At 73.0% G+C, this 54,485-nt stretch carries 51 protein-coding genes, 3 tRNA genes and 1 pseudogene (2 of these 55 cut by a window edge); 25 read left to right on the top strand and 30 right to left on the bottom strand.

Going from position 1 to position 54,485, the window contains the following annotated elements; translation table 11 throughout:
* Window positions 1-1,167, top strand: partial view of an SGNH/GDSL hydrolase family protein gene (locus tag MXD57_RS08225; RefSeq protein WP_250400654.1) — the 3' portion only. 168 nt of this gene lie to the left of the window's left edge; the window shows 1,167 of its 1,335 coding nt (coding positions 169-1,335); the start codon falls outside the window, past its left edge; its stop codon occupies window positions 1,165-1,167.
* A 235-nt stretch (window positions 1,168-1,402) separates the two neighbouring features.
* Here MXD57_RS08225 and MXD57_RS08220 read toward each other — a convergent pair whose 3' ends face one another.
* Window positions 1,403-1,705 (bottom strand): hypothetical protein, encoded by a 303-nt coding sequence (locus MXD57_RS08220; RefSeq protein WP_250400653.1) that lies wholly within the window; start codon window positions 1,703-1,705, stop codon window positions 1,403-1,405.
* 203 nt (window positions 1,706-1,908) lie between these two features.
* Here MXD57_RS08220 and MXD57_RS08215 point away from each other — a divergent pair, with 203 nt between their 5' ends.
* Window positions 1,909-2,346 carry an Hsp20/alpha crystallin family protein gene (locus MXD57_RS08215; protein WP_250400652.1) on the top strand — a complete coding sequence of 146 codons (438 nt, stop codon included), beginning with the start codon at window positions 1,909-1,911 and terminating at the stop codon, window positions 2,344-2,346.
* Window positions 2,347-2,569: 223 nt separating this feature from the next.
* Window positions 2,570-3,070: a DUF2267 domain-containing protein gene (locus tag MXD57_RS08210; RefSeq protein WP_250400651.1), complete on the top strand. Its 501-nt coding sequence runs from the start codon at window positions 2,570-2,572 to the stop codon at window positions 3,068-3,070.
* A gap of 348 nt (window positions 3,071-3,418) precedes the next feature.
* Here the strand turns inward: MXD57_RS08210 and MXD57_RS08205 are convergent, their stop codons facing one another.
* Complete coding sequence (locus tag MXD57_RS08205; protein ID WP_250400650.1) at window positions 3,419-3,787, bottom strand: hypothetical protein; 369 nt, start codon at window positions 3,785-3,787, stop codon at window positions 3,419-3,421.
* Between the two features lie 473 nt (window positions 3,788-4,260).
* Between MXD57_RS08205 and MXD57_RS08200 the strand changes: the two genes are divergently transcribed.
* Window positions 4,261-5,733 (top strand): serine/threonine-protein kinase, encoded by a 1,473-nt coding sequence (locus MXD57_RS08200; RefSeq protein WP_374114670.1) that lies wholly within the window; start codon window positions 4,261-4,263, stop codon window positions 5,731-5,733.
* Between the two features lie 138 nt (window positions 5,734-5,871).
* Here MXD57_RS08200 and MXD57_RS08195 read toward each other — a convergent pair whose 3' ends face one another.
* The 5 genes from MXD57_RS08195 to MXD57_RS08175 form a co-directional block, all read right to left on the bottom strand.
* Window positions 5,872-9,051, bottom strand: coding sequence for a DUF3427 domain-containing protein (locus MXD57_RS08195; RefSeq protein ID WP_250400648.1), 3,180 nt, complete (start codon window positions 9,049-9,051; stop codon window positions 5,872-5,874).
* Window positions 9,052-9,086: 35 nt separating this feature from the next.
* Complete coding sequence (locus MXD57_RS08190; RefSeq protein ID WP_250400647.1) at window positions 9,087-9,530, bottom strand: DUF3592 domain-containing protein; 444 nt, start codon at window positions 9,528-9,530, stop codon at window positions 9,087-9,089.
* Between the two features lie 235 nt (window positions 9,531-9,765).
* Entirely contained in the window at window positions 9,766-10,797 is a 1,032-nt protein-coding gene (locus tag MXD57_RS08185) for an SEC-C domain-containing protein (RefSeq protein ID WP_250400646.1), read from the bottom strand.
* Between the two features lie 71 nt (window positions 10,798-10,868).
* On the bottom strand, window positions 10,869-11,630 hold the full coding sequence (locus MXD57_RS08180; protein WP_250400645.1) for a DUF2182 domain-containing protein: 762 nt from the start codon (window positions 11,628-11,630) through the stop codon (window positions 10,869-10,871).
* Window positions 11,627-12,241, bottom strand: coding sequence for a DUF1326 domain-containing protein (locus tag MXD57_RS08175; RefSeq protein ID WP_250400644.1), 615 nt, complete (start codon window positions 12,239-12,241; stop codon window positions 11,627-11,629). Before MXD57_RS08175 ends, MXD57_RS08180 begins: the two co-directional genes overlap by 4 nt.
* A gap of 233 nt (window positions 12,242-12,474) precedes the next feature.
* On the opposite strand from MXD57_RS08175, the gene MXD57_RS08170 reads away from it, so the two are divergent.
* From MXD57_RS08170 to MXD57_RS08160, 3 genes are all read left to right on the top strand, one after another.
* The gene (locus tag MXD57_RS08170; protein WP_374114669.1) at window positions 12,475-12,798 is read left to right on the top strand and encodes a DUF6412 domain-containing protein; all 324 of its coding nucleotides are present in this window, start codon (window positions 12,475-12,477) and stop codon (window positions 12,796-12,798) included.
* Between the two features lie 124 nt (window positions 12,799-12,922).
* Window positions 12,923-13,639 carry a membrane protein insertase YidC gene (gene yidC / locus MXD57_RS08165; RefSeq protein ID WP_250400643.1) on the top strand — a complete coding sequence of 239 codons (717 nt, stop codon included), beginning with the start codon at window positions 12,923-12,925 and terminating at the stop codon, window positions 13,637-13,639.
* 141 nt (window positions 13,640-13,780) lie between these two features.
* Entirely contained in the window at window positions 13,781-14,638 is an 858-nt protein-coding gene (locus MXD57_RS08160; RefSeq protein ID WP_250400642.1) for a fumarylacetoacetate hydrolase family protein, read from the top strand.
* A 182-nt stretch (window positions 14,639-14,820) separates the two neighbouring features.
* Here MXD57_RS08160 and MXD57_RS08155 read toward each other — a convergent pair.
* From MXD57_RS08155 to MXD57_RS08145, 3 genes and pseudogenes are all read right to left on the bottom strand, one after another.
* Window positions 14,821-14,967 (bottom strand): annotated as a pseudogene (locus MXD57_RS08155) (LLM class F420-dependent oxidoreductase); the annotation flags it as partial.
* Between the two features lie 204 nt (window positions 14,968-15,171).
* Entirely contained in the window at window positions 15,172-15,672 is a 501-nt protein-coding gene (locus tag MXD57_RS08150) for a heme-degrading domain-containing protein (protein ID WP_250400641.1), read from the bottom strand.
* Entirely contained in the window at window positions 15,672-16,745 is a 1,074-nt protein-coding gene (locus MXD57_RS08145) for a Gfo/Idh/MocA family protein (RefSeq protein ID WP_250400640.1), read from the bottom strand. Before MXD57_RS08145 ends, MXD57_RS08150 begins: the two co-directional genes overlap by 1 nt.
* A gap of 56 nt (window positions 16,746-16,801) precedes the next feature.
* Here MXD57_RS08145 and MXD57_RS08140 point away from each other — a divergent pair, with 56 nt between their 5' ends.
* The 6 genes from MXD57_RS08140 (at window position 16,802) to MXD57_RS08115 (ending at window position 22,829) form a co-directional block, all read left to right on the top strand.
* Entirely contained in the window at window positions 16,802-18,007 is a 1,206-nt protein-coding gene (locus MXD57_RS08140) for an ROK family transcriptional regulator (RefSeq protein ID WP_250400639.1), read from the top strand.
* A 292-nt stretch (window positions 18,008-18,299) separates the two neighbouring features.
* The gene (locus MXD57_RS08135; RefSeq protein WP_250400638.1) at window positions 18,300-19,232 is read left to right on the top strand and encodes a hypothetical protein; all 933 of its coding nucleotides are present in this window, start codon (window positions 18,300-18,302) and stop codon (window positions 19,230-19,232) included.
* A gap of 142 nt (window positions 19,233-19,374) precedes the next feature.
* Window positions 19,375-20,154 (top strand): HAD-IIA family hydrolase, encoded by a 780-nt coding sequence (locus MXD57_RS08130; RefSeq protein WP_250400637.1) that lies wholly within the window; start codon window positions 19,375-19,377, stop codon window positions 20,152-20,154.
* A 230-nt stretch (window positions 20,155-20,384) separates the two neighbouring features.
* Window positions 20,385-20,993 (top strand): hypothetical protein, encoded by a 609-nt coding sequence (locus tag MXD57_RS08125; RefSeq protein ID WP_250400636.1) that lies wholly within the window; start codon window positions 20,385-20,387, stop codon window positions 20,991-20,993.
* Window positions 20,994-21,008: 15 nt separating this feature from the next.
* On the top strand, window positions 21,009-21,677 hold the full coding sequence (locus MXD57_RS08120; protein WP_250400635.1) for a class F sortase: 669 nt from the start codon (window positions 21,009-21,011) through the stop codon (window positions 21,675-21,677).
* Between the two features lie 126 nt (window positions 21,678-21,803).
* Window positions 21,804-22,829: a glycoside hydrolase family 6 protein gene (locus MXD57_RS08115; protein ID WP_250400634.1), complete on the top strand. Its 1,026-nt coding sequence runs from the start codon at window positions 21,804-21,806 to the stop codon at window positions 22,827-22,829.
* A gap of 57 nt (window positions 22,830-22,886) precedes the next feature.
* On the opposite strand, the gene MXD57_RS08110 is transcribed toward MXD57_RS08115, so the two are convergent.
* From MXD57_RS08110 to MXD57_RS08100, 3 genes are all read right to left on the bottom strand, one after another.
* A complete protein-coding gene (locus tag MXD57_RS08110; protein WP_250400633.1) occupies window positions 22,887-24,824 on the bottom strand; it encodes a kelch motif-containing protein in 1,938 nt (645 codons plus the stop codon).
* Window positions 24,821-26,803, bottom strand: a complete 1,983-nt coding sequence (locus tag MXD57_RS08105; RefSeq protein ID WP_250400632.1) for a glycosyltransferase family 2 protein — start codon at window positions 26,801-26,803, stop codon at window positions 24,821-24,823. Before MXD57_RS08105 ends, MXD57_RS08110 begins: the two co-directional genes overlap by 4 nt.
* Before the next feature lie 619 nt (window positions 26,804-27,422).
* Window positions 27,423-27,496: transfer RNA gene (locus MXD57_RS08100), tRNA-Lys, on the bottom strand.
* Window positions 27,497-27,608: 112 nt separating this feature from the next.
* Here MXD57_RS08100 and MXD57_RS08095 point away from each other — a divergent pair.
* The 4 genes from MXD57_RS08095 to MXD57_RS08080 all read left to right on the top strand — a co-directional run bounded on the left by MXD57_RS08095 (window position 27,609) and on the right by MXD57_RS08080 (window position 31,337).
* Window positions 27,609-28,748: a peptidoglycan-binding protein gene (locus tag MXD57_RS08095; RefSeq protein WP_374114668.1), complete on the top strand. Its 1,140-nt coding sequence runs from the start codon at window positions 27,609-27,611 to the stop codon at window positions 28,746-28,748.
* A gap of 120 nt (window positions 28,749-28,868) precedes the next feature.
* A complete protein-coding gene (locus MXD57_RS08090; RefSeq protein WP_250400631.1) occupies window positions 28,869-30,011 on the top strand; it encodes an SPFH domain-containing protein in 1,143 nt (380 codons plus the stop codon).
* 133 nt (window positions 30,012-30,144) lie between these two features.
* The gene (locus MXD57_RS08085; protein ID WP_250400630.1) at window positions 30,145-30,750 is read left to right on the top strand and encodes a lytic polysaccharide monooxygenase auxiliary activity family 9 protein; all 606 of its coding nucleotides are present in this window, start codon (window positions 30,145-30,147) and stop codon (window positions 30,748-30,750) included.
* Window positions 30,751-30,872: 122 nt separating this feature from the next.
* A complete protein-coding gene (locus MXD57_RS08080; RefSeq protein ID WP_250400704.1) occupies window positions 30,873-31,337 on the top strand; it encodes a DUF3592 domain-containing protein in 465 nt (154 codons plus the stop codon).
* A gap of 83 nt (window positions 31,338-31,420) precedes the next feature.
* On the opposite strand, the gene MXD57_RS08075 is transcribed toward MXD57_RS08080, so the two are convergent.
* The 6 genes from MXD57_RS08075 to ehuB all read right to left on the bottom strand — a co-directional run bounded on the left by MXD57_RS08075 (window position 31,421) and on the right by ehuB (window position 35,665).
* Window positions 31,421-31,494, bottom strand: a tRNA-Lys gene (locus tag MXD57_RS08075).
* A 123-nt stretch (window positions 31,495-31,617) separates the two neighbouring features.
* A complete protein-coding gene (locus MXD57_RS08070; RefSeq protein ID WP_250400629.1) occupies window positions 31,618-32,376 on the bottom strand; it encodes an IclR family transcriptional regulator in 759 nt (252 codons plus the stop codon).
* A 206-nt stretch (window positions 32,377-32,582) separates the two neighbouring features.
* Window positions 32,583-33,359, bottom strand: coding sequence for an ectoine/hydroxyectoine ABC transporter ATP-binding protein EhuA (gene ehuA / locus MXD57_RS08065; RefSeq protein ID WP_250400628.1), 777 nt, complete (start codon window positions 33,357-33,359; stop codon window positions 32,583-32,585).
* A gap of 10 nt (window positions 33,360-33,369) precedes the next feature.
* Window positions 33,370-34,020 (bottom strand): ectoine/hydroxyectoine ABC transporter permease subunit EhuD, encoded by a 651-nt coding sequence (ehuD, locus tag MXD57_RS08060; protein ID WP_250400627.1) that lies wholly within the window; start codon window positions 34,018-34,020, stop codon window positions 33,370-33,372.
* Entirely contained in the window at window positions 34,017-34,742 is a 726-nt protein-coding gene (ehuC, locus tag MXD57_RS08055; RefSeq protein WP_250400626.1) for an ectoine/hydroxyectoine ABC transporter permease subunit EhuC, read from the bottom strand. Before ehuC ends, ehuD begins: the two co-directional genes overlap by 4 nt.
* Entirely contained in the window at window positions 34,739-35,665 is a 927-nt protein-coding gene (gene ehuB, locus MXD57_RS08050) for an ectoine/hydroxyectoine ABC transporter substrate-binding protein EhuB (protein ID WP_250400625.1), read from the bottom strand. Before ehuB ends, ehuC begins: the two co-directional genes overlap by 4 nt.
* A 46-nt stretch (window positions 35,666-35,711) precedes the next feature.
* Between ehuB and MXD57_RS08045 the strand changes: the two genes are divergently transcribed.
* On the top strand, window positions 35,712-36,206 hold the full coding sequence (locus tag MXD57_RS08045) for a DUF3830 family protein (protein WP_250400624.1): 495 nt from the start codon (window positions 35,712-35,714) through the stop codon (window positions 36,204-36,206).
* On the opposite strand, the gene MXD57_RS08040 is transcribed toward MXD57_RS08045, so the two are convergent.
* Together MXD57_RS08040 and MXD57_RS08035 are read right to left on the bottom strand one after the other, a co-directional pair.
* Window positions 36,187-37,575: an amidase gene (locus MXD57_RS08040; RefSeq protein ID WP_250400623.1), complete on the bottom strand. Its 1,389-nt coding sequence runs from the start codon at window positions 37,573-37,575 to the stop codon at window positions 36,187-36,189. The two genes, MXD57_RS08045 and MXD57_RS08040, sit on opposite strands and share 20 nt — an antisense overlap.
* A gap of 16 nt (window positions 37,576-37,591) precedes the next feature.
* Window positions 37,592-38,545 carry a D-2-hydroxyacid dehydrogenase gene (locus MXD57_RS08035; RefSeq protein ID WP_250400622.1) on the bottom strand — a complete coding sequence of 318 codons (954 nt, stop codon included), beginning with the start codon at window positions 38,543-38,545 and terminating at the stop codon, window positions 37,592-37,594.
* 123 nt (window positions 38,546-38,668) lie between these two features.
* Between MXD57_RS08035 and MXD57_RS08030 the strand changes: the two genes are divergently transcribed.
* The 3 genes from MXD57_RS08030 to MXD57_RS08020 all read left to right on the top strand — a co-directional run bounded on the left by MXD57_RS08030 (window position 38,669) and on the right by MXD57_RS08020 (window position 41,401).
* Window positions 38,669-39,463: a maleate cis-trans isomerase family protein gene (locus MXD57_RS08030; RefSeq protein ID WP_250400621.1), complete on the top strand. Its 795-nt coding sequence runs from the start codon at window positions 38,669-38,671 to the stop codon at window positions 39,461-39,463.
* The gene (locus tag MXD57_RS08025) at window positions 39,460-40,191 is read left to right on the top strand and encodes a maleate cis-trans isomerase family protein (protein ID WP_250400620.1); all 732 of its coding nucleotides are present in this window, start codon (window positions 39,460-39,462) and stop codon (window positions 40,189-40,191) included. Before MXD57_RS08030 ends, MXD57_RS08025 begins: the two co-directional genes overlap by 4 nt.
* Before the next feature lie 121 nt (window positions 40,192-40,312).
* Window positions 40,313-41,401, top strand: a complete 1,089-nt coding sequence (locus MXD57_RS08020; RefSeq protein ID WP_250400619.1) for an LLM class flavin-dependent oxidoreductase — start codon at window positions 40,313-40,315, stop codon at window positions 41,399-41,401.
* Here MXD57_RS08020 and MXD57_RS08015 read toward each other — a convergent pair.
* Window positions 41,380-43,194, bottom strand: a complete 1,815-nt coding sequence (locus MXD57_RS08015) for a putative bifunctional diguanylate cyclase/phosphodiesterase (protein WP_250400618.1) — start codon at window positions 43,192-43,194, stop codon at window positions 41,380-41,382. The two genes, MXD57_RS08020 and MXD57_RS08015, sit on opposite strands and share 22 nt — an antisense overlap.
* 369 nt (window positions 43,195-43,563) lie before the next feature.
* Here MXD57_RS08015 and MXD57_RS08010 point away from each other — a divergent pair, with 369 nt between their 5' ends.
* On the top strand, window positions 43,564-44,787 hold the full coding sequence (locus MXD57_RS08010) for a M6 family metalloprotease domain-containing protein (protein ID WP_250400703.1): 1,224 nt from the start codon (window positions 43,564-43,566) through the stop codon (window positions 44,785-44,787).
* Window positions 44,788-44,866: 79 nt separating this feature from the next.
* On the opposite strand, the gene MXD57_RS08005 is transcribed toward MXD57_RS08010, so the two are convergent.
* The 7 genes from MXD57_RS08005 to MXD57_RS07975 form a co-directional block, all read right to left on the bottom strand.
* A tRNA-Lys gene (locus MXD57_RS08005) sits at window positions 44,867-44,940 on the bottom strand.
* Complete coding sequence (locus MXD57_RS08000) at window positions 44,931-45,503, bottom strand: bifunctional DNA primase/polymerase (protein ID WP_250400617.1); 573 nt, start codon at window positions 45,501-45,503, stop codon at window positions 44,931-44,933. Before MXD57_RS08000 ends, MXD57_RS08005 begins: the two co-directional genes overlap by 10 nt.
* 114 nt (window positions 45,504-45,617) lie before the next feature.
* The gene (locus MXD57_RS07995; RefSeq protein WP_250400616.1) at window positions 45,618-45,989 is read right to left on the bottom strand and encodes a hypothetical protein; all 372 of its coding nucleotides are present in this window, start codon (window positions 45,987-45,989) and stop codon (window positions 45,618-45,620) included.
* Window positions 45,990-46,262: 273 nt separating this feature from the next.
* A complete protein-coding gene (locus MXD57_RS07990) occupies window positions 46,263-47,600 on the bottom strand; it encodes an AAA family ATPase (RefSeq protein WP_250400615.1) in 1,338 nt (445 codons plus the stop codon).
* Window positions 47,597-49,195: a hypothetical protein gene (locus tag MXD57_RS07985; protein ID WP_250400614.1), complete on the bottom strand. Its 1,599-nt coding sequence runs from the start codon at window positions 49,193-49,195 to the stop codon at window positions 47,597-47,599. Before MXD57_RS07985 ends, MXD57_RS07990 begins: the two co-directional genes overlap by 4 nt.
* Complete coding sequence (locus tag MXD57_RS07980; RefSeq protein ID WP_374114666.1) at window positions 49,186-50,382, bottom strand: hypothetical protein; 1,197 nt, start codon at window positions 50,380-50,382, stop codon at window positions 49,186-49,188. The genes MXD57_RS07985 and MXD57_RS07980 overlap by 10 nt, the downstream gene beginning before the upstream one ends.
* Window positions 50,279-51,223, bottom strand: a complete 945-nt coding sequence (locus MXD57_RS07975) for a phosphatase PAP2 family protein (protein WP_250400613.1) — start codon at window positions 51,221-51,223, stop codon at window positions 50,279-50,281. Before MXD57_RS07975 ends, MXD57_RS07980 begins: the two co-directional genes overlap by 104 nt.
* Window positions 51,224-51,436: 213 nt before the next feature.
* Here MXD57_RS07975 and MXD57_RS07970 point away from each other — a divergent pair, with 213 nt between their 5' ends.
* The gene (locus MXD57_RS07970) at window positions 51,437-52,033 is read left to right on the top strand and encodes a histidine phosphatase family protein (protein ID WP_250400612.1); all 597 of its coding nucleotides are present in this window, start codon (window positions 51,437-51,439) and stop codon (window positions 52,031-52,033) included.
* Window positions 52,034-52,182: 149 nt separating this feature from the next.
* Here the strand turns inward: MXD57_RS07970 and MXD57_RS07965 are convergent, their stop codons facing one another.
* Window positions 52,183-53,643, bottom strand: a complete 1,461-nt coding sequence (locus tag MXD57_RS07965; RefSeq protein WP_250400611.1) for a hypothetical protein — start codon at window positions 53,641-53,643, stop codon at window positions 52,183-52,185.
* 266 nt (window positions 53,644-53,909) lie between these two features.
* Between MXD57_RS07965 and MXD57_RS07960 the strand changes: the two genes are divergently transcribed.
* Both MXD57_RS07960 and MXD57_RS07955 read left to right on the top strand, forming a co-directional pair.
* The gene (locus tag MXD57_RS07960; RefSeq protein ID WP_250400610.1) at window positions 53,910-54,320 is read left to right on the top strand and encodes a hypothetical protein; all 411 of its coding nucleotides are present in this window, start codon (window positions 53,910-53,912) and stop codon (window positions 54,318-54,320) included.
* 34 nt (window positions 54,321-54,354) lie between these two features.
* Window positions 54,355-54,485 carry the 5' portion of a spermidine synthase gene (locus tag MXD57_RS07955; protein ID WP_250400609.1) on the top strand. Its footprint extends 739 nt past the window's final position, so the window shows 131 of its 870 coding nt (coding positions 1-131); it begins with the start codon at window positions 54,355-54,357; the stop codon falls past the right edge of the window.

Below are 54,485 nucleotides of genomic sequence, written 5' to 3'. Positions count from 1 at the left end.
ACCTGGGTCGGCGCCTGGTCCACGGCGCCCGTGGGCGGCGAGCCGGGCACCGAGACCACCGGTCTCGCCGGCCGCTCGGTGCGCAACGTCGTCCACGCGAGCACCGCGGGTACGAGTGCCCGCATCACGCTGTCCAACCTCTACGGGCAGTCCCCGCTGACCATCACGCACGCCTCCCTGGCCGTGGCGTCGGGTCACGACACGGCCGAGGCCGACGCGGCGACGATGCGCCGGCTGACGTTCAACGGCGCGCCCGGCGTGGTCGTCCCGGCCGGCGGCCAGGTGCTCAGCGACGCCGTCCGCGTCATCGTCCCGCGCGACTCGGACGTGCTGGTCACCACGTACGCGCCGACCCAGTCGGGCCCGGTCACCTACCACCCGCACGCGCAGCAGATGTCGTACGTCGCCCGGGGCGACCGCACGGAGGACGCGACGGGCGCCGCGTACACCGAACAGACGCCGTACTGGCGCTATCTGACGGCCCTTGACGTGCTGAGCAACGAGGCGACGGGCACGGTGGTCGTCTTCGGCGACTCGATAACCGACGGCATCACGTCCACGGTCGGCGCCAACCGCCGCTGGACCGACGTCCTCGCGGGCCGGCTCCACACGGCGGTGGCGGGCGGTGACGCCCTGCCGCGCTACGGCATCGTCAACGAGGGCATCAGCGGCAACCAGGTCCTCGCGGACGGCCTGGGCCGCCCGGCGGAGAACCAGAGCGGCCTCGGCCGCTTCGGCCGGGACGCGCTGTCCCGGACCAATGTGAAGGTCGTCGTCATCGACCTCGGCATCAACGACATCCTCCGCAACCCGGCCCTCGCCGACCCGGACCGGATCACCGAGGGCCTGCGCACCCTGGTGCGCCAGGCGCACGCCCGCGGGCTGAGGGTGGTGGGCGCGACCCTGATGCCGTTCCGCGGCCACCGCGGCTGGACGCCGGCCCGCGAGGAGGTGCGCCGGCAGGTCAACGCGGAGATCCGGTCCGGCCGGGTCTACGACTCGGTCGTCGACTTCGACCAGGCCCTGCGGGACCCGTACGACGCGCGCCGGCTGCGCCCCCAGTACGACTCCGGCGACCATCTGCACCCCAGTGACCTGGGCTTCGCCAGGATGGGCGGCGTCTTCGACCTGGGCGCGCTCAAGGGCGCGGGCCAGGCGGAGCTGTAACGGGCGGCGCCGGGACGGCGGAACGGCTGGCCGGGGGCCGGCCCCGGCGGGCCCGGGACGGGTTCCGGCCGCCCGCAACCGCCCCTGGCGCCGGTTCGCACGGCCACCGGCGCCGGGACGGCCGCCCGCAGCGGGTCGAGCACGCCGGTGCGCGGGCCGGCCGCGGTGTTCCCCCCGGCCGGCCCCGCCTTCGGAGCCGGGAGCCCCGGTGACGTCCGCGGCGCCGGCCGCCGGTTCAGCCGCGCCGGTCGGCGACGGCCCAGGAGGCCAGTGCGACGGCGCCCGCGACGCCGAGGACGGACGGCCAGGCGCCGATCCTCCTGGCCAGCGGGTGCGACCCGGCGAACGCGGCGACGTACCCGGCGGTCAGCGCGCCCGCTGCCTTCCCGCCCGCCTGCCTGCGCCACCGCTGCGCGGCGGCGGCGCCCGCGGCGGCCAGGACGACCCCGCCGAGCCGCCGCTCACCGGTCCAGCGGGCGACGCCGTACCCGCCGACGAGCCCGGTCGCCGCGACCACCGCGCTGGGAATCCTGGCCATGAGCTGCCTCCACGTACGTCGTGTCCGTCATGCACGTCGTCGCGGACCGGTCCGCGACGGCTGCCTCCTGTGGCTGGCCCGAGACTATCGAGCGCCTCCTGGACTCCAACAAGCTGAGTCTGGGCTTGTCAACTTTCCGGCCGCGAGCTATATAAATAGCGAAGGGCATCGCACCCAGCACCCGAGGAGAGGAGTGAGCAGTGATGCTCATGCGTACGGACCCGTTCCGTGACTTCGACCGACTCGCGCAGCAGGTCTTCGGCACCGCGAACACCACCGCCGGCCGCCCGTCGGCCATGCCGATGGACGCCTACCGCTCCGGTGACGAGTTCCTGGTCCACTTCGACCTTCCGGGGATCGACCCCGAGACGATCGAGCTGGACGTCGAGCGCAACGTCCTCAGCGTCCGCGCCGAACGCCGCACCCCCGCACCCGAGGGTGCCGAGATGATCGTCGCCGAGCGCCCCACGGGCGTCTCCACCCGTCAGCTCTTCCTCGGCGACACGCTCGACACCGAGCGCATCGACGCCTCGTACGAGGCCGGCGTCCTGACCCTGCGCATCCCGGTGGCCGAACAGGCCAAGCCGCGCCGCATCCGGATCAGCGGCGGCGACGACGGCCGCAAGCAGATCACCCGCTGACCGCCCCCGGCCCGACCACCCACCGGTGGCGGGCTCCGCGCCCCGTGGCCCCCGCCGGGGCCCGGGGCGCGGTGGTCCGCCTCCCCACCGGGGCGGATACCGCCCCACGGGCCGCATGCCACCACATGCCGCGCTTTGGCCGAATTCCCGCTCATGCGCGTCGCCTTACGGGGTACCGGGCTTCCGGTGTCCCGAAGCGTCCTGGAAGAGGAGCCATCCCACGATGACCGTGACGACCCCGCAGCCGAGAACGACCATCCCCGCTCCCGCCCCCACCGGGGCCCCGTCGCCGCGCCCCCTCACCCCCGGGGCCGACACCGACGCCGCGCGCTGGGAGGCGCTCACCGAGGCGGTGCGCGAGGCCGGTCGCTACTCGACGGCGGCCGAGGCCGAGCGCGTCACCCGTACCGTCCTCACCGCCCTCGGCGGCCATGTGACCGGTGAGGAACGAGTCGCCCTCGCCCAGGCCCTGCCCCGGGAGGCGGGCACCCTGGTCGCCTCCCGGATCCCCGCGAACACCCCGCTGTCCGCACGCGATTTCGTCGAGTCCGTGGCGGACCACCTCGGCGACGCCACCCCGGCCACGGCCCGCTGGGACGTCAGCTCGGTCCTGGGTGTCGTGGCGGACATCGCCGGCGAGTCCCTGACGACCCGCGTCCTGGCGCAGCTCCCTCCCGGCTACGCCCTGCTGTTCGGCCGCGCGGACCTGGCGGCGACGGCATAGGACTCCGGCCCGCCACCGGCCGGCCTCCGCCCGTTCCACGGCATGGCCACCGCCGGAGGCCGCCCGCTCCCACGCCGCCCGGCGGGGCACGACCCGCGCACCGGGGCCCGCGCACCGGGGCCCGCGCCCGGAGGTGCCGGGACTCGGGTGATCGTCCGGGCCCGGGCCACTCGGGGTCGCGCCCCGTGCCCGCCGGCCGCCCGTCGCCCACGCGGCCTGGAGGCCTTCGGAGGCCCGCCGCCCACCGCGGCCTGGACGGCCTCGGGACGCTTGCCGCCCGCGCAGCCTGGACGTCCGGCGCGGCGTCGTCGACACGGGGAGACGCAAACGCCTACGGCGGGGGACAGGTCAGGCGCGCCGGGGCATCCGCGAGGCGTCCAGATCGTCGTCCTCGTCGTCCTCGTCGCCGAGGGTGTCGAGGTCTGCGTACGCCGGCGAGGGCAGGCGCTCGCCCCGGCTCACCGCGATCCGGTGCACATGGGCCGGCGCCTCGGGCAAGTGGATGGCAAGCAGGCGCAGTTCACCTAGCGTCCACTGACGCCCGTCCAGAGCACGTCGTGCTTTCCTGAGGAGCCGACCGGCCGGACCGATCTGGGCGGACTCCATGGTGTCCGCGAGCCGGGAGAGGTGTCCCGTTCCCTCAGCGGCGGGATGGCACGGCTTGCCCTCCGGCCCGGACCAAGGCAGCAGACGCAACCGACCCGTCGGCGTCACCATGCCCGTACCCCCACTCCGCCGACCGGCCGGGCATCGTTGCCGATGCCGTGCACGGCCGGCCGTACCGCGCGTCGCCGTGTCCGTCGGTGTCGTTGTTCTCGGCGCTCGTGCGCGACCAGGCACGGGCGAACCAGCCCGACCTCCTCACCTCGCGCAACCGGGGAAAGCCGATGCGCGGGACGGACACGCGATCGGCGCCTCCCCGCAGGGGCCGGATGGCTGGTCGGGGCCGCGATGGCGGCCCGGCGCGGGTAGCAGCGGGCGGCAGCCCCGAGGCCCCGCCAGGGGGCGCACCGCGCACCCCGGCCGAGCGACGGACCCGGGGCACCGGCACGGCGCGTCACCCGGCCGGGGCCCCCACGCTCGTCGATCCACCGCGAGTTCGTCCGCCTACCTGACACGGGCTCGGGTACCCGCATCGGAGCACGGCCCACGGCCGCGTCCGGCACGAGGCGACAGCAACGGAGACCCAGATGAAGGCCAGCCGATCAGCAGCCCCGCCGCCCCCCGCGCCGGTCACAGCGGAACCGCGGCCCGCGCACCTTCTGGCCGGACGCTACCGACTGGGCGCGAGAATCGGATCCGGAGGCATGGCCCACGTCTACGAGGGCGTCGACACGCGCCTCGGCCGGCCCGTCGCCGTCAAGATGTTCCGGCCCGGCCCGGGCCCGCAGACCGAGGACCGCCTCACCGCGGAGGCCGTCCTCCTCGCCGGCCTCCAGCACCCCGGCCTCATCACGGTCTACGACTCCGGCCGCGAGGACGACCGCACCTACCTGGTCATGGAACTGGTCGAGGGCCCCACGCTGCACAGCCTCCTGGACGGCGGCCCCCTGCCCGAGCGTCGCGTGGCGACCCTGGGCGCCGCCCTCGCACGGGCACTCGCCCACGTGCACCGGGCCGAGATAGTGCACCGCGACGTCAAACCGTCGAACGTCCTGCTGGACCCGGCCGGCGACCCCCATCTGGCCGACTTCGGCATCGCGCGCCTTGCCGACGCCACCCGTCAGACCGCACCCGACGTGCTGACCGGCACCGCCGCGTATCTGGCGCCCGAGCAGGTCGAGGGCGGGTACGTCGGACCGCCCACCGACGTCTACGCGCTCGGCCTCGTCCTGCTGGAGTGCCTGAAAGGGGGCCTGGAATACCCGGGCACCCCCCTGGAGGCCGCGGTCGCCCGCCTGCTGCGCGCGCCCGAGATCCCCACCTGGGTCTCCCCGGACCTGGCGACCCTGCTGCACACCATGACCGCGAAGGACCCCGCGGCACGTCCCGACGCCGAACAGTGTGCGCTGACCCTGGCCACCCTGAACGCACCCGGCGCCGCGGCCCCCGCGGCCGTGAACGAGCCCGCCGTGCCCCGGGGTCCGGCGGCGAACCACCCCACCCGTACGCAGGGACCGAGGACGGCGGTGATCCGGCCCGGCCGCTCCGTCGCTCCGGCGGCGGTCCGAGGGCATGCCCACGCGGACCGCCCGCCGCACGGCCGCCGCCTCGCGGTGGGCACCGCCCTCGCCGCCCTCTCCGTGGCCGTGGGCGCGACCCTCGCACTCGCACCGGGCACCAGCGGAGCCGGCGACGACCGTGCCGACACCGCCTCCACCTCGACGACACCGGACCGCCACTCGTCCGGCAAGGCGACCACCCCCCGCGACAAGGCCGGCACCGCCTCGCCGGCCGGCGACCGGCCGGACGTGAGGAGCGCCGGCCCGCACACCCCGCCGTCCACGGCCTCCGACCCTCACACCCAGGCCGTCTCCAGGAGCCTGCCGTCGCCCGACCGGGTGACCCCGAGGTCCCACAGGTCCGGCAACGACGGCGCCGACCCCCACGGCGCCTCCGCCCACCACCGCGGCAAAGCCGGGCAAGCGCCCGGTACCACGGCGGACACCACGGACAAGGGAAAGAACTCTCCGAAGCACGCGAAACGGAACACCGAGGACTGAGGCCCCGAGACCCGGCGTCCCGGTGGGGCAGGCACGGCGCGTCCTGCCGGGTCTCCATGCCTCCCACAAGACCAGGCCCACAGCAGGCGGGTCCGCCGGTTCGTCGTCGCCCCCCTGCCGGCCAGGCGGCTCCGGGTCCTATCCGGTGGCGACTGCCGAATAGGTCCAGACGTCCGCCGGAAGGTCGTGCTCCAGGCGCCACGTGATCGCCATCGGCTTGCTGCCGGTGTGGCTCTCGTAGGTGGCCGGGCCGAGGAGCATCCACGGCTGGGACTTGCCTATGTCGGTGTTCTTGTAGCGGCGCACGAACAGAAGGACGTGGCTTCCGCGCTGTTCGTGCTGCCGGTACCGCAGGCCGGTACGCGAGTTCTCCGCCGTGGAGTTCTGGGATTCCCAGTGGAAGAGCGCCGGGCTCAACGCATAGTCCTTGTAACGGACGGTGGGTGAGAAGTCCTTCTCGTTCTTCTCCAGCGTGATGAGCAGGGTGTCCGTCCTCAGCTCCGCGACCCACTGCACGCCCTGGGCGAAGGACCGCGGCATCTGCCCGCCGAAGCGGGCCACCCCGAGGGCGGCGAGGATCTCGGAACGGTTGTACGCGCTGTGGACCCTCAGCGGAACGCGGCTGAGACTGCCGGACAGCGGGATCGGGAGGTGGTCCATTTGCTCCATGACGTGCGACAGCACCTGCCGCAGCTCATCGCGGAAGGCCCGCTGGGAGCGCAGCGACGCAAGGCCCTCCTGGAAGCTGGCGAACCCGCCCGCGTCGTCCCACAGGTTGAAGAACAGCATGCGGGCGTACGACTGGTCGGTCGGAGGCAGTTCCTCGTACGGCGGGGCGTCGTCTTCGAGGAGTCGGAGATAGGCTCCGGCGCGCTCCGGGTCGTCGACGTGAAGAAACGCGTGGACCCGCTTGAGTAGCGCCGCCTCTCCGGGTTCCGCCGTCCCGTCGATCAGGCCGGCTCGCCGAAGGACGGCGGTCCAGGAGTTCTCGCTCTTGTAGAGCTCCTTGATCTCCCGGCGGCTTTCACGAAGATAGTCGGCGAGGCGAGGGGTGCGGTACGCCCTGACCTCGTTCACCAGGGTCTTCACGGTGGCGCCGAGCTGGGTACGAATGTTGTCCAGGACGAGGTCCTTGGACTTGCCCTCCAGGATGATCTGGCAGCCGGAAGGCAGTTGCGGGAAGTCGTGCTCGATGTGATCGACGAGCCGGTTCCGCGAGAGGTTGGTCAGAGCCCGGAACTGCTCCTCGAAGCGGAACTCGGTCCGGTGCTGCCCGATGAAGTCGAGGACGGTGAGTACGGGCTTGCTGTCGGTGCGCCTGAGCCCGCGCCCCAACTGCTGGAGGAAGACGGTCGCGCTGTTGGTGGGGCGGAGCAGGAGCAGGGTGTCCACGTCGGGGATGTCCAGCCCCTCGTTGAACAGGTCGACCGAGAAGATCACCTGAAGCCTGCCCTCGCGTAGTTCGGCGAGGGCCCGGGCGCGCACTTCGGCGGGGGAGTCGCTGTCGAGCGCCATCGCCTGGAAACCGGCCTGGCGGAAGAAGCCGGCCATGAAGTGGGCGTGCGCCTTGGTGACGCAGAAACCCAGCGCCCTCATGGCGCCGGGGTCGGAGACCTTGTCCCGGATCTGCCTCACCACGATCCGGGCGCGGGCGTGGTCGCCCGTGTAGAGGTTGCCGAGTTCCTGGTCGGCGTACGCGCCCTTCTGCCAGCCAAGGTTCGTCAGATCCGTACCGTCCGGAATGCCGAAGTAGTGGAAGGGGCAGAGCAGGTCGTTCTCCAGCGCCTCCCACAGCCGCATTTCGGCGGCGATCCGGCCGTCGAAGAACTCGTCCTGGACGTTCCGGCCGTCCATCCGCTCGGGCGTCGCGGTGAGTCCCAGCAGTTCCCGCGGGGTGAAGTGGTCGATCACCCGCCGGTACGTGGTGGCCGTGGCGTGGTGGAACTCGTCGATGACGATGATGTCGAAGTGCTCGGGTGCCAGTCGCTCAAGCCTCGAGACGTTGAGTGACTGAACGCTCGCGAACACGTGCTCCCAGGCCCGGGGTTCCGTGCCGGCGTGCAGCAGTTCGCCGAACGAGGCGTCGTCCAGAACCTCCCGGTAGGTGCGCAGCGACTGCCGAAGGATCTCCTTGCGGTGGGCCACGAACAGCAGTCTCGGCCGACCGCTCTTCGCCGGTCCGCAAAGGCCCCGGTAGTCCAGGGCTGCCATCACGGTCTTGCCGGTGCCGGTTGCCGCGACCAGCAGGTTCCGGTGCCGCCCTCGGATCTCCCGTTCGACGCTGAGCCGCTCCAGCATGTCCCGCTGATGGGGGAAGGGCCGTACCTCCAGGCCCGAAAGGTTGATCTTCAGCTCGGTGGCGGGTGCTCCGCCGCCTGCCTGGGCCAGTGCTCCGTCGAGGCGCTCACCGTGCAGATCGGGGTCGTACGTCTCGAAGGCCGTGTCGTTCCAGTACGCGTCGAAGGTCGCCTCGAACTTGTCCAGCACCGCGGGTGTCGCGATCGAGGACAGGCGTACGTTCCACTCCAGGCCATCGAGCAGTGCGGCCCTGGAGAGGTTTGAACTGCCGACGTACGCCGTGTCGAATCCCGTGCTGCGTCGAAACAGCCATGCCTTGGCGTGCAGGCGGGTGGAGCGGATCTCGTAGTTCACCTTGACCGTGGCACCGAAGTCGCGCACCAGGCGGTCGAGCGCGTGGCGGTCGGTGGCGCCCATGTACGTGGTGGTGATGACCCGGATCGGTACGCCTCGCTCCTTGGCGGCACGCAGGGCGTCCTCGAGTACCCGGATGCCGTACCACTTCACGAAGGCGCAGAGCAGATCGATACGGTCGGCGGTGGCCAGTTCGGCCCGCAGCTCGGAGCCCAGACTGAGGTCCTCCGGCGAGTTCGTGAGCAGCGATGTCTCGGACAGCGGGGTGAGCGGCCGGATCGCGTACGCCCCGGGTGCCTCCTGCTTCGCCAGGGCCAGCAACTGCCGTGGGCCTTCTGCCACCGTGCGGACCGGCTCGGGTTCGCCGTGCTCAGGAGCGGCGGTATCCAGGGACGTGAGGATCTCGTTGGCGAACCGGACCCGCTGGGCGGGCGGGAGCTGATGGAGCTTGTGAGCGACCACCTCTCCGATGTGACGGGCAAGCACATGGGGCGCCGACTCCGCGCTGACCTCCGCGTCGACGGCCGTCCACCCCGTGGCCGCGAGCCGCCCCAGCGCCTCGCTCACGTCGTCGGTGATCAGCCGCTCGTACACGCCGGCGACCGGCTTCACAGGTCCCCCCGGCTCCGCCACCTTGACCCCCCCTAGAGCATGTTCAACGTGCATCTGTTGTAGCAGGGGGCACTGACAGAAGTCCCCGGTTACATGAGGGAGAAGGCCGCTACGCCGACCCCGAACGCCACGCAGCACACGCACCACACCAGGTTCGCGGTGGGCGAGTACGCCTTCGCCGTGCGCACCACCACCGCCCGCCGCGGGTCCTGCGGGTCGTAGCGCAGGATGACCGGCGTGCCGCGGTACAGGGCGTTGGGGGAGTCGGTGTTCAGGGGGACCTGGCGGTAGGTATGGGTGGCGGGGGCCGTGGGGTGGCCCGGGGGCGGGGCCTGGTAGCGGATCTGGGGTGGATGGTAGGACGTGCCCACTCGGCGGGCGGAGTTGGCCACCTCGCCCCGCGTCCGGACGCCCCGCACACCGAGCCGGCCCAGGGACCGGCGGGCGCGCAGGGCGGCGCGGGTGCCGTGGGCGCCGACGAACGTCCAGAAGGCGGCGAAGAGGAGGGAGCAGGTCAGCCAGGGCTGGGACACGGCCGCGCCACCACCCTCCGTCTCGTTCGCCGGGCTCACTGCCGTGCCGTGGTCCGGGAGGGGTTCACCGGTTCGCGGCGTCCGGCACGGCGCCTCGCCGCGTCGTGCCCCGAGTATGCCCGGCCCGCGTATGCCCGGCCCGAGTACGTCCTGGACGCGGGCGGAGCTCCGCCTTGCGACGCACCGCACCGGACGCCGCGGGCTTTCCGGCGGACCTTCCCGGCAGCAGCAGGCCCTAGACGGCCGCCGCGGGCTCCGGCGCTCCGTGGCAGTCGCCGTACGCGTGGCCCGAACCGCACCAGCAGTGCGCCGTGCGCTGCGGGGGCCAGGCCACGGCGCGGCCGCGCGCCGCGAGGGTCGTCGCGTACTGGGGCAGGAGGGTCGTGTCGGACGGGCTGGAGCCCTCGGAGGCCGCGAAGGCCTCGTAGGACGGGACCGTGCCGGTGACGATGCCCAGGTTGGGCGTGCCCGAGGACGCCAGTTCACGGAGGGAGGCCTCTATCGTCGCCAGGTGGGCGTCGTGGGAGGGGTACTCCGCCTCCAGGCCGGCGTAGGCCGCCAGCAGTTCCGTCAGCTCGGGGGCCGGCCAGTGCAGGACCGCCACCGGGAACGGGCGGGAGAGGGCTTCCCGGTAGGCGCCCAGTTCGGCGTTGAGGCGGGAGATCTCCGCGGCCAGCTCCGCCGGGTTGTCCGAGCCCAGGGACCAGACCCGCTTCGGGTCGTGGAGTTCGTCCAGGGAGACCGCGGAGGCGTGGAGGCCGTCCGCGAGGGTGTCCCAGTCGTCGTGGGGCAGGCCCAGCATGCGGCGGACGCGGTGGCGGCCGTACAGGAGGGGGTGCGTGCCGTACGGGGGCTCCGTGCCGTCCGGCAGCAGGAGGGCCGCCGCCTGCGTGAGGGTCTGTTCCGCCGCCTCCAGCTCGTCGTGCGACTCCAGGGACTCGGCGACGATCACCCAGGGTGCCGGCCGGCGGGGCGCCGACGCGCGGATGCCGTCGATGATCGCCCTGGCCTCCGCCTCGTGGCCGTACTCCCACAGGTTCGAGGCCTTCAGGGCGCGGACGAGGTGGGGGTCCTCCAGGGTGTCGCCGGAGGACAGCAGACGGTCGTAGAGCGTCGTCGCGGCGGGGCGGTCGCCGGACAGTTCCAGATGGGCCGCGGCACGCAGGAGCAGGACCTCGGCGTCCTCGGGGTACAGGCCGGCGGTCCGCTCCAGGCGTGCCGCTTCGGCGGTGTGGTCGACGTTCTCGGCAGGCGAGTCGGGGCGCATGGGTGACACCGTACTGCCGACCGGTGACACAGGTGGAGTACGTGGTCCCGCACCGGGCACCGCCCGGGTCCTCACATTCCGGTCATGCCGCCACCGGTCAGGGCCGGGGCCAGCGCCGGAACCCAGAAGACGGCGACGGCCAGTGCGAGCGAGACGACGCCCACGGCGCGGGCCACCAGGTGGCCGGCCGGGGCCAGCTTCTCGACGAAGATCACGGCGGCCAGGACCACCATGGCCCACAGGTTCATCACACCGAAGGCCGCCAGCACCACCATCAGCGACCAGCAGCACCCCAGGCAGAAGGCCCCGTGGTGGAGTCCGGCACGCAGATCGCGCGAGGGAGCCGGGTACGAGGCGTAGCGCATGATCATCCCGATCGGTGAGCGGCACTTCGCCAGACAGCGGTCCTTGAGGGGCGTGAGCTGGTAGACGCCGTTCACCGTGAAGAGGGCCGCGGCCACCGCCGTCCCCGCCATGGCGGACAGGCTCGTCACCCGGCCCAGGGCGGCGGCCAGGGCGTAGGCCGGCAGCCCGGCCGCGGCCCAGACAAGCAGGTAGGCGACCGTGAAGACGACCATGCGCGGCGCCCGGTGAACGGTGATGGTGCGGGTGTACAGCCCGGCGACGGGCGCCGTCGCGGGCAGCATCATGGCCGACATCATCAGCGTCCACACGGCCAGGAAGGCGGGCAGGCCCAGTCCCATGGTCCCCGGTGTCGCCCGCATGCCGCCCCAGCGCGTTGCCATCCAGACCCAGGCGGCGGCCGCCGCGACCAGCAGCAGTCCGGTGGGGGCCGCCGCCGGGCCGCGGACGGTGACCGACCGGCCGGTCACGACGACCACGTGAAGGGCGCCGAGTGCCCGTTGCCGCCGGAGAAGTCCCAGGAGCGGCCGTACACGCCGTTGCCCGTGGCCCGGGCGGAGCGGGCGATGGTCAGCGTGCTGTTCACCGGGTGGAACATGCCGGTCAGACCCATGACCGGACCGTCCTCGCCGAACTGCGGCGCGACCTGGTCCTCGATCTCGATGTCGATGGCGTCGCCCACCCGCGCGGCGTGGCGGCGGCCGTCGTCGCTGTAGTCGATGGGGACGCGTTCCACTCCGAGGACCTCGCCGATGAGCGGGGCGAGCGCCGCCATCGGCCCGCCGGCCCGACCGGAGAAGACCTGGCCCAGCGCCTCCGCCTGACCGTCGTCGGCGGAGGCGTCGAGGTACAGCGCCACCTGCCAGCCGCCGTCCGCCATCACCCGGGGCGCGTCGATGAAGACGGCGACGCTGCGGTCGGAGACGTCCACCCCGTCCACGTTCCCGCTGTCCACGTGGAACGCGAAGGTCACCTGGCAGCGGTCGTGGTCGGCCGGTGCGGTGAGGCCCGAGGTGGTGCACGGACACACCACGTCGCAGTTGCAGCTCTCCAGGTACGTGCCGGTCAGATTCCAGGGCATGGCTTCCGCCTCCCTCGTCACGTCCCCCGCGGTTCTACCCCCCAGGTGGAATGCGTCGGGAGGGCACGTCCGGTCCCCGCGCCGCTCTCCTCCCAGGCTATTCCCGGTGCCCCCCGCCCCGCAGGTCCGCACCTCCCCGGCCGGCTCCGGGACCGGGAACCAGAGCGGGCGGTACGGGCGTTGTACCGGTGAGGGGGCCGGGAACCGGTCCCGCCGGGAGACAGGGAGGGACCGTGATCAGCCGCGTCGCGCGTCCCGTGCCCGTCGCCCTCCTGCTGGTCCTGGCGCATCTGTTCCTGATCCAGGCCGCGCTCCTCGGCACCGCCGGCCCGTCCGCCGCCGTCGCCCTCGCCGCGACGGCCGCCGCCGGTGCCGTGTCGGCCGCCTGCTGGCTGCTCGCCGGCCGCCGCGCGCCCGCCGTGCCGCCGCATCGGGTCCGTACGGCGATACGCGACCGGGCCCGCCGTACGGCCTTCCTGCCCCAGCGCGACCCCGATGCCCGGGGACGCCGCAGGCCCCGGGCGCCCGGACGCGCCCTCGCGACGATCCGCGCGTAGGGCACCCCTCCACCTTCACCGACGGGACCGCCGGTCCGTGCCGGCGCCCTCGCGCGGGTCGTCATGCCGCCCTGCCCACCAAAGGCCGCACCGGCACCGACGCCCCGTCCCGAAGGGTCCGCCCATGTCCGTCTTCGCCCACCTCGTGGAGCAGCTCGCCGAGCTGCTCCAGCCGCTGTTCCACACCTCCGCCACGGCCGCGGCGATCGTCCTGTTCACCGCACTGGTCCGGCTGCTGCTGCATCCCCTGTCCCGGGCGGCCGCCCGTGGCCGGCGCGCCCGCGCGGAACTCCGGCCGCGCATCGCGGAACTGCGCGAGAAGCACGCCGAGGACCCCCAGCGCCTGCAGAAGGCGGTCATGGAGCTGCACGCGCGGGAGAACGTCGCGCCGCTCTCCGGTCTCCTGCCCGGCCTGCTCCAGTTGCCCGCCTTCTTCCTCCTCTACCACCTGTTCTCCGACGCCTCGATCGGCGGTACGGCCAACGAACTGCTGACGCATTCGCTGCTCGCCGCACCCCTCGGCGGACGGTGGGCCGACGCCCTCGCCGGCGGCGGGGTGTTCGGACCGGCCGGGCTCGTCTACGTCGCGCTCTTCGTCCTCGTCGCGGCCGTCGCCGCCTTCAACCACCGGCGCGCCAGGTCGGCGGCGGCGGAGAACCCGGTCACGGCGGCCGCCGGGGACGGCGGGCAGGTGCCGGGCCTCGCCGCGGTCGGCAAGGTGGCGCCGTTCCTGTCCTTCTTCACGCTGGTCACCGTCGCGGTCATGCCGCTCGCCGCCGCGCTGTACGTCGTCACCAGCGCGACCTGGAGCGCATGGGAACAGTGCGCGCTGCACCGGTGAGGCGCGGTGCGGTGAGGGCCGGGTTACGGTCCAGTACATGAACAGGGTCTTGTGGACTGGACAGGGGACTTGGAGGATCGACCAGTCCCGCGATGGCTGCACCCATCCGCCGGGCGCCCGCTATCGAGGGAGATGGTGACCATGAAGCTGCTGCGAGTCGGTACTGCCGGAGCGGAGCGCCCGGCGCTGCTCGACCCCCAGGGAACCCTGCGCGACCTGTCGGGGATCGTGGACGACATCGACGGCACGCTGCTCGCCGACGACGGCGCGCTCGGCCGTGTCCGGGCGGCGGCCGAGGCCGGTGAGCTTCCGGCGCTGGACGCGGCGGGACTGCGGATCGGGCCTCCCCTCGGCCGGATCGGCAAGATCGTGTGCATCGGGCTGAACTACCACGACCACGCCCGGGAGACCGGAGCGGAACCGCCCGCCGAGCCCGTGATCTTCCTCAAGGCCCCGGACACGGTCGTCGGGCCGAACGACACCGTGCTGGTGCCGCGCGGGTCCGGCAAGACCGACTGGGAGGTGGAGCTGGCCGTCGTCGTCGGGCGTACCGCCCGCTGTCTGGAGTCGGCCGAGGAGGGGCTGGCGCATGTCGCCGGCTACGCGGTGGCGCACGACGTGTCCGAGCGGGAGTTCCAGATCGAGCGGGGCGGTACCTGGGACAAGGGGAAGAACTGCGAGACGTTCAACCCGCTCGGTCCCTGGCTGGTGACGGCGGACGAGGTCGCGGATCCGCAGGCGCTCGGGCTGCGGCTGTGGGTCAACGGCGAGCTGAAGCAGGACGGGACCACGGCCGAGCAGATCTTCCCGGTGGGGGAGGTGGTGCGCTACGTGAGCCGGTTCATGACGCTGTACCCCGGGGACGTCATCAACACCGGCACCCCGGCGGGGGTTGCGCTGGGGCAGCCCGACCCGAAGCCGTTCCTGCGGGCCGGGGACGTGGTGGAGCTGGAGGTCGAGGGGCTGGGGCGGCAGCGGCAGGAGCTGAAGGACGCGTAGGCGCTCCGCTGGAGCTGGAGCTGGAGCTGGAGCTGGAGCTGGTGAGGTTGGGGTTCGGGTGTGGGTGGGGTGCGGCTGGTCGCGCAGTTCCCCGTGCCCCTTCTCAAGGGCGCTGCCGTTGGCGAAGTAGGGCGGAGAGGCGCCGCCATGCCTCGCGGGGGAGGGCGCTTCGGTCGCCGCCGTCGATGGCCTGCCCCCAGGAGCGGGAGTGCGTGCCGGGGCGCGCTGCTGCCGCCGAGCCAGGCCGCCCCGTAGCCGAGTTGTTCCAGTTCCGCGGCTGCCTCGGCGATCTCGCCGCGCAGGGACGGGTCCTCCGAGCGCAGGCCCACGCTCCAGACGCCGTACCGGTGGACGGTCTCCTTGGCGGTGCTCCCGCCGTTCGGCGACTCGCTCGTCGGGTCACTTCCCTCCGGACGGCCGGCGTGCCGTGATCACCGGGCACGTCCGTCCCAACCGGAGGGGGCCGCACGGTGGTCCCGCCGGCGGGCCCGGGGAGGTCGCGAAGGTCCTGCGCGGGTCCTTCGCACCGCCCCCTACTGGCCGAGGAACCGCTCCAGCGCCTCCACGACGAAGCGGTGATCCTGGAGCTGGGGCAGCCCGGACACCGTCACCGTGCCGACGACGCCCACGTTCTCGACGCGGACCGGGAAGGCGCCGCCGTGCGCCGCGTAGGTGTCGACGTCCAGGCGCGAGGACTCCTCGAACGTCGTGCCCTTGGCCCGGAAGCGGGCACCGACCAGGTAGGACGAGGCGCCGTAGCGCTCCACCACCCGGCGCTTGCGCAGGATCCAGGCGTCGTTGTCCGGTGTGGAGCCGGGCAGGGCCGCGTGGAAGAGCTGCTGGCCGGCGCGGTGGATGTCGATGGCGACCGGGGCCTGGCGCTCCCGGGCCAGTTCGACCAGGAGCGAGCCGAGCGCCCACGCGTCGTCGTAGGTGAACTGCCGGAAGACCAGGCGGCGTTCCTGCGCCTCCAGCTCCTCCACGCTCGGGGTGATCTCGGGGGCGAACTTCGGGGTGATCCTGGGGTGGTGCATCAGAGGGTCACCGTCACCTTGTCGCGGGCGGATTGGTGGGCCGCCTCCAGTACGTCGAGGGCGGCGGCCGCCTCCAGGGCGGGCACCGGGTTGGGGCCGGCGCAGGTCAGGGCCGCCGCCACGGCCGCGTAGTAGGCGGGGTAGTCGCCGGGGAGGGTCGGTACGGGGCGGCCCCCGCCGGTCACCGGGGACTCCCCGGCGCCGAGCCGGCCCCAGAGGGACTCGGGCTCCGTGCCCCAGTCGGCGCTCGTGCCGGGGCGCCGGTTCGCGCGCAGGGCCGCCTCCTGCGGGTCCAGTCCGTACTTGACGAAGCCGGCCTGTGAGCCCAGGACCCGAAAGCGCGGGCCGAGTTGGGCCGTGGTCGCGGAGACGTGCAGGTGGGAGCGGACTCCGCTTGCGTGGGTGAGCGCGATGAAGGTGTCGTCGTCGGTCTCCGCGCCCGGGCGGCGGATGTCCGTCTCGGCGTACACCTCGGTGACCGGTCCGAAGAGGACCAGGGCCTGGTCGACGACATGGCTGCCGAGGTCGTAGAGCAGGCCGCCGATCTCCGCCGGGTCGCCGGACTCGCGCCAGCCGCCCTTCGGGCGCGGGCGCCACCGCTCGAAGCGGGACTCGAAGCGCCGGACGTCGCCCAGTTCCCCCTTCTCCAGCAGGGCCCGCAGGGTCAGGAAGTCGTTGTCCCAGCGGCGGTTCTGGAACACGGAGAGCAGCAGGCCGCGCTCCTCGGCGAGCGCGGCCAGCTCCCGCGCCTCGGCCGCCGTGCCCGCGACCGGCTTGTCCACGACCACCGGGAGACCCGCCTCCAGGGCGGCGGTGGCGAGCGGGACGTGCGTCCTGTTCGGGGAGGCGATGACGACCAGGTCCAGCCCGCCGGCCCGGCCGAACAGCTCCTCGGGGGTGCCGGCGACACGGACGTCGGGGAACCCGGCGCGGACCTGCTCCTGCCGCTCGGGGTTCGAGGTGACCACCGTGTCCAGGGTGAGGCCCCCGGTGGCCGCGATGAGCGGGGCGTGGAAGACGGAGCCGGCGAGGCCGTAGCCGATCAGGCCGACGCGGAGGGGGGTACCAGTCATGCCTCCTACTTTCGCAACGCTGTTGCCAAAGTGCAAGCGGTGGGGACAATGGGGGGATGGGCGGTGTGAACAGGGTGAGCAGGACGAAGAGCGGGCCGGTCGGGGCGAATCTGTTCGCCGTGCGGTCCCACAACACCGCACTGGTGCTGGATCTGCTGCGCGGTGCCGGGGCGGCGGGGATCAGCCGGCTGGAACTGGCCGAGCGGACCGGGCTGACCCCGCAGGCCGTCAGCAAGATCACCGCACGGCTGCGGGAGGCGGGGTTCGCGGCGGAGGCCGGGCGCCGGGCGTCCACCGGGGGCAAGCCGCGCACCGTGCTGCGGCTGGTGCCGGAGGCCGGGCACGCGGTGGGGGCGCACCTGGACCGGGACGAGCTGCGGGCGGTGCTGGTGGATCTCGACGGGGCCGTGGTGGGTGAACGGCGCGCCGCGCTGGACCTCGGAGGCGGGTCGCGGGCCGTGCTGGGGGTGGTCGCGAACGAGGTGTCGGGGCTGGTGGGGGAGGCGCTGGGAGGGCGCGACGGCAGCGCGGGCCCCGGAGGACCCTCCGGGGGGCTCGCCGGTGCCGGTTCGCTGCTCGGGGTGGGTGTGGCGCTGCCCGGGCCGCTGGACCACGCGCGGGGGGTGCTGCACCGGGTCACCGGGTTTCCGGAGTGGGACGGGTTCCCGCTGCGGGACGCGCTGGCGGAGCGGTTGGGGGTGCCGGTCGTGGTGGACAAGGACACGAACGCGGCGGCACTCGGGCTGTCGGTGGGGGTGTGCGGTGGTGCGGGGGCCGGCCGTGCGGAGGGCGGGGGCCGGTCGTTCGCGTACCTGCATCTGGGCACGGGCCTGGGCGCGGGGTTGGTGATCGGCGGAGAGGTGCACCGCGGGGCGCGGACCGGGGCGGGGGAGTTCGGGCACCAGGTCGTCCAGCTCGACGGGCCCGCGTGCGAGTGCGGGAACCGGGGGTGTGTCGAGGTGCTGTGCCTGGAGGCCGTGACGCGGGGTGAGGTGCGTGAGGCGGCGCGGGTGCTGGGGGTGGGGGCGGGGAATCTGGTCGGGCTGCTCGACATCGATCTGGTGCTGCTCGGGGGGCGGACCGTGGCGGGGGCGCCGGAGGTCTTCGTGGCGGGGGTCGCGGAGGTGCTGGCCGCTCGGGCCCGGCGGGAGGGGGCGGCCGGGGAGAGCGTGCCGGTGCGGGTCGTCGGTGGGGAGCGGGTCGTCGCCGAGGGGGCCGCGCAGTTGTTGCTGGCCCCGGTGTTCGGGCGGGCGGCGGGTTAGGGCGTTTCGGGGACGTTGCGGTGGGCGGCGCCGTGGAGTACGCGGCGTCGTCCCCGGTCCGGGGGGTGTCTCGGCTGCCCGTGCTTGTCGGGTGCCGGTGCGGGGCGGAGGTGTTCCGCCTGCCCGCGCCTGCGGGATGCCGCCGCGCCCACCCGCGTCGTCCTGCGGCGGCCCGCATGCCCACGGCTCCGCGGCCCGGTGCCCGCAGCCGGGTGAAAGGCGGGGAGGATTCGGGCGGGCTGCGGAGTGGCGGGCCGGGACTTCCGGGGCCTTCCGGGATGGTCATGTGTTCATGCGACTGTGTGCGTGCCTGTCCCTGTCCCTGGGTCTTGCCGCAGGCGCCGTGCTCGTGCCCGTTCCGTCGGCCGCTGCCCAGGCGGACGCGACGTGTGCGGCGCCCGGCGGCCGTGCCTTCCCGCTGGCCACCCGCATCCACGGTGGTCCCAGCGCCTACGAGGCGGGTGGCGGATTCGGCACCTGGTACCTCGACCTCACCAACTCCACCACCCGGACCTGCGGCGACCTCCATCCGGTCGTCGTGCTCGTCGACGACAAGCGCGCCCTGAAGCCGTCCCAGCCCAAGCTGGAGTTCTACGACGGCACCCGCACCCTGCCCGTCGGCTTCGAGAGCACCGACGCCCAGGAACTGGTCGGCGTGCTGGACGCGGCGGGCTTCGACGGGTTCACCGTGCCGCCCGGCAGGACCGTCACCGTCAAGCTCAGGCTCTCCCTCACCTCCGACGCCCTGCCCGACCGGGTCACCGCGAACGCCGCCGTCGTGCAGCGCCGGGGCGAGGACGGCGAGTGGGTCGGGGAGTCCAACGACTACCGCTTCTCCGTCACCGGCGGGGGGAACGGCCAGCAGGACGAGGAGCAGGAACAGGAAGGGGGCGGGACTCCGACGCCGGGAGACGGTGACGCGACCGCCGGTCCGGACAGCAGCACCGGTCCCGGCGGTACGGCGAGTCCGGACGACAGCGCCACTCCCGGGGCGGCGACCCCGGTCGGCTCCACGGACCCCGCTCCCCGACCCCGGCCGACGGGCGGTGGTGCCGACCCGGGTACCGGCGCACTGCCGTTCACCGAGGCCGCGCAGCAGGCCGGCGAGCGGGCCCGGGAGCTGGCGCGGACCGGGACCGGCCTCGCCCACGGGCTGCTGGCGGCCGTCACCGCGCTCCTCGTCGTCGGCGGCGCGGCCTACCTGCTCGCCCGGCGGCGCCGCTGAGGACGGATCCGCCTCGCGTCCCCACTGACCTGCGACCTGACCGGGTCAAGATCCCGGCCACCTGATTAGGCTGGTGGCGTCGGTACGCCGTGGTTCCGGCGCCCCCGTTCTCGGCCGTACGCACGTCAGGAGACGCAAACGCATGGCAGACCGCAAGCCCGTCGAGTCGTGGCTCACCGACATGGACGGCGTCCTGATCCACGAGGGGGTCCCGATCCCCGGTGCCGACGCCTTCCTGAAGAAGCTGCGCGACTCGGGGCGGCCCTTCCTGGTGCTCACCAACAACTCCATCTACACCGCGCGTGACCTGCACGCCCGGCTCCGGCGGATGGGCCTGGACGTGCCGGTGGAGAACATCTGGACGTCCGCGCTGGCCACCGCCCAGTTCCTGGACGACCAGCGGCCGGGGGGCAGCGCCTACGTCATCGGCGAGGCCGGTCTGACCACCGCGCTGCACGACATCGGCTACATCCTCACCGACCACGAGCCCGACTTCGTGATCCTCGGCGAGACCCGCACCTACTCCTTCGAGGCGCTGACCAAGGCCGTGCGGCTGATCAACGACGGTGCCCGCTTCATCGCCACCAACCCCGACAACGTGGGGCCCTCCACCGAGGGCGACCTGCCCGCCACCGGCTCGGTCGCCGCCCTGATCACCGCCGCCACCGGCAAGAAGCCGTACTTCGTCGGCAAGCCCAACCCGCTGATGATGCGCGCGGGGCTCAACGCGATCGGCGCGCACTCGGAGACCTCCGCGATGATCGGTGACCGCATGGACACCGACGTCCTGGCGGGCCTGGAGGCCGGGATGCGCACCTTCCTGGTGCTGAGCGGTGTCACGCAGCCGGACGACGTCGACCGCTACCCCTTCCGCCCCTCGCAGGTCGTCGACTCCATCGCGGACGTGGTCGACCTCGTCTGAGGCCCGGACCGGCTCCGGGCTCCGGGACCGGGCCGCCGACCCGGCCCCGGAGCCCAGCGGGCGACCGTGACCGGCCCGAGCAGGCCCCCCGCCGACCGCGGGCAGGTCGTGAGCAGGCTCCTGAGCAGGCGTCTTCAAACCGGGACCCACCCGTTCGGAGTAAGCGTGCGCCTCCCGAGGATGCGGAGGCGCGCGCTACGGGGGAGCCTCCCAGTGTCTGGAGGTTCACGATGGGCTCACAACGCCTCACTCTCTGTACCGGGACTCTCTGTGCCGGACTGCTCGCCGTCACCGGCTTCACCACGGCCGCCTGCGCGACCGACAACGGCCAGGGCGTCTCCGTGACCCCCGTCTCCCCGGCCCCCGGCACCGACGTGTCCCTGCGCGTGCGCGGCTGCAGCGCGACGCGGGCCGTCGCCACCTCGAAGGCCTTCGTCGCCGACGCCCGGCTGACGTCCGACATGGGTGTCCTGAGCGGCGACACCCGGGTGCGCGCCTCGGTCGCGCCCGGTGTCTACGACGTACGGATCACCTGCGCCGACGTGGCGCTCAACAGCAGGATCACCATCGGGCGCAAGGGTGCGGGCCTGTTGCCGGAGCCGGGGGACGGCAACGGCGGCACCGGGTTGCCGGACGACCCGCCCGCCGCGCCCATCACGGCCGCCTCGCCCGTCGCGCCGGTCGCCGCGGGCGGCGGCGGCACCGCGCACTTCGCCACGGTGGCCACCGACGGGTCCGGCCCCGGCACCGGCCAGGCGGTGACCGGTCTGGCACTCGCCGGGATCGCCGCGGCCGCCGTCGGGCTGCGCAGGTCCCGCCGGAGCCAGGGCACGGACTGAGCGCGGGCAGCGGCCATGTCCGAAGAGAACGGGCACAGCCCCGCCACCGGACGCCTGGTCACCGTCATGGCCTGGACGCTGCTGCTGCTCGGGCTGTGGCTGTGGGGACGGGACGTCACCGGCGTACCGCAGAGCCCCGCGGGGCCCGCCACGGGCGACGTGGCCGGCCTCGGCCGCGCGGAGGCGGTACGGCTGCCGCCCGCGGCCAAGCCGCTCGCGGCCTCGCCGCCGCAGCGCCTCGACATCCCCCGACTGGCCGTCACCGCACCGGTCGTGGCCCGTGGGCTGGACACGCGGGGCGCCATCGAACCGCCCCCGTTCGACCAGCCGGGAGTGGTGGGCTGGTACGGCTCCGGGACGAAACCCGGCGCGGTGGGGACCGCGCTGCTGGTCGGGCACGTCGACACGGAGACCCGGCCCGCCGTCTTCTACCGGCTCAGCACGCTCGGGCCCGGCGATACGGTCCGGGTGGTCCGCGCGGACGGCCTGGTCGCCCGCTTCACCATCGACGACGTGCGCGTCCTGCCCCGCGACGACTTCGACGCCGGGACGGCGTACGGCCCCCGCAAACCCGGTCGCGCCGAACTCCGGCTGATCACCTGCGGCGGCACCTTCGACCGGGCGAGCCGCAGCTACACGGCGAACGTGGTCGTCTCCGCCTACCTCACCGGCACCGGCGGATGACCACCGGCGCGACCACCTGATCCGGCGCCCGGGCGCCCCCGCGCCCCACCCCCTGAACGACCTCGTGGCCGCCCGCGGCGGTGTGCCACGATTGGCACTCGAAACGATGCGCCCAGGGGGAAACGCATGCACGACAGCAGGGGGGCCCGCACCGCGGCACGGATACGGGTGTCCGCGGCGGTGCTGGGGGCGGCACTGCTGCTCGCCGGCTGCTCGTCCGGCGGGGACGGGCCGGACGACGCGAAGGCGGACATCGGCCAGCGGCCCAAGTCCGCCGACCCGTTCTGGGTGAACCCGGACGGCAACGCGGCCCGCCAGCTCGCCGCCTATCGGAAGGCCGGCAAGAAGTCCGAGGCCGAGCGGATCCGCCGGATCGCCGAGCAGCCGACCGGGGAGTGGATCGGCCCCGAGAACCCCGAGAGCGAGGCCCGCGGTTTCACCGAGGCCGCCGAGAAGGCCGACCGGACGGCACTGCTCGTCCTCTACAACATCCCGCACCGCGACTGCGGCCAGTACTCCCAGGGCGGCGCCACCGACGGCGACGGCTACCGCGCCTGGATCGACGGCGTGGCCCGGGGCATCGGCGACCGCACCGCCACCGTCGTCCTCGAACCCGACGCCGTGCTGCACCTCGTCGACGGCTGCACCCCGGACGAGCTCCACGAGGAGCGCTACGACCTGCTCAAGGGCGCCGTCGCCAGGCTGAAGTCACTGAAGAACACGAAGGTCTACCTGGACGCGGGCAACGCCGGCTGGGGCCACCCCGACCAGATCTTCGAGCCCCTGCGCTGGGCGGGCGTCGACCGGGCCGACGGGTTCGCCGTCAACGTCTCCAACTTCTACTCCACCGAGGACTCCATCTCCTACGGCAAGCGGCTCTCGGCGAAGGTGGGCGGCAAGCACTTCGTCGTCGACACCAGCCGCAACGGCAACGGCCCCTGGACGGGCGGCGATCCGGCCCAGCGGTGGTGCAACCCGCCCGGCCGGGCGCTGGGCCGGACCCCGACGACCAGGACGGACGACCCGCTGGTCGACGCCTACCTGTGGGTCAAGCGTCCGGGGGAGTCGGACGGCACCTGCAAGGGCGGTCCGAAGGCGGGCCAGTGGTGGGCCGAATACGCGCTCGGGCTGGTCGAGCCGGGCAAGGGGTAGGCCGCGAGGGGCGCCCTCGTCAACGGAGGGCGCCCCTCGCGGCCCGTGGGAACCTGCTCAGGGGACGTTGACCCACTGCGCCTTGCTGGGCGTCCCCCGGTCGTCGTCCACGAACAGCATGTACCAGCCGGACTGCACCAGGTTGCGGCTCTTCGGCACCGTCACGGTGACCTTGTCGCCGGACGTGGTGAAGTCCAGCGCGATGGACCGCTGGTCCACGTCCGTCACGTGCGTCGAAGCACTCGGCCGGATCAGCCGCGCCTTCTTGATGCCGGAGGCGTGCGCCGAGGTGAAGGTCCCCGACGCCCCACGCGCGATGGTCTGCGGTCCCCCGCCGAGCGACGGCCGTGAACCCCGGTACAGATACGGCGGGGTGTAGATCTCGATGCGCTGCTCGAACTTGCCGGGCCTGGTGTTGGCCGCGTCCGCGTACAGCGAGTCGGACCCGAAGAACATCACCCGCCCGTCCGGCAGCAGGATCGAACCGGAGTGGTAGTTGCGGCCCACCAGCGGATCGGCGACCTCGGTGAAGCTGTTGCTGTCCGGGTGGTACATCCGGGCCTGCAGGATGTTGGAGTCGCTGCGCCCCCGGTAGTCCTCCGAACCTCCGGACACCAGCACGGTGTCGTCGGGCAGGATCGAGGTCTGCGGATACCGGGTGCCCTTCGCCAGTTCGGGCCCGTCCACGAACCTGGGCTCGCGTGCCTTGAGGTCGACCAGCCGGGTCTTCTTGCTGGACAGCTTCGACTCGCCGACCCCGCCGCCGCCGATCACCATGAACTTCTCGTCCTGGGCCGGAGGGAGCAGTACCGTCCCGGACGTCTCCATCATGTCGGCGTCACCGAGCCCGGGCAGCTTGGTGAACTTGTTGGTGTCCACGTCCCAGACGCCGGGCTCGCGGCCCACGTCGTCGGGTCCGTAGCCCGCGTTGGAGCCCGAGTAGAAGACCTTCCCGTTCTGCATCAGGAACAGCGCCGGGTACGTCGGGAACTGCCGGAGCTTCTTGGTGTAGGTCCACTTCTTGGTCTTCGGGTCGAAGACCTCGTTCTTGCCCGGCACGAGCTGACCGATGTCGTCCAGCCCGGAGACGCTGAGGATCTTGCCGTCCGACAGGGTGGTGAGCGTCGGATACCAGCGGGCCTCGTTCATCGGGTCGACCTTGATGTACCGCTCGGCGACCGGGTCGAACTCGTAGGAGTCGCGAATGCCCTGGAAGTCCTTCTTGTCGAGGGCGAGCTTCTGCGCGATGCCGTACGTGTTGCGCGCGTCGGCGCCGTTCAGGCCCTGGATCCGGTAGTTGTCCTGGGTACCGGTCTCGTACTTGGTGCCGCTGCGCTGCGCCTCGACGTAGATGCGGCCGAGGCCGGGGTCGTTGCGCAGGAACGCACCGGTCTGCGGGTCGAACACCTTCTTCGCACGGGGGACGAGCACCGGGTCCTTGGAGACGAAGGTCTTGCCGTTCGTCCGGCCGGTGAACCGGGTGCCCGCGGGCAGCGTGATCGGTTCGTCCGGGTTCTCGTTGTGGACGATCATCAGGCCGCCGGCCTTGGTGACGTCGCCCTTGAGCTTCTCGTACCGCTTGGTGCCGCCCGCGATCAGCAGGTTGCCGTTGGCGAGCTGGGTGTGCCCGGTGCAGAACAGGTCGGTGGGCGTGGGGATCTTCTTGATCGTGCCCTTGACCGGGTCCCAGATCCGGGTGTCGAACTGCTTCTTGTCGAAGTTGTCCTGGTTGTTGCCCGAACCCGCGACCATCAGCACCTTGCCGGTGTGCAGCAGCGCCGCGTGGATGGTGTCCTGCCGGTACTCCGGTGGGAACTCGATGATGTCCCACTTGCCGTTGGAGGCTTTGTACCCCGGCTTGTTGATCTTGTACTGGTGGTACTGCTCGGTTCCGAAGCGGTAGAGCCACGGCCCGTTCATCCCGGCCAGTGCGACTGCCACCGCCGTGCCTATCGCGAGTCGACGAGCGCGGCGGCGGCCGGCCTGGTCCTTCATTCCTTACGTCCCCCAAGTCCACCAAGGGCGATCTGCATGGTCTGGTCGTTGCCCGCGGGACCGGCGTGGCCGGTCCGCTGCTGCGGGACCTGCGGCGCCTGGGCCGCGTACCGCGGAGGCACCGCGTCCTGCGGTTCCGCCGCCGCGGCGGGTGCGGGCGTACCGGCGGCGTGCCGGGGCCCGCTCTTCTGCTGCCGCAGCTCATGGCGCCAGACGAAGATCGGTGTCGCGGTGATGAGCAGGGCGAACGAGGCCCAGGTGATCATCGCCGGGTGGGCGTGCCCGAGGACGAGACCGGCGACGATCGAGGCGCCGAAGACCGCGATGAAGTACCAGTGGTACCGGAAGGTGCCGAACCAGGTGTCCGGGCTCGCCGAGTCGCCCTTCGGCGTGACCACGAACTTGCTCTTGCGGCGCAGTACCGAGTCGATCAGCGCCTTGGCGTACAGCGGCGCGGACAGCGCCGACATCACCATGCCGGCCACACCGCCGGAGCCCTCCGGCTCGTGCGGGGAGACGTTGTGCCGCCGGTTCCAGACGTACAGGCCGATCTGGAGCGCGGAGGCGTTGCCGTAGAGCATCAGCCACACGGTCGGATCGATGTTCACGCCCGAGGCGCCCAGACCCAGGAACAGGGCGCAGCTCAGCGCCGCGAGGAGCCAGTTGAGGGCGGACATCGGATAGAAGATGATCATCATCGTGTAGTTGAAGAGCTTGCCGGGCGGCAGGCTGGAGAAGCCCTTCCAGTACTGCTTGAGGATCGTCTCGTACGTACCCCGCGACCAGCGCATCTGCTGGGTGAAGAAGTCCGTCCAGGCGTTGGGGCCCTCACCGACCGCGAGCACGTCCGGGGTGTACACGGACTTCCACTTGCGGCCCGTGGCCGGGTTCTTGGCCCGGTGCATCTCGAACCCGGTGGCCATGTCCTCGGTGATCGAGTCGTACAGGCCGCCGATCTGCTTGATCGCCTTGATGCGCACGGCGTTCGAGGTGCCCACGAACATGGGGGCGCCGTACCGGTTGCCGGCCCGCTGGATGAGCGCGTGGAAGAGGAACTGCTGCGACTCGGCGGCCTTGGTGACGAACGTGTCGTAGTTGCCGTAGACCTGCGGGCCGATGACGAAGCCGACGTCCGGGTCCCGGAAGTAGCCGAGCATCCGCTCCAGGTAGTTGGGCAGCGGGACGTGGTCGGTGTCGACGGAGGCGAAGAAGTCGTAGTCGCCGCCGTGCGCCTCCAGCCAGGCGTTGTAGTTGCCGTGCTTGGTCTTGGCGCGGTGCGGGCCCTTGGCCTGGTTCCACCGGGCGACACCCTTGCGGGAGAAGTGGTGGACGCCGAGCCGGGCGCAGACCTCCTTGACGGCCGGGTCGTCGCCCTCGTCCAGCAGCCAGACGTGCATCAGGCCCCGGTGGCGCAGCTTCACGGCCGCCTCCAGCGTCCTGGTCACCATCTCCAGCGGCTCCTTGCCGGGCACGAAGGAGGTGAGGAACGCGACGCGCGTGCCGGTCTCCGGCACCACCGGGACCGGGTCGCGGGCGACCAGGGTGGCGTGCGCGTTCGACAGCACGTTCATGCAGCGGAAGAACTCGATCAGGCCGATGGCGACCAGCATCACGACGTCCAGCGCGGGCAGGAAGTCGTAGGCCGGATAGTCGCGTTCGGTCCAGTGCTCGGGCTGGAGCAGCCAGAACAGCAGGACCAGCGAGAGCACCGGGGCGGCGCCGAGCATGAGCGCGGCCCGTACGCGGTGCGGCTCCTGGGAGAGCAGCGAACGGTACTGCACCCGGTAGGGCTTCGCCGGATCGGGCTGGGTGAGGGGACCCGAGAGGCGGCTGTAGTGCTCGTAGTCGTATTTGGGCAGCGTCTTCTTTATTCGGCGGAACTGGCCGGTGTGATGCGTCACCGCACGAAGCTGTGTGGTCTGTGACGGGTCGTTGTGTTGTTCGTGGCTCTGCCCGGCGCCCGTCGGCGTCGACGTCATGAGTCATCCCCCCACACGCGGGTGATCGCGTGTTTCGTCGGTCGTCTACCGCCCGGTCGGGGTCCCCTCGGCCGTCACAGGCGGACACAGTGGTGGGTCGTGGTCACCATGTCCTGCACACCTTATAGACACGGGATCGCGGCCTTCCGGTTGCATGATGTTCCACGCGGCATCCGCTCACTGGGCGGATCCCCCTCCCCGCCGGGCCGGTAACCGGTTGCTTACCCCTGACGGCCGCGAAGAGGCGGCCTCGTGGCAACCAGGGTTCTACGGTGTTCGACGTGAGCGCAAGACACGAAACGCGGAGTTCACCGGTCGAACCCGTCGATCGCGAAGCGGATGGGGCCTGAGGGGTGTCCGGCCCCCCGGCGAAGGGGGGTGTGAGCGGGTGCGGGCGGTCTCGGCGGGGCCCGCTCCTTCGGCGGCCCCCCTGTTCCATACGGGTGAGGTGCGTGTCCGGTTCAACCGGGCCGGACCCCGGGCGGCCGGCCGGTGCCGCCGGTCACGACGGCCCGCGGGCGCGGGTGGCGAAGCCCCGCGACGCGCGGCGAGGCCGCGTGGGAACAGAGAAGGCGAGGGGGTAAGCGCTTCACGCGAACCCGCCTCGCCATCGTCATCGTGCGCCGCCAGGGACTCGAACCCCGGACCCGCTGATTAAGAGTCAGCTGCTCTAACCAACTGAGCTAGCGGCGCCTGCTGACGGGAGAACTCTACCCGACCGGCGCGGATGCTCCCGACCATGTGCTGCGCACGGGGGAGCCGGTCCTGCGGGATGTACATCATTCGGACCGTCAACATGCGCACCGTGACGACAGTTGTGAAACTGATCAACGTGCACAGTGGCGGACATATCCACCCCGAATGTGAGGCAGATCGCATGACGGCTCCGGCGTTCGAAGAGGTCGCCCCCGGGCGGGACTGCGACTGCCCGGCCTGCGTCCACGCGCGGCGGGCCGGCTCCCGCCCGTCGTCCGGGTGCTTCGGCGGCCACCTGGCGGCCCGGGGGGTCGTGATCGTGGCCGCCGCCGCGTCCGCCGCCCTCGGCGCGCTCACCCCGGCCGCCGCCCTCACCGCGCCCCAGTCCCCGCACCGGCCCGGCGTTCCCGGGGACGGCGAGCCCGCCACCCCGCAGGGCGCCAAGTCGCCGCTGCACGGCCCGGCCGGGCCCCTGCCCGATCCGGCCACCACGCCACCGGCCGTCCCGCCACCCGCCACCCGGACCCAGATCATCAACCGGGCGAAGGTCTGGGTGGCCGCGAGGGTGCCGTACAGCATGGAGGACTACTGGAGCGACGGGTACCGGCAGGACTGCTCGGGCTACGTCTCCATGGCGTGGGGGCTGGGCTCCAACGAGTGGACCGGCAGCCTCGACCAGTACGGCGTGAAGATCACCAAGGAGGAGCTGCTGCCCGGCGACATGCTGCTCTTCCACAACCCGGCCGACCCCGAGCGGGGCTCCCACGTGGTGATCTTCGGCGGCTGGACGGACTACACGCACACCTACTACACGGTCTACGAGCAGACGCCCCCGCACGCCCGCACCCAGGCCACCCCGTACCCGTACTGGAGCAACGCCTCCAAGTACGTCCCCTACCGCTACAAGGGCGTCGTCGCGGACGCCGCGGGTTCGCAGGCCGCGGGCGACGGCAAGGCGCCGCGGCCGGTCACCGCCGGTGCGGCCGCGGCCCGGCCCGGCTCGCACGGGGTGCCCGGCTATCCCGGCCGGGCCCGGTTCCGCCCGGGCGAGGCCAACCCGTACGTGACCGAGCTGGGGGCGCGGCTGGTGGAGAAGGGGTTCGGCCGTTTCTACCCCGCCGGTCCCGGTCCGCGCTGGGGTGACGCGGACCGGCGGGCCGTGGAGGCCTTCCAGCGCGGCCAGGGCTGGCGCGGCGGAGCCGCGGACGGCTACCCGGGCCCGGAGACCTGGCGCCGCCTGTTCTCGTAGGAACCCGTTCCCCCACCGTCCCGGCCGTCCGTCCCCCGGGGTCCGTTCCGTTCCGTTCCGTTCCGACCCGTCCCACCCTTTCCCTGTCATGACGCATCTGGCGCGGAGGCTGGAGCACGCATGAGTACGACGACGTCACACACGCCGGAGTCCGAGGAGCAGCCGGAGAACGCGGGGCGCCCGGCGGCCGGCCCGGCCACCCGTCCGGCCCGGCTGATCCAGAACGAGGCGACCACCGAGATCCCCGTCCACCTGCTGTTCCGCGACGAACCGGAGGCGGTGTCGGTGCCGGTGCGGCCCGCGGTGGTGGCCCGCCGGCAGGGCACCGGCGAGCAGCCGCGGCTCAGGCGTCCCACGCCGGCCCGCAGCCGGACGGCACCGCACCTCGGCCCGGAGCCGGCGGAGCGTCCGGCCCGGGTGCTGCCCGGTCTCGCCGGGGTGCTGGCCGGCACGGGCGGGCTGGTGGGCGGCCTGGTGACCGCGTGGTGGGCGGGCGTCGTGCCGCCGCTCGCCGCGGGGGCGCTGCGCCTGCCGCCGTACACCGGCGCCGGGCCGGGGCCGGCGCAGTGGGCGGCGTTCGCCGGGTCCGGGGTGCTCGGTGTGCTCGGCTTCGGCGGGCTGGCCCGGGGCCGCACCGGACAGGCCCGGCTGCTCGGGCTGTTCGGCCGCTACCGGGGGACGGTCCGGCGTACCGGCCTGCTCTGGGTGAACCCGCTGCTGCGCCGCCGCCGGGTGGATGTGCGGCTGCGGCACTGGCGCAGCGAGGTGATGCCGGCGGCGGACGCCAACGGGGTCGCGCTGCGTGTGGTGGTGCTGGTGGTGTGGCGGGTGCGGGACACCGCGCGGGCCGTGCTCGGTGTCGACGACCACGAGACCTATCTGCGGGAGTGCGTGGAGGCGGCGCTGGCCCGGGTGCCGGTGGAGATGCCCACCGGGGTCGGCGGCGGCGTGGCGGCGGCCGGAGAGGCGCTGACCCGGCTGGTGGTGGCGGACACGGCGCCGGTCGGGCTGGAGGTCTTCTCGGTGCAGCCGGTCCGGGTGGAGTACGCCCCCGAGGTCGCCGCCGCGATGGACCGGCGCCGGATCGCGGCGCTGGACGCCCGGGAGCGGGCCGGGATGCTCAACTCGGTCGTGGACTCGGTGGAGGACACGGTGACCCGGCTGACCATGCGCGGCCTGGTCGAACTCGACGACTACGAGCGCAAGGTGCTCGTCCGGGACCTGACGGTGGCGTTCTGCTCGGGGCGCGGGGAGCGCGTGTGAGCGGTCGCCGTACCGGTCCGGACGCCTCGCGATATGGACACGGTCAAGTGGCGGCCATAGTCTGGGACTTGGTCTAGACCTACTGCACGGCTCGGCTCAGTGAACATCCCCCACGTTCTCCAGGAGCGGCAGCATGCGCACCAAGACCAAGTTGACCTCGGCCGTGCTGGGCGCGGCGACCGCCGGAGCCTTCGCGCTCTCCACCGGCGGCGCCAGCGGGCACGGCTACACCGACCTCCCCGTCAGCAGGCAGAAGCTCTGCCAGAACGGCACCGTGGCGAACTGCGGCTCGATCCAGTGGGAGCCGCAGAGCGTCGAGGGCCCCAAGGGCTTCCCGGCCGCCGGACCCGCCGACGGCCGGCTCTGCAACGGCGGCCTCAGCCGGTTCGCCCAGCTCAGCGCACCGAGGACCCCGTCCGGAGCGGCCTGGCCCACCACCCGGGTGACCGGTGGTCAGTCGTACACGTTCCGCTGGCAGTTCACCGCCATGCACGCCACGACGGACTTCAGGTACTACGTCACCGAACCGGGCTGGAACCAGAACCACGCCCTGTCCCGCTCCGACCTCACCCTCACCCCGTTCCTGACGGTGCCGTACGACGGCCGGCGGCCGCCGGCCACCCTCAGCCACAGCGGCACCCTGCCGTCCGGCCTGAGCGGTCACCACGTCATCCTCGCGGTGTGGACCATCGCCGACACGGGCAACGCGTTCTACGCCTGCTCCGACGTCACCTTCTGAGCCCCGTTCGGGTACGGCACGGAAACTGAGGTTCCCTTGAGGCCGGTCGGCCCTACCACCGGGTAGGTTCCCGCCACGCCGTTCGACCGACGGCGACGTACCGATTTCGGGGGAACCTCATGATGGAACTGCTCTTCTACGCCGTGCCCTGCCTCATGATCGTCGGCTTCGGGTTCGCCGCGTACCTGCTGCTGCGCCGCGCCCGGCGGATCAGCAGGATGTGGAAGCACGGGCTGACCGCCGAAGCGCGCTGTCTGCGGATGTACACGACGACCAGTGGAGGCGGCGGGGACACGTCCGTGGACACGACCGTCCACCACGTCTACGAGTTCACCACGCCCGACGGCCGCACCCGGCGCTTCGAGGAGGAGGGCGGCCCCGCGACCGTCCTCGAGGGCGACTTCGTCACCGTGCGGTACCTCGCGGAGCAGCCCCAGCGGGCCACCGCGCTCCCGCCCGCCCGCGCCAGGCTCGCCGTCGGCACCGGTTTCGCCCTGGCCTTCCTCGGGGTGTGCATCGCCTTCTGCTCGGTCTTCATCGTCGTGGCGCACATGATGTTCACCGAGGCGGGCGGCATGATGCCGTGACCCGTACCGGCCGGCCGCGGTCCGCAGGCCGGCCCCCGGGCACGCCGAAGGGCCCCTCGCCGAGGCGAGGGGCCCTTCCTCTGTGCGCCGCCAGGGACTCGAACCCCGGACCCGCTGATTAAGAGTCAGCTGCTCTAACCAACTGAGCTAGCGGCGCATGACTCCCGCCTTCCGCTTACCGCGGTCGGCGACGAAGAAAATACTACCTGGTCCCCGAGGGTGCTCGTGACCACCCGGAAACGCCGAGGGGGAGCGGCGAGGAGCCCTGCGCCTCTCGCCACTAGATGGCGAGGGACAGCAGCAGTGGTGCCGCGTTCCGGTTGAGGGTGTCCGCGGCCTGCTTCAGGCGGTGCGCGTGCTCCACCGGGAGTGAGAGTGCCAGGCAGCCGACCGTCGAGCCCGCGGTGATCGGGACGGCCGCGCAGACCGTGCCGATCGCGTACTCCTGGAGGTCCAGGACCGGCACCGTCGGCGGCTGCGACTCCAGGCGGGACAGCAGCAGCTTGTCGCTGGTGATGGTGCGCGAGGTGAGCCGGGCCATCTTGTGCCGGGAGAGATGGTCGCGGCGGGCGTTGTGGTCGAGCTGGGTCAGCAGGCTCTTGCCGACGGCGGTGGCGTGGGCGGAGAAGCGGAAGTCCACCCACTCGTTCACCGCGGGGGTGGCGGGTCCGGCGGCGTACTGGGTGACCGTGACCTCGCCGTCCACGTACCGGCTGATGTAGACGGCCGCCCCCACGGAGTCCCGCAGGCGGTCCAGGGTGTGCTGGAACTTGTCGCGCAGGGCGCCCTCGCGCTCGTGCGCCGAGGTGAGGCGGCGCAGCGTCTCGCCGGTGACGTAGGCCCCGTCGGTGACCTGCTCGACGTAGCCCTCGCGGCGCAGCATGCGCAGCAGGGCGGTCAGCCGCTCGGGATCCAGGGCGGTGCGGTGGGACAGCTCGGCCTCGGTGACGCCGGCGGGGTGGCGGGCCACGGACTCCAGTACGCGCAGCGCGTCGTGGGCGGAGTGGTACGGAGCGGTCGGCTCGTGCATCAGCGCCACGGTGTCCCCCTGGCTCGCTCTGTGGCCGTCATTCCGGTCGGTCGGATCGATACCACGATAACGGCCAAAGGCCCGGCAGGGAGAGGGTGTTGGCGAGAATCTACCGCCCGCGCCCCCCTCCCAACTGGGGCTCAGACCCTCTGGCATATGCCAGGGTCATCGCCCAGCGCCGGGACCTCGGCCGTTGTCTTTTTCACGGCGGGTAGTCACAGCACCGCGCTGAGGAATTCCCGCGTGCGCTCCTGCTCCGGGTCGCCGAAGATCTGCTCCGGCGGCCCCGACTCGATCACCCGGCCGGAGTCGAACATGAGCACCTGGTCGGAGATGTCCCGGGCGAAGTTCATCTCGTGGGTGACGCAGAGCATGGTGATGTCGGTGCTGCGGGCGATGTCCCTGAGCAGGTCCAGCACGCCCGCGACCAGCTCGGGGTCGAGCGCGGAGGTCACCTCGTCCAGCAGCAGCACCCGCGGCCGCATCGCCAGCGCGCGGGCGATGGCCACCCGCTGCTGCTGACCGCCGGAGAGCATGGTCGGCCGCGCGTCGCACTTGTCCGCGAGCCCCACCAGCTCCAGCAGCTCCCGGGCACGGGCCTCGGCCTCGTCCTTGGACATGCCGAGCACCTGCACCGGCGCCTCGGTGAGATTGCGCAGCACGCTCATGTTCGGGAACAGGTTGAACTGCTGGAACACCATCCCGATCTTCTTGCGCACCTCCCGGACCTGCTTCTCCGGGGCCGGGAAGAGGGGCTCCCCGTCCACGGTGATGGTGCCCTCGTCCGGCTTGGTGAGGGTCATCAGCAGCCGAAGGATCGTGGTCTTGCCGGACCCGGAGGGGCCGATCAGCGTCACGTGCTTGCCGGCGTCGACGGAGAAGTCCAGCCGGTCGAGCACGGTGTTCGTCCCGAAGCGCTTGGTGACCTCCTCCAGGCGGATCAGCTCACCCCCGGCCGTGGCGGGGCCGGCGGTCGCGTCGGGTTCTTTCATCAGGGGGGAGTCAGCGGACAAGACGTCGCTCCAGGGCTCGCAGGAGAAGGGAGGCCAGGTAGGAAATGAGGATGAAGGCCACACCGATCACGGTGAGCGGCTCGGTGAACTGGAAGTGCTCCTGGGAGAAGAGCCTGGCCCGGCCGAGCATCTCCAGCACGGTGATCACCATCAGCAGCGGGGTGTCCTTGAGCATGGAGATCACGTAGTTGCCGAGCGCCGGGATCACCCGGCGGATCGCCTGCGGCAGGATCACCGCGGTCCAGGTGCGCCGCCGCGGCAGGTTCAGCGCCGTCGCCGCCTCCCACTGGCCGACGGGCACCGCCTCGATACCGGCCCGGTAGACCTGCATCGTGTACGTCGAGTAGTGCAGGCCGATCGCGAAGACGCCGGTGGACAGCGCCGAGAAGGTCACGCCCCACTCGGGCAGCACGTAGAACAGGAAGAACAGCTGGACCAGCAGCGGGGTGTTGCGCACGAACTCCGTGACCACGCCCACCGGCCAGCGCACCCACCGGGACGGCGCGCGCATCAGCAGCGTCCAGAGCAGGCCGAGGCTGAAGGACAGCAGTGAGCCGAGCGCGAGGGCCTGCAGGGTGACGAGCAGTCCGTGCCAGAGGTCCGGCATGAAGTCGCCGACGGCGTTCCAGTCCCAGTTCATGCCGCACCTCCGCCGACACCGACACCCGTCGACTGCGCACGCTTCGGCTCACGCGCCGCCGACTCCGCCCCGGGGCCCGTGCCGACCCCTGCCTTCAGCCGCTTCTCCAGACCGCGCATCACCCGGGTGAGCAGGAAGGCGATCACGAAGTAGATCAGCAGTACGTACGTGTAGATCTCCGCGCTCTGCTGCAGCGCGAGCCGCACCAGCTTGGCGCTGAACGTCAGATCGCCCATGCCCATGACCGAGACCAGCGCGGTCCCCTTGAGCAGTTCGATCAGCAGGTTGCTGAACGACGGGATCATCTCCGGCACGGCCTGCGGAAGGACGATCAGCCGCAGCCGCTGCCAGGGCGTGAAGCCGAGGGCGATGCCGCCCTCCTTCTGCGCCGGGTCGACCGCGTTCAGCGCGCCGCGCACGATCTCCGAGCCGTAGGCGCCGTACGTCAGCCCGAGCGCCAGCGTGCCCGCCCACATGGGGACCAACTGCCAGCCGAAGGCGACCGGCAGCACGAAGAACACCCAGAAGATCATGACGAGGGCCGACGTACCGCGGAACACCTCGGTGTAGAAGCCGGCGAGGAAGCGCACGATCCACAGCCGGTGGGTGCGCGCCACGCCGACGACGAAGGACACCGCCGTGGCCAGCAGCGCGCTGAACACGAGCAACTGGACGGTGGTCCATATGCCTCTCAGTACGAGTTCCCAGAGCCCCGAGGTCATCCGCCGCACAGCTCCTTCGCGGTGAGGTCCGTCAACTCGGCCTTGGTGAAGCCGAAGGGCTGAAGGATCCGGAACAGCTCGCCGCTCTTCTTCAGCTTGTGCAGCTCGACGTTGAAGGCGTCGCGCAGCTTCGTCTCGGTGGGCCGGAAGGCGAACGCGCCGCCGTCCACGTGCCGTTCGCCCTTGATGAGCGGCGAGAACGGCTGGGTGGCCTCAGCCTTGCTGGACTTCTTCACCACCTCGCGGGTGGTGAGCGCCGTACCGGCGAACGCGTCGGCACGCCCGGCCTCCACGGCGTTCAGTCCGGCGACCTGGTCGGGGACGATCAGGATGTCGCTCTCCTTGTAACCGGCGTCCACCGCGTACTGGATCTCGGCGTACCCCGTGCCGGTGGCGAATTTCGCCTTCTTCCGCACGATGTCCTGGTAGGAGTGCAGCCCTTTGGGATTGCCCTTGCGGACGATGAACGAATCCAGCATCTGGTAGTCCGGATCCGCGAAGATCACCTGCTCGCAGCGCTCGGGGTTCACGTACATCCCGGCGGCGACGACGTCGAACTGCTGGGAGTTCAGACCGGGGATCAGCGAGCCGAACTCCGTCGGCACCGGCTGCACCCGGTCCACTCCGAGCCGCTTGAAGATCGCCTTCGCCAGTTCGGGCGCCTCACCGGTGAGGTCACCGTTCGTGTCGATGTACCCGAACGGGATCTCACCGGCGATCCCCAGCCGCACGACCCCCTGGGCCCGCAGCCTGTCGAGCAGGTCTCCGCCGTGCTCGTCCGAAGCCGATGCGACCCGCGAACAACCCGTCGCCCCCAGCGCGCCGACCGCGCCGAGCGCCGCGACCCCGGCGAGCAGCGAGCGTCTGCTGTGTCTGGGTGCCGTCCTGAATCTGCGCACGTCTTTGCCAATTGGTGGAGCCATGGCGGCGCGGCTACCCAAACGCATCCGGCCTATGCACCCTGGTCTCATGGCCGATCGATTCGTCTCCGTCTCGCTCGACAAGCGGGACGTGCACTGCACGGCACGACTGCTGGACGACCGCGCGCCCCTGACCTGCACGGCGGTGTGGGAGGCACTGCCGCTCGCGGGGGACGTCTACCACGCCAAATACGCGCGCAACGAGATCTACGCCCTGTTCCCGCCGTTCTCCGCCACCGAACCCCCACTGGAGAACCCGACCGTCACCCCGATCCCCGGCGACCTGTGCTACTTCTCCTTCGCCGGTGCCGAGCTGGGCACCCGGGCCTACGGCTACGACCGCGAGGTCCGCCCCGGCACCACCCTGGTCGACCTGGCCCTGTTCTACGAACGCAACAACCTGCTGCTCAACGGCGACGTGGGCTGGGTGCCCGGGATCGTCTGGGGGCAGGTGGTGGACGGCCTCGACGAGATGGCCGAGGCCTGCAACGACCTGTGGCGGACCGGGGCGGCGGGGGAGACGCTCAGCTTCCGCCGGGCGTGAGACCCGCCCCGTAGAGGGCATGGGCCGCGCGCAGCACCAGGTCGTCGCGGTGCCGTGCGGCCACGATCTGCAGGCCCACCGGCAGCCCGTCGCCGTCCGTGCCGACCGGTACGGTGGCGGCGGGCTGCTGGGTGAGGTTGAACGGGTAGGTGAACGGGGTCCACCCGGTCCAGCGCCGCAGCCCCGAGCCCGGCGGCACCTCCCGGCCCGCCTCGAACGCCGTCAGCGGCATGGCCGGGGTGAGCAGCAGGTCGTACCGCTCGTGGAACAGCCCCATCCGGCGGCCCAGATCCATGCGGACGTCCACCGCGGCCAGGTAGTCCTGCGCGCTCGCCCGCGCGCCCGGGACGCAGATGTCGCGCAGTCCGGGATCGAGCGACTCCCTCAGGTGCGGCGGCAGGTGCCCGGTGACCCGGGCCGCGCCGGCGAACCACAGGGTGTGGAAGGCCTCCACCGGGTCGCTGAAGTCCGGGTCGGCCTCCTCGACGAACGCGCCCAGGCCGGCGAGCCCGGCCACCGCCCGCCGCACCGCCGCGGCGACCGCCGGCTGGACGGCCACCTGCCCGCCGAGGGTGGGCGAGTACGCCACCCGCAGCCCGCGCACCCCGCCGTCCAGCGCCGCCCGGAACGAGAGCGCCGGCGCGGGCAGCGCCGACCAGTCGCGCGGGTCGGGCCCGCCGATGACGTCCAGCAGCAGCGCCGCGTCCGCCGCGTCCCGGGTCATCGGGCCGACGTGCGCGAGCGTGCCGAACGCGCTCGCCGGGTACAGCGGCACCCTGCCGTACGTCGGCTTCAGCCCGAAGATCCCGCAGAACGCGGCCGGGATGCGGATGCTCCCGCCGCCGTCGGTGCCCAGTGACAGCGGGCCGGCGCCGAGCGCGACGGCCGCCGCGCTGCCGCCGCTGGAACCGCCCGCGGTGCGGGACGGGTCGTGCGGATTGCGGGTCACACCGGACAGCGGGGAGTCCGTGACGCCCTTCCAGCCGAACTCCGGGGTCGTCGTCTTGCCGAGGAACACCGCCCCGTGCTCACGCAGCCGGGCGACCGAGGGCGCGTCCTCGTCCCAGCGTCCCCGCTCGGACACGGCCTTCGAGCCACGCAGGGTCGGATGACCGCGCAGCAGCAGGATGTCCTTCACCGTCACCGGCACCCCGTCCAGCAGTCCGGCCGGCTCACCGCGCCGCCAGCGCTCCTGCGACTCCCGGGCCCTCGCCAGTGCCTCCTCCTCCAGGAGCCGTACGAACGCGTTCACCTCCGGCTGGATCCGCCGCGCCCGCTCCAGGGCCTGCCCGGTCGCCTCCACGGGCCCGAACTCGCCCTTGCGGTAACCGTCGAGGAGCTGTACGGCGGTCAGGTCGGTGAGCTGCATGGACCCTCCTGGTGGATCAGTGACCGGGCACGTATCCGCGCTTCTTGTCGACCACGTTCAGCAGTGACCTGCCCGCCGCCCACCGCTCGTACAACTCCACGAACTGGGAACCCAGTTCGTCCCGCCAGCCGATCGTGTCGCCGCTCATGTGCGGCGAGACGAGCAGCCCCGGCAGGCCCCACAGCGGACTGTCCCCGGGCAGCGGCTCGGCGGCGAACACGTCCAGTGCCGCGCCCGCGATCCAGCGCCTGCGCAGCGCCTGCGCGAGGGCGTCCTCGTCGACGAGCTGACCGCGGCCGACGTTCACGAAGACCGCCGAGGGCTGCATCACGCCGAACCGGCGGGCGTCGAACATGCCGTACGTCTGCTCGGTCAGCGGCGCGGCGGCGATCACCCAGTCGGCGCGGGCGATCAGCCGGTCGAGGTCGCCGGGCCCGTGGACACCGGTGCGGGGCACCCGGCCGACCAGGGCCGTGGTCACGTCCAGCGCCTTCAGGGTGCGGGCGATCGCCCGGCCGATCGGCCCGGAGCCGACCACGCACGCACGCGTGCCCGCCACCCGGCGGGTCTCCCGGTGCCGCCAGGTGCGCTCCCGCTGCAGCTCCAGGGTGCGCGGCAGATCCTTGGCCACCGCCAGCACCAGCGCGGCCACGTACTCGGCGATCGGCTGGTCGAAGACCCCCCGCGCGTTGGTCACCACGGTGTCGGACGCGGCCAGCTCCGGGCACATCAGATGGTCCACCCCGGCGCTCGCCGTGTGCACCCAGCGCGGCCGCGGCCCCTCGCCGGGCCAGGCCTCGCGCACCGCGTGCGAGGTGAAGTCCCACACCAGCAGCACGTCGGCGCCCGGCAGCCGGCCGGCCAGGCCGGCGGCGTCCGTGTGCTCGATCCGGGCGCGGCCGGTCAGCCGACCGAGCCGGGGCGGCGGTTCGGCGTCCAGCACGAGCAGGGTGGGGAGAGTCGACGTCATACAGGGCGGCTCCGAGCGGCTGACATGCGCGCATTGACCACGCTCGCACCCGAATCTACCTTCGTCAACACGGGCGTATCCACCGACCGTTGCCCTCGTCTCCCAGCGTGAGGCCGGTGTCCTATGGACGTCTCCTTTCTCGGCGGCCCCCAACCGCAACGCGGTGTCGGGGTCGTGGCCCCCTTCGACTTCGCGTTGGACCGCGAGCTGTGGCGCTGGGTTCCGGACGAGGTGTCGCTGCACCTGACCCGGACCCCGTTCGTGCCGGTCGAGGTGAGCCTGGACCTCGCCCGGCTGGTCAGCGAGCACCAGACCCTCGGTGAGGCGGTACGCGCGCTGAACGCCGTCGCCCCCGAGGTCGTGGCCTACGCCTGCACCTCGGGCAGCTTCGTGGACGGCAGGTCCGGCGAACGGGCGATGTGCGCGGCGATGAGCCGGTCCGGTGAGCTGCCCTCGGTGACGACCTCCGGGGCGCTCCTGGAGGCGCTCGGCGAGCTGGGGATACGGCGGGTCGCGCTGGTCACCCCCTACACGGTGTCCGTCACCCGGGCCCTGGAGGCCTTCGTCGCCGAGGCCGGCGTGCTCGTCACCGGCTGTGCCTTCATGGGGCTGACCCGGCACATCTGGCGGGTGCCGTACCGGGACGTGGTGGCCATGGCCCGGCGCGCGGTCCGCCCCGGCTCGGCCGACGCGCTGTTCATCTCCTGCACCAATCTCCCGACGTACGACGTGATCCCCCAGCTCGAGGCCGAACTGCGCATGCCGGTGCTCTCGGCCAACCAGGTCACGATGTGGGCGGCACTGCGCCGACTGGGTACCCGAGCCGTGGGGCCCTATCAGGCGCTGCTCGACGAGAGCGCGCGTGGCTGGCCCGCACTGCCGGAAGAGACACAGGAACACGGAGAAGGGCTGACATGACAGCACTCGGATTCCTCTACCCGGGCCACTCCGGCGAGGACGACTACCCGCGCATCGAGCAGCTCCTGGGCAGCGACATCCGGGTGGACCTGGTGCACACGGACATCGGGGAGGACGCCCACCGCGTCGACGCGCTGCGCGAGATGGGATCGCCCGAGCGGCTCGGCGACGGCATGGAGCGGCTGCGGCTGACCGGCGCCGAGACGGTGGTGTGGGCGTGCACCAGCGGCAGCTTCGTGCACGGCTGGGACGGCGCCCAGGACCAGGTGCGGTCGCTGGCCCTGATGGCCGGGATGCCCGCCTCCTCGACGTCCTTCGCCTTCGTGCACGCGGCCCGCGAGATCGGCGTGCGCCGGGTGGCGGTGGGCGCGACCTACCCGGAGGAGGTGGCCGCGCTGTTCGGGGACTTCCTGCGGGCCGGAGGACTGGAGGTGGTCGCGACCCGGTCGTCCGGGATCGTCACGGCGGCCGAGGTCGGCACCTGGGGCGAGGAGGAGGTGCTGACGCTGGCCCGGGCCGCGGACGCCGCCGACGCGCAGGCCGTGCTGCTGCCGGACACCGCGCTGCGCACCGCCGCCCACCTCGGCCTGCTGGAGAAGGCCCTGTCCAAGCCGGTGCTCACCGCCAACCAGGTCACCGTGTGGGAGGCGCTGCGGCTCGCCGACCGGCGGGTGAACGCGCCCGAGCTGGGCACGCTGTTCACCCGCGAGCCGATCGTCCAGGCCTGACCGGGGCGGGCAGCCGGCAGCGGCCGCAGAGAGGGCCGGGAGCGGGCCCCGGAATAAACGGGGACAGCCTCCTGTTGGGCCACGCTGGACAGCGCACGGCCAGCGACAGGAGGCACACACCGTGTCGGCAGACGAGATCCGGGGCACGAAGCACGGCACCGCCCCCGTCCCCCTCTCCGTACTGGACCTCGTGACGGTGGGCGCGGGCAGCACCGCCACCGAGGCGCTGCGCACCAGCGTGCGGCTGTCCCGGTTCGCGGAGTCCCGGGGCTTCCACCGGTACTGGGTGGCGGAGCACCACTCCATGCCCGGCGTCGCCTCCTCCTCGCCCGCGGTGATCCTCGCCCACCTGGCCGCCCACACCGACCGCATCCGGCTCGGCTCGGGCGGCGTCATGCTGCCCAACCACGCGCCCCTGGTGATCGCCGAGCAGTTCGGCACGCTGGAGGCGATGGCCCCCGGACGCGTCGACCTGGGACTGGGCCGCGCCCCCGGCACGGACGGCGCCACCGCCGCCGCGCTGCGCCGCACCGACGGCCTGAACGAGGGCGCCGACGACTTCCCGCAGCAGCTCGCCGAGCTCGTCCGCTTCCTGGACGACGACTTCCCCGACGGGCACCCCTACCGGCGCATCCACGCGATTCCCGGCCCCGTCCAGGGCAGCACCCCCGGCGGCGTGCAGTCCGCGCACCGTCCGCCCGTCTGGCTGCTCGGCTCCTCCGGCTTCAGCGCCCGCCTCGCCGGGACGCTCGGACTGCCCTTCGCCTTCGCGCACCACTTCTCCGCGCAGAACACCGTCCCGGCGCTCGACCTGTACCGGCAGACCTTCCGGCCCTCCGCGGTCCTCGACCGGCCGTACGCACTCATCGGCGTCTCCGCGCTCGCCGCCGACGACGAGCGCGAGGCCCGCCGGCAGGTGCGGGCGACCGCGCTGAACATGATCCGGCTGCGCACCGGCCGGCCCGGGCTCTTCCCCGATCCCGACGAGGCCGAGAAGTACGAGTTCAGCCCGATGGAGGAGGAGTTCGCGGCCTCCTGGGGCGGCAACGTCGTGCACGGCACGGCCGACGAGGTCCGCGCCGGCCTGGACGACCTGCACAAGCGCACCGGCGCCGACGAGCTGATGCTCACCTCGCACGCCCACCGCGGGGAGCTGCGGCTGCGCTCCTACGAACTGATCGCCGACGCCTACGGCTTGCCCACCGCGTAGTCCTGCGTCCCCAGCAGCTCGGAGATACGGTCCGGCGGCACCGGACGGGAGTACAGCCAGCCCTGCCCGGTGTCGCAGCCGATCCGGCGCAGCCGGGTGGCCTGCGCCGAGGTCTCCACGCACTCGGCGGTGACGGTCAGGCCGAGCCGGTGGGCGAGCTGGATCATCGCCTCCACGATCACCTCGTCGGCCGGGTTGGGCGGCACCTGCGGAACGCCCTTGGCCGCCTCGTCGTACTGGAAGCCGCGCACGAAGGAGCCGTCCAGTTTCAGGACCTTCACCGGCAGCCGGCTCAGGTACGCCAGGTTCGAGTAGCCGGTGCCGAAGTCGTCGATGGCGATGCGCACGCCCATGTCGCTGAGCGCCTGCAGGGCCTGCAGCGGCCGGCCGGCCGAGCCCATCACGGCCGACTCGGTCAGCTCCAGTTGGAGCAGGTGCGGGGCGAGTCCGGTCTCCGCGAGGGTCTGCGCCACGTCCGCCACCAGGTCGGAGTCCCACACCTGGCGCACGGCCACGTTGACGCTGACGAAGATCGGCGGCTCGTCGGGGTGGTCGAGCTGCCAGCGGCGGGCCTGGCGGCAGGCGGTCGCCAGCGCCCAGCGCCCGAGCTGCACGATCGAACCGTCCTCCTCGGCCAGCGCGATGAACCGATTCGGCGTCAGCGTGCCGAACTGAGGGTGGTGCCAGCGGACCAACGCCTCGACACCGCTGAGCCGCCCGTCCTCCATCCCCACCAACGGCTGGTACTCAAGGGCGAATTCACCGCGCTCGATGGCCGGGCGCAGCGTGGAGGAGAGGGCCTGACGGGTCATGCGGTGCGCGTTGCGTTCGGGGTCGAACAGGGTCCAGCGGCCCTTGCCGTCGGCCTTCGCCCAGTACAGCGTCGTGTCGGCCGCCTGCATCAGAGCGGTCGCGGTCGTGCCGGCCGCGTGCCGCTCGACGACGCCGATCGAGGCGGTCAGCGACAGCCGCTGCCCGTCCAGGTCGAAGGGCTCCTCCAGCGCCTTCAGCGCGGACTCGGCGAGGTCGGCGACCTGCTCGGTCCCGGTGGAGTCCTCGACCAGGAGGGCGAATTCGTCCCCGCCGAGCCGTGCCACCAGCGGGGTGCCGGCGCGGGCGTGGCCGGCCTCGTCGGCGACCCGGGTCAGGCGTTCGGCGGCCGTCGCGAGCAGCCGGTCGCCGACCCGGTGGCCGAGGGTGTCGTTGACCGCCTTGAACCCGTCGAGGTCCAGGTAGCACAGGCCGATCCGGCCGGTTCCGCCCTGCTCGTAGGACCCCGCCTCCAGCGCGGCCGTCAGGCGTTCGAAGAACAGGGTGCGGTTGGGCAGCCGGGTCACCGGGTCGTGCATCTGCAAGTGCCGCAGCCGGGACTGCAGTTCGCGGCGGGCGCTGATGTCCGTGGCCGAGACCAGCACCCCGGGGCCGCCGTCCGCCAGCGGGGTCACGGTGACCTGCACCCACACCGAGTGCCCCTCGGGGTGCTTGATCCTGCGGGTGCAGCGCAGCCTCGCCTGCCCGCCGCGCAGGACCTCGCGGTAGGCGTGCCAGGTGCGGGTGTCGGAGGCCAGGTCCACCAGGTCGGCGGCGGCCCGTCCGGTCAGCGTCCGCGGATCGGCGCCGAGCAGTTCGCCGAAGGCCGCGTTGGCGCTGACGACGAGTCCCTCGGGGTCGACGACGGCCATGGACAGCGGGGCGGCCGCGAAGACACGGTGGTAGATGGTGTGATCACTGTCTGTGACGGCTGACCGGTCGAGGTCTGCCGCGGGCGTCGGCCCTTCGGACGTTCCGCTCACCGCTCGCTCCCGCAGTGCACTCGATCTCTGTCCGTGCCGGAAAGAAAGTGTGCCGATCATAGAGGCTGGCCCTTGGGCCTTCCAGCCACTTGCCAGTGTCCCGGACAGACCACAGGTTCTGACAGATCGTTTCTGCCCGCACCTGGACGGGTTCTTGGGACCCTCGACCGGTTGTGACGTTCCGTGAGTGTTTCGGGGTGTCGACCGCGGGTGCGCGCGCCGCGCAAACGGGCGCACTCACCCTTCTGGTTCAGGCAAACAGGGCGAATCGCAACAAAATCCCACACTCTGGATTCGGTGTCCCGCGAACCGCCTCCGGAGGTCATTTCCGTGCCCAAGCTGCGCAGCACCGCCGCCGTGGCCACCACGATGTCGGCGCTCGCCGCCACCTCGATCCTCACCGGCCCGTCGGTCGCCGAGCCCTTCTCGACGGCCTCCTGCGCACTGCACCGGACCGAGGCCCATCACTCGGAGGGCGTGGACACCTGGAACGGCGCCTACCCCCGGCCGGCCGGGACGCTCGACGCCGTGATGATCTTCCTGTCCTTCCCGGACTCCCACCCGGACACCACGCCGGAGGAGCTGGCGGCCGACCACTTCCCCGCCACCAGCCGCTTCTACGAGCAGGCGTCCTACGGCAGGTTCACGCTGCGCCCGCACCCGCTCGGGCACTGGCTGCGCATGCCGCGGCCGTCGACGGCCTACGCCATACGGCGCGACTGGAGTGCCGCCGACCGGGCCGCCTACCTGCGCGACGCCTTCGCCGCGGCCGACGGGGAGGTGGACTTCTCCCGCTACGACGTGGTCTATCTCGTCGCCGACCCGGACGCGCCCGGTGTCGATTCGGACGCGACGAAGGTGGTCAACCTCCAGACCCCGATGCGGGTCGACGGCACCGACGTCCGCCGGGTCGTCACCGTGTTCGAGAAGCATCCGCCGGACCGCCTGGTACTGGCCCACGAGACCGGGCACGTCTTCGACCTGCCCGACCTCTACCACCGCCCGGTCGACGGCAAGGGCGACTGGGACACCTACGTGGGCGACTGGGACCTGATGGGCAGCCAGTTCGGCCTCGCCCCGGATCTGTTCGCCTGGCACAAGTGGAAGCTGGGCTGGCTGGATCCGCGCCAGGTGGCGTGCGTGCGGGGGACGGGGCCGACCCGGCTGACCCTGGAGCCGCTGACGGCCGGGCCCGGGGCGGCCGGATCCGGTTCCGGTGCGGCGGGCGCCCCGGCCTTCGGTCTCGGCCACGGCACCAAGCTGGCGGTGGTGCGCACCGGACCGGACAGCGTGCTCGCCTTCGAGGCGCGTGGCCCGGCCGGGAACGACCGCGCGGCCTGCCGGCGGGGGGTCCTGGTGTACCGCGTGCGCAGCGGCGAGGCCTCGGGCGGCGGGCCGATCGAAGTGGTGGACGCCCACCCCGGCACCGAGGCCTGCTGGGAGAACTCGGTCTATCCGCCCCTGGCCGACGCGCCCGTCGCCCTGGGTGAGAGCTTCACGGTGCCGGGCGAGGGGGTGAAGGTCGAGGTGGAGGAGCGGACGGCGTCCGGGGCCTGGACGGTGAAGATCACACCCGGGCCCGGCGGCTCATGATCCACGTGGCGAGGCCGTGGAAAACAGAGATGGCGAGGTGATCCGCGCTTCACGCGAACCGGCCTCGCCATCGTCATCGTGCGCCGCCAGGGACTCGAACCCCGGACCCGCTGATTAAGAGTCAGCTGCTCTAACCAACTGAGCTAGCGGCGCCTGCTGACGTCGTAGACATTAGCATCATGGTCGGCGGGAGGAAAAATCGATATCCGCACCGCCGCGCGGGCCGCCCGCACCGCCGCCCAGAGGACCACCTCGGGGCCCGGCAGCCAGGGGCGACGGGTGTCCGGCGCCACCAGCCAGCGGGAGCCACCGGAGGCGGACGCGCCGCCGGTCAGGGCCGGGACGGTCACCGCGTCCCCGGTGCCGTGGCAGAGCAGCGGCGGCACCGCCGCGGCGCGGTTGGACCCCCACTCCTCCCAGGTCAGCAGCGAGGGCAGCCGCTGGGCCGTACCGGGGGCGGTGAACAGCAGCACCCGGCCCCGGAACACCGCCACCGGGCCGGAACCAGGCCCCTCGCCCCACAGCCGGTCCAGCATCCGGCGCCCGAAGAGCGCCGGGGCGCCCACCACGTCGAACACGGTGCCGCAGGGCAGCACCAGCGGGGCGTCCGGACGCTCCCGCCAGAGGGCGAGCGTGCTGCGCGGGTACGTTCCCGCCGAGGCGAGCCAGGAGGCTCCGTCGGCCGTGGCACAGGTGACGTTCGGCATGCTGCTCATGCCGACCAGATGTACCCGCCGTGAGTGGTCGGTTCTCGTGAGTTGCGGAAATCCGGGACGCGCGGGGGCGTGGAGGGGTATCTTGCCCGCCTGGCATATGCCGGACGGGTTCGCTCAGACCGGGTCGCCGGGCGACCGGCCCTCGGTGTCGGCGCCGCGCAGCAGATCCCGGCCGAACTCGACCATCTTCTTGGCGTAGTCCTCGGTCCACTCCGCGCGGTCGGCGATGTCCGCCGGGGTGAGCCGGTCGAACCGGCGCGGGTCGGCGAGCTGGGCCGCCGCGACGGCCTGGAACTCCACGGCCCGGTCGGCCGCGGCACGGAACGCCTGGGTCAGCTCCGTCGCCCGGGCCAGCAGCTCCCGGGGATCCTCGATCGACTCCAGATCGAAGAAGTGCTCGGGATCGGTGGCCGCTTCCGCGGGCTCGAAGAGCAGGGGCGCGGGGCGTAGCCGCGGTTCGTTCCTGCGCGGCGTGGGCTCCGCCATGTCTTGTCTCCTCCGTACGGTCGGTTCGCCGGGCACCGCCTTCGTGCCCGTCGTCCATTGTCCCGCGCGCCCGCAAGAGGCCCTCGCGCGTGTCCCGCGCGCCCGCGAGAGGCCTCGGGAACGATCCTCAGGACCGCCGGGCCGCCCGGTGTCCGGCCAGGTGGGCGAGTACGGCGTGGCTCGCCCACCGTCCGTCCGGGCCGCGGCCACCGGCCGCCTGCGGCGGTGAGCCGGACTCCGTCCGGCGGGCGGGTACGGGGGACCGGGGCGTGGTCACGGCCGCCAGGCCACCCGGTGTTCGGCCAGGTGGGCGAGTACGGCGTGGTTCGCCTCCCACCCGTCCGGGAACTTCACCAGCGTGCCGAGCCGGACCGGTTCCGCGGACGGGTAGTCGTCCAGGAGGTCGCCGACGCCCGCGCGGCACACCACGACGCAGGCGTGGCGGTGGCGGGAGGCCAGCACGCACAGCCGGCCGGTCTCCAGGTGGAAGGCCGTCGCGTCGGGGCGGCCGGAGAGCGGGTGCAGGACGACCGTGACGTCGTACTCGCGGCCCTGGAGGCGGTTGGCGGTGTCGACCGTGACGCCCGGCACACCGAGGTCGGCCAGGGCCGCGCGGACCGCCGCGGCCTGGTCCCGGTGGGCCGTGCCGACCGCGATGCGGCCGGCGGTCAGCGCGGTCGCGTCCGGGGAGCGCTCGCAGACGGCGGCGCCACCCCGGTCCAGCAGGCGCCGCACGACCGCCGCCACCGCCCGTACCGCCTCCGGGTCCGTGCGCGGGGTGTGCCGGGCGGGCAGTTCGAGCAGACCCCAGCCGGACGCGGCCGCCTCGTCGATCACCCGGTCGGGCCCGGAGCCGTCGGAGGGGACCGCGAACGTCAGCCGGCGGTCGTCGTGGCCCGTGCCGCTGCGGAACGGGGTGTACGGGTAGAAGGCGTCCGAGACCAGCGGGGCCGCCGACGCCGGCAGCCGCCAGGACACCGGCAGGCGGTGCTGCGGAAGCTCCGGGTTGTGGGCCAGCAGGGTGCTGACCGCCGAGGCCGACGGATCGTACGACAGGCCCGCCCACTGCTCGCCGCCCACGATCGAGAACGGGTCGAGCTGCCCCGGGTCGCCGACGAACAGCGCCCGCTCGAACAGGCCGGCCACGGCGAGCAACGAGTCCGAGCGCATCTGGTACGCCTCGTCCACGATCGCGTGCCGCCAGGGCTCGTCCACCGTGACGTGCGCCCACTTCGCGGCGGTGGACACGACGACCGGGAGGCCGTTCAGGTCGGCCGCCTTCGCCGACATGCGGACCTGCGGCAGGTCGTCCAGCGCCCTGTCGTACGGGTCGGCGTCGCTGCTGTGCAGACGGCCCACGGGCAGGTCCGGATCCTTCTCGGCGAGCCGCAGCACCAGGTCGTCCACCTGGGCGTTGGTCTGCGCCACCACCATCAGCGGGCGCCCGGCGGCGGCGAGTTCGAGGGCCGCGCGCACCACCAGGGTGGACTTGCCCGCGCCCGGCGGGGAGTCGACGACCACGCCCCGCTCGCCGCCGTGCAGGGTGTCGCGCAGGATCGCCTCCGTGGCGCTCGCCGCCGCGGCTCCGGGGTCGAAGTCGACGGTCGTCACAGCACGTCCTCCTCGGTCACGGTGTCGGGCGCCTCGGGCGCCGCCTCGCCCGGCGGGCCGCCGTGCGTCCACGGGGTCTCCTCCGGGTCGGGCAGCTTCGCGCCGCCGCGCTGCTCGTGCTCGAACAGCGTGAAGCACACGGAGTCCCCCTTCTCCGGCACCGAACCCGGCGCGGGCTCCTTGCCCCGGCCCATCCTGTCCACGATCCGCAGCACGAGCACACCGTCCTCCGGGGCGCCCTCGTACCCGACGAACTCCGCCGCCTGCGGTCTGCCGCCCAGCGACCGGTACACCTTCGCGCGCTCGGCCAGGTGCGGCCGGTCCAGGGTGCGGACCGTCACCAGCGGGCGCGGGCCGGGCCGCCTGCCCTCGCTGTACGCCATGACGGCGTCGGCGACCTCGCCCGCGAAGGCCTCCCCGGCCAGCCGCCGCCCGGCCATCACCAGCGGGTCGTCCAGGGCCTCCTGGGCGTCCAGCCGGGCCTGCTCGCGCTCGCGCGTGGCGAGCTTGTTCGCCGCGGTCACCGCGTCGTCCCGGCGCGGCTGCGGGGGCTCGCCGGCCAGGACCCGGTCCCGGTGGCCGGTGAACGACCAACGGTCCCGCGTCCAGCGCTCCTCGACGTGCGCCCCCTCGGGCAGGGCCCGCAGCAGCTCCAGGCCCTGCCACACGGAGTCCCAGGTGGGCCGGACCCGGCTCTCCACCAGATCGCGCACGTGCCGTTCGGCCCTGCCGAGCGCGGCCAGCCGGTCCTCCGCCTGCAGGGCGTCCTCGGCGCCGGCGAGGGCCGCACGGGCCCGGTCGTAGCGCTCGATGGCCGGGGCCAGCAGCTTGTTGTCGAACGCCGGATCGGTGGCCGGACCGGCCGGCGGGCACCGGAGCTGCCCCTCGTCGTCCCTGGCCAGCTCGGCCCACTGGGCGGCGCCCGCGCCGCTGCCGCCTCCGGGCGGGTCGATCCAGGCGAGCAGCGCGCCCAGGTGCTGGTCCTCCAGGCTGGACTGGCCGGTCGCCCAGTGCCGGGACAGCACGTCGCTGAGCGCCAGCAGCAGGGAGGAGCCGGGGACCCGGGCCCGCTCCCCGTAGTGGGTCAGCCAGCGGCCGAGGAGCGGGACCCGGGGCGGCGCCGGGTGGGGCGCCTGCGGATCCTGCTCGGCGGTACGGCGGAACCGCATGGAACGGCCCAGCAGCCGCACGAAGTCCAGGCCCGCCCGGCTGGGCACGACGATCTGGGGCGCGTCGGCACACAGCTCGACCTCGACCTTGACCCGCTTCCCGGTCTCCGGGTCGGTCTCCGTGCGCTCTGCCGTCTCCACGTCCTGGGCGCAGGCGTCGAGGTACGGCAGGACCACGTCCGCGAGTTCGGCGAGGAACGCGAAGCGGAGGTCCCGGTCGCGGGGCTGCGGCACGACCAGCAGCCGCGGCGTGTCCCGGTCGGTGCCGACCAGCGCCCCCAGCGGGGCGCCGGCCTCACCCGCGGTGGTGAGCGGCACGAACACCAGCGGGCGGTCGGACAGCCGCCGGTGGCGGACGGTCGCCGCCGGCTGGGCCCGGCCGGTGCTGACGGCCTCGAGGCGGGCCAGGGTGGTGATCAGCGACACCGGGGCGCCACCTCCCGCGCGGCCGCCCCGGCGAGCGCCTCCGTGCGCAGGGCGGCCGCCCGCCGCAGGGCCGCGACCGCCGGATCGTCCGGATCGCCGCTCTCGCCGCGGGCCGCCGCGAGGACCTCCTCGATCGTGTTCAGACCGCCGAGCTCGGCCCGCAGCGGGCGGCCGAGGCCGGTCACGGCGCCGTCCGCGCGGGAGCGGTCACGGCAGTGGAAGGCCAGTTCGCAGGCGGAGAGGCACTCCGGCGCGTACGCGGCAGGGACCGACTCGACGGCCGCCGCCAGTTCTTCGGCGGGCCGGTCCGGGGCGAAGCAGGTGCCCTCGGGCAGCGTGCCGGCGATGTCCTCGACACGGGTCAGCCGGGCGAGCTGCCGGGCGGTGACCGCGCGCTGCTTGCGCACGTCGACGGCGGAGGCGGTGGGCAGGTTGGAGAAGTCTCTGGGGCAGACCAGCAGCACCCGGTGCCGCACCGGCGGGGCCGGCTCGAGCCGGGCGGCGACGTCCTCCAGGGCCAGGACGTACACCGCCGACTGCCGGGCGGCGGCGCCGACCTTCGCCGGGTCGGCCGAGCCGTCCAGCATCGGGAAGGACTTGATCTCCACGACCGTCCAGCTCCCGTCCGGGTGGACGACCACCGCGTCCGGCTCCAGGAAGGCGGGCGAGCCCGCCACGTCCAGCGCCAGCATCGGGTGGTCCAGCAGCGTCCAGCCGCCCTTCTCCACGGCCTCGCGCAGCGCCAGCGCCGTACGGGCCGTCCGCCCCTCGGGGCCGTGCGCGCGGAGATCGGGAACCGGGGCTCCGGCGGGCGGCTCGGCGCCCGGGTCGAGCCGCGAGTGGACCAGCCGCAGCAGCTCCGCGCCGCCGTCGGCCTTCACCCTCGCCTCGAACGCGTTGCCCCGGGTCAGCGCGAACTGCGACTGACCGAACCCGGACGGCGCCCCCAGCCTGTCCGCCAGTGCCGCCTTGTCCACCCCCGCGCCGTCCAGGATCGCCCGTCTGCGGCAGCCCGGGTTCGCGGCCAGCGCCGCGAGGGCGCGCGCGTCCAGGGCCCTGGCCGGTACGTCGGGACCGCGCAGCTCAGCGAGCCGCTGCCGGAGCCCCTTCGCCCGCGTCGCTGGGGGAGGCGTCCGGCTCGGCGGCGGAAGCGGGCTGCGACTCGCGCTGCCGTGGAATTCGCTCACCCGCGGAAGTCTGGCATCCGCCACCGACAACCGGGGAACCGGCGGGCGCCGCGGCCCGCGGCGCCCGGGCGGCGAAGCGGACCCGGAGCAGGTCGGCGGCCCGCGTCAACCGCGGTGTCAGCAGCAGGCACAGGCCCATCACGGCGACGCCCGCGACCGCGTCGAGCAGGTAGTGGTTGGCGGTGCCCATGACCACGAGGGCGGTCAGCACCGGGTAGGCGACGGCGAGGACCCTGGTGAGGCGGGTGCCGCCGTACCGCCAGAGCATGACCCCGCACCACAGGGCCCAGCCGACGTGCAGACTCGGCATCGCCGCGTACTGGTTGGTCAGGCCGCCCATGCCGCGCGGCGCGCTGGCCTCGCCGCCCCACCAGCCGTACGCGCTGTAGTGGGCCATCGTGTCGACGAAGCCGTGGCCCGGGGAGAGCAGCCGCGGCGGGCAGGTGGGCAGCAGGGTGAAGCCGATCAGGCCGATGAACGTGGACGCCATCAGCCAGGTCCGGGCCGCCCGGTAGTGCTCGGTGCGGGCCCGGAACAGCCAGACGAGGATGGCCGGAGTGACGACGTAGTGCAGTGAGGCGTACCAGAAGTCCGCGGGTATGCCGAGCCACGGTTCGCGGGTGAACAGCCGGTTGAGCGGGTGCTCGGCGTTCAGGTTCAGGGCCTTCTCGAGGCGCAGGATCGCCAGGCCGTGGTCGACGGCGGAGGAGACGTCGCCCCGGGCGAGCAGGCGGCCGGCCGAGTAGCAGCCGTAGACCAGCAGGATCAGGGGCAGTTCGGTCCACCACCGCAGCCGGGCCCGCTGGGTCACCTCGGTGCCCGGTGTGTCGGTCTGCGGCATCCGATCGCCCTCCCCCTTCTGCTGCGGCGCGCCACGGCGGCGCCGTGCCACTTTACGGCGTCCGCATCCCGGCCACGCGGGCGCTCCGTCCCTCAAAGACGCCGGCCCCGCCCGCCGGGTTGCCCCTGCCCCGGCTGAGCGATGATGGAGGAGTAGCGCGTCTTCCGCCCGAGATGCCCAAGAGCTGTTCCACCCGTCCCCGAAAGGTCTCCCATGGCACCGCGCATCCTGCTGGCCCGGCACGGACAGACGCAGTGGTCGCTGTCCGGCAAGCACACCGGCAGGACCGACGTACCCCTCCTGGAGGAGGGGCGGCGCGGGGCCAAGCTGCTCGGCGAGCGGCTGCACCGCGCGCCGCTGGACGGGCTGCCGGCCGCGGAGGTGCGGACCAGTCCGCTGGTACGGGCGCGTGAGACGTGCGAACTGGCCGGATTCGGCGAGCGGGCGGCCGTCTGGGACACGCTCGTGGAGTGGGACTACGGCGCCTACGAGGGCATGACCCCCGCCGAGATCCAGGCCGGCCGGCCCGGGTGGCTGATCTGGCGGGACGGGGTGCCCGAGGGGGAGGGCCTCGCCGAGGTCACCGCGCGGGCGGACGAGGTGGTGGCGTGGGCGCGGTCGGCGGACCGCGATGTGCTGGTGTTCGCGCACGGGCACATCCTGCGGTCGATCGGGGCGCGGTGGCTGGGGCTGCCGCTGGCCTTCGCGGGGCGGATACGGCTCAATCCGACCTCGCTGTCGGTGCTGGGGTGGGCCTACGGGGAGCCGGCCGTCGAGAGCTGGAACGACGTGGGGCACCTGGTGGGGTGACGGTGCCCGGCGACGCTCCGGGCGTCCGGCGCCGGGCGGAGACGTCTCCGCCCGCCCCGGTGGCTCCGCGCCCGCCCGTGCCGCCCCCGGCGCGCGGGGCGGTGGCGGCGGGCACGTCGTGCCCGGTGCCAGGGGCGGCCGGGCCGTGGTCAGGGGGTCTGCCCCCGGCCCGCCCGGGGGGTCGAGGCGTGGCGGTCCAGGAAGTCGGAGACGCCCGAGGCGCGGCGGTGGGGGAGCAGGACCCGGGCGGTGCCCGACAGCATGGTCTGGACGCGGGAGGACTGGACCTGGGTGAGCAGGTCCAGGACGCGCAGGCCGGCCGCCGCCGCCTCGTCGGGGCGGCCCTCACGGGCCAGGTCGTCGGCCAGTTCGGCGGTGTAGAGGGCGGTGTTGCGGGTGAAATGGGGGTCCTGGAGGTGGGCCGCCCGGCGGGCGTGCCGGGACGCGCGCCGCCAGTCGCCCAGCGTCGACCAGCACTGCGCCTCCAGTCCCTCCAGCTCGGCCTCCCCGTAGAAGCTCATCCACTCGGGGTCGGCGTCCGAGTGGCCACGCGCGAAGAGGGCCTGCGCCCGGGCCAGCGCCTGTTCGCAGCCGGTGCGGTCGGCGAGCCCCGCCCAGCCGCCCGCCTCGCGCAGCGCGAGCAGGGACAGCAGCCGGGGCGAGCCCAGGGGGGCGGCGGCGCGGCGCGCGGCCTGGGCGGCGCGTACCGCCTCCCGGGGGCGGCCGGCGTCGCGGGCCAGGAACGCGGTGTTGCAGAAGGCGTGCGCCTCCAGGGCCGGGTCCCCGGTCATCCGGGCGGTGGCCAGCGCCTCCGCGTAGTGCGAGCGGGCGTCGTCGAAGCGGCCGGAGTCATGGGCCAGCCAGCCCACCGAGATGGCCAGTTCACCGGCGCCCGAGTGCAGTCTCTCGGCGGTCGTCTGCCGGGTCGCGCCGGCGTCCAGGAGCGCGTAGGCGGCGCGCAGTGGTGCGGCCGCGCGTCGGTAGAGTCCGTCCGCGCCGTGCCGGTCGTCGAGCAGCCGGATGCGGCGGACGGCCTCCTCCAGGGCGGCCGCCTCGGGGGTGCCGACGCGGCGCGGCGGCCGGACCGCCGCCGCGGCGTCGATGGTGAGCCCCAGTGGGCCCAGGGTGGCGGCGGCCACCGTGGCGCCTCCGCCGGTCATGAATGCGCGACGCAGCACGTCGCTCTCCTCGTGGTTCCGGGGGTCGTTCTCGTACGGCTCGTGCGGGTCGTACGGGTCCTGCGTGTCATACGGCTCAGGTGCCCCGCGCGTCTCAGCGCCACCGGACGCCGGGGGTGCCCCCGCGGCCGCTCGCGCCGCCCGCCCGCGGACCGAGGAGCGCGGCGCGAAGCCCAGCTCGGTGAGCGTGCGGCCGGGGAACATGTGCAGGAACACCCGCTCGTACGCGTAGTTCGGGCAGCGGATCTCACCCGCCTCGACCCTGCCGATGTAGCGCGCGTCACAGCTCACCCGCTCGCCGATCTCGCGCGCCGCCCGGCGCACCAGCGCCGCGAACTCGGCCGGTGAGTGCCGGCCGCGCAACCGCCGGAAGGCGAGGTTCGGCCGCGCGGGCCGTTCGGGCTGTGACGAGGTCTGCGTTGACGACGCCATGGCCGGGTCCTCTCGTGCGAACCGTCGAACCATGCCGGATCCACGGTGGATTCGGGGTGAGTTGTCCGTGTGACACCCTGGTTCCGGCGAGCAAGAACGTACCCGCTGTGCCGGACCCGCCACGCGGTGTTTAGCTACAAAACGGATATCTCATACACGATCTGCCATGAACTGCCATCCTTTGCGGCGCACTTGCGCCGTAGCCGTTGACGCCGTCGCGCGTTGGACTCCACGGACCGCAAACGTGCAGCGTGGTGGAGGCCGGCATGGAGACCAGCCAGAGCAACGATCCCTGTACACCGGGCGCGCCACCGTCGGCGACGGACGGTGACGGGCCCTGCGAACTCGTGACGGTGCCCGCCCGGCAAGGGCTGGAGGCCGTCGACATCCTCCGTCGCGGCGCGCCGGAGACCGTGGGCCCGGTCCTGCACGACGACGGCTGCGACACCCTCGGCTTCCTGGTCCCCGCCGGCACCGCCGCCTGCTGGGACGTGCCGGGCAGCACCTGCACGGAGACCGACGGACGCGGGCTCAGGCTCAACCCCGAGCCCCCGGTGGCGGGCTCGGACTGGCTGCTGCCGCCCGGCGGGGCGGACCTCGCGACCGACCCCGCGATGCTGCGCCGGGCCCTCGGGGAGGCGGCCCGGATGATCGAGGCGGCCGACGGCTGCCGGTGAGGCACCCGCCCGGGGCGCCTGCGAAAATGGACCGGTGGGCAGATCGAGGAACAACCGGCGCGGGCCGGCCGGAGCGCAGGCCGTCACGGAGACCGTCGACGGCGGGCTCGCGCAGCTCGTGCCCGACCCCGACCGCCCCCGCGCCCGGACGCTGCTGATCGACGG

This window comes from Streptomyces cellostaticus (genome assembly GCF_023630175.1).
GTDB classification, from domain to species: domain Bacteria; phylum Actinomycetota; class Actinomycetes; order Streptomycetales; family Streptomycetaceae; genus Streptomyces; species Streptomyces cellostaticus_A.
This window is presented reverse-complemented; position numbering and strand designations above follow the sequence as displayed.

What these genes read in the sequence shown, in the direction of transcription:
- MXD57_RS08160 (WP_250400642.1), top strand. Translation starts at nt 13,781, where the DNA reads ATGAAGCTGCTGCGAGTCGGTACTGCCGGAGCGGAGCGCCCGGCGCTG.
- MXD57_RS08115 (WP_250400634.1), top strand. Translation starts at nt 21,804, where the DNA reads ATGCACGACAGCAGGGGGGCCCGCACCGCGGCACGGATACGGGTGTCC.
- ehuC (WP_250400626.1), bottom strand. Translation starts at nt 34,742, where the DNA reads ATGACCTCGGGGCTCTGGGAACTCGTACTGAGAGGCATATGGACCACC.
- MXD57_RS08045 (WP_250400624.1), top strand. Translation starts at nt 35,712, where the DNA reads ATGGCCGATCGATTCGTCTCCGTCTCGCTCGACAAGCGGGACGTGCAC.
- MXD57_RS08120 (WP_250400635.1), top strand. Translation starts at nt 21,009, where the DNA reads ATGTCCGAAGAGAACGGGCACAGCCCCGCCACCGGACGCCTGGTCACC.
- ehuD (WP_250400627.1), bottom strand. Translation starts at nt 34,020, where the DNA reads ATGAACTGGGACTGGAACGCCGTCGGCGACTTCATGCCGGACCTCTGG.
- MXD57_RS08125 (WP_250400636.1), top strand. Translation starts at nt 20,385, where the DNA reads ATGGGCTCACAACGCCTCACTCTCTGTACCGGGACTCTCTGTGCCGGA.
- MXD57_RS08130 (WP_250400637.1), top strand. Translation starts at nt 19,375, where the DNA reads ATGGCAGACCGCAAGCCCGTCGAGTCGTGGCTCACCGACATGGACGGC.
- MXD57_RS08145 (WP_250400640.1), bottom strand. Translation starts at nt 16,745, where the DNA reads ATGACTGGTACCCCCCTCCGCGTCGGCCTGATCGGCTACGGCCTCGCC.
- MXD57_RS08210 (WP_250400651.1), top strand. Translation starts at nt 2,570, where the DNA reads ATGACCGTGACGACCCCGCAGCCGAGAACGACCATCCCCGCTCCCGCC.
- MXD57_RS08010 (WP_250400703.1), top strand. Translation starts at nt 43,564, where the DNA reads ATGTCGGCGCTCGCCGCCACCTCGATCCTCACCGGCCCGTCGGTCGCC.
- MXD57_RS08220 (WP_250400653.1), bottom strand. Translation starts at nt 1,705, where the DNA reads ATGGCCAGGATTCCCAGCGCGGTGGTCGCGGCGACCGGGCTCGTCGGC.
- MXD57_RS08200 (WP_374114670.1), top strand. Translation starts at nt 4,261, where the DNA reads ATGAAGGCCAGCCGATCAGCAGCCCCGCCGCCCCCCGCGCCGGTCACA.
- ehuA (WP_250400628.1), bottom strand. Translation starts at nt 33,359, where the DNA reads ATGAAAGAACCCGACGCGACCGCCGGCCCCGCCACGGCCGGGGGTGAG.
- MXD57_RS08090 (WP_250400631.1), top strand. Translation starts at nt 28,869, where the DNA reads ATGAGTACGACGACGTCACACACGCCGGAGTCCGAGGAGCAGCCGGAG.
- MXD57_RS08085 (WP_250400630.1), top strand. Translation starts at nt 30,145, where the DNA reads ATGCGCACCAAGACCAAGTTGACCTCGGCCGTGCTGGGCGCGGCGACC.
- MXD57_RS08215 (WP_250400652.1), top strand. Translation starts at nt 1,909, where the DNA reads ATGCTCATGCGTACGGACCCGTTCCGTGACTTCGACCGACTCGCGCAG.
- MXD57_RS08175 (WP_250400644.1), bottom strand. Translation starts at nt 12,241, where the DNA reads ATGCCCTGGAATCTGACCGGCACGTACCTGGAGAGCTGCAACTGCGAC.
- MXD57_RS08080 (WP_250400704.1), top strand. Translation starts at nt 30,873, where the DNA reads ATGGAACTGCTCTTCTACGCCGTGCCCTGCCTCATGATCGTCGGCTTC.
- ehuB (WP_250400625.1), bottom strand. Translation starts at nt 35,665, where the DNA reads ATGGCTCCACCAATTGGCAAAGACGTGCGCAGATTCAGGACGGCACCC.
- yidC (WP_250400643.1), top strand. Translation starts at nt 12,923, where the DNA reads ATGTCCGTCTTCGCCCACCTCGTGGAGCAGCTCGCCGAGCTGCTCCAG.
- MXD57_RS07995 (WP_250400616.1), bottom strand. Translation starts at nt 45,989, where the DNA reads ATGGCGGAGCCCACGCCGCGCAGGAACGAACCGCGGCTACGCCCCGCG.
- MXD57_RS08135 (WP_250400638.1), top strand. Translation starts at nt 18,300, where the DNA reads ATGCGACTGTGTGCGTGCCTGTCCCTGTCCCTGGGTCTTGCCGCAGGC.
- MXD57_RS08150 (WP_250400641.1), bottom strand. Translation starts at nt 15,672, where the DNA reads ATGCACCACCCCAGGATCACCCCGAAGTTCGCCCCCGAGATCACCCCG.
- MXD57_RS07975 (WP_250400613.1), bottom strand. Translation starts at nt 51,223, where the DNA reads ATGCCGCAGACCGACACACCGGGCACCGAGGTGACCCAGCGGGCCCGG.
- MXD57_RS07960 (WP_250400610.1), top strand. Translation starts at nt 53,910, where the DNA reads ATGGAGACCAGCCAGAGCAACGATCCCTGTACACCGGGCGCGCCACCG.
- MXD57_RS07965 (WP_250400611.1), bottom strand. Translation starts at nt 53,643, where the DNA reads ATGGCGTCGTCAACGCAGACCTCGTCACAGCCCGAACGGCCCGCGCGG.
- MXD57_RS08030 (WP_250400621.1), top strand. Translation starts at nt 38,669, where the DNA reads ATGGACGTCTCCTTTCTCGGCGGCCCCCAACCGCAACGCGGTGTCGGG.
- MXD57_RS08105 (WP_250400632.1), bottom strand. Translation starts at nt 26,803, where the DNA reads ATGACGTCGACGCCGACGGGCGCCGGGCAGAGCCACGAACAACACAAC.
- MXD57_RS08000 (WP_250400617.1), bottom strand. Translation starts at nt 45,503, where the DNA reads ATGAGCAGCATGCCGAACGTCACCTGTGCCACGGCCGACGGAGCCTCC.
- MXD57_RS08040 (WP_250400623.1), bottom strand. Translation starts at nt 37,575, where the DNA reads ATGCAGCTCACCGACCTGACCGCCGTACAGCTCCTCGACGGTTACCGC.
- MXD57_RS08140 (WP_250400639.1), top strand. Translation starts at nt 16,802, where the DNA reads ATGGGCGGTGTGAACAGGGTGAGCAGGACGAAGAGCGGGCCGGTCGGG.
- MXD57_RS08195 (WP_250400648.1), bottom strand. Translation starts at nt 9,051, where the DNA reads ATGCACGTTGAACATGCTCTAGGGGGGGTCAAGGTGGCGGAGCCGGGG.
- MXD57_RS07970 (WP_250400612.1), top strand. Translation starts at nt 51,437, where the DNA reads ATGGCACCGCGCATCCTGCTGGCCCGGCACGGACAGACGCAGTGGTCG.
- MXD57_RS08025 (WP_250400620.1), top strand. Translation starts at nt 39,460, where the DNA reads ATGACAGCACTCGGATTCCTCTACCCGGGCCACTCCGGCGAGGACGAC.
- MXD57_RS08185 (WP_250400646.1), bottom strand. Translation starts at nt 10,797, where the DNA reads ATGCGCCCCGACTCGCCTGCCGAGAACGTCGACCACACCGCCGAAGCG.
- MXD57_RS08035 (WP_250400622.1), bottom strand. Translation starts at nt 38,545, where the DNA reads ATGACGTCGACTCTCCCCACCCTGCTCGTGCTGGACGCCGAACCGCCG.
- MXD57_RS08110 (WP_250400633.1), bottom strand. Translation starts at nt 24,824, where the DNA reads ATGAAGGACCAGGCCGGCCGCCGCCGCGCTCGTCGACTCGCGATAGGC.
- MXD57_RS08205 (WP_250400650.1), bottom strand. Translation starts at nt 3,787, where the DNA reads ATGGTGACGCCGACGGGTCGGTTGCGTCTGCTGCCTTGGTCCGGGCCG.